This window comes from Curtobacterium sp. MCPF17_011, assembly GCF_003234145.1.
GTDB lineage: Bacteria > Actinomycetota > Actinomycetes > Actinomycetales > Microbacteriaceae > Curtobacterium.
The window spans coordinates 222,000-266,980 of the sequence record NZ_QKSK01000006.1; the positions used below are offsets into that span (position 1 = coordinate 222,000).

The following is a 44,981-nucleotide window of genomic DNA, read 5'->3' on the forward strand; positions in this document are numbered from 1 at the left end:
GGACCCGGTGGTCTTCTTCGAGCCGAAGTCGCGCTACTGGCCGAAGGGCCAGGTCGACCTGATCGACGGCCACGTGCCGATGCACACGACCCGCGTCGCCCGCACCGGCACCGAGGTCACCCTCGTCGGCCACGGTGCGATGGTCGCGACGCTCATGCAGGCCGCCGACATCGCGGAGGCCGAGGGCACCAGCTGCGAGGTCGTCGACCTCCGCTCGATCTCGCCGATCGACTGGGAGCCACTGCTCGCCTCGGTGCGCAAGACCGGCCGCCTGGTCATCGCGCAGGAGGACTCGGGCTTCATCAGCGTCGGCAGCGAGATCGCCGCGACCGTCGCCGAGCGGGCGTTCTACACGCTGCAGGCCCCGCCGCTGCGGGTGTCCGGGTTCGACATCCCCTTCCCGCAGTCGAAGCTCGAGCACTTCCACTTGCCCGACGCCGACCGCGTCCTCGAAGCCGTCGACCGCGCCCTCGCCTACTGACCCGCACCACTCCCGTACGAACGAACCCTGCTGAAGGAGCCGACGTGGCCGTCGCCGAATTCCCCCTGCCCGACGTGGGGGAGGGCCTGACCGAGGCCGAGATCGTCCAGTGGCGCGTCGCCCCCGGTGACGAGATCGCCGTGGACCAGGTGCTCGTCGAGATCGAGACCGCGAAGTCGCTGGTCGAGCTGCCGTCGCCGTTCGCCGGCACCGTCACCGGCCTGCTCGTCGCCGAGGGCGACACGGTCGAGGTCGGCAGCCCGATCATCCGCGTCGAGTCCGACGCGGTCGAGCCGGTGGGGAGAAGCACGGCCCCCGTCGCCGACAGCGCCCCGGCCGCGCAGGCCCCCGCGCCCGCTCCGGTGGCACCGGCTCCGGTGGCATCCGCTCCGGCGGCACCCGCGCCCGTCGCGCAGGCTCCGGTCCCCGCCCCGGCCGCTCCGGCCCATGCAGCTCCGGCTCACGCCGCCGCTGCCCCCGCGCCGGCCCAGGTCGCCGTCGACGCCGGTGTCGTCGGTGCCGACGAGGGCTCCGGTGCCGTGCTCGTCGGCTACGGCTCCGCCACCTCCGCACCCTCCCGCCGGAAGCCGGGTGCCCGCCGGGCCGCGGCCGCCGCTGCGGAGGCGAGCCGCGCCTCCAGTCGGGAGGCCGACCTGTCGTTCGTGACGGACGAGGGTGAGGCGACCACCGCCGACGCCGTCGCCGCCCAGGGGCGTCGTCCCGCGCGGCCGTCGATGCCGAGCGCCTCGGCGCTGCAGGTGATGGCGAAGCCGCCGATCCGGAAGCTCGCGAAGGACCTGGACGTCGACCTGAGCACGGTCGTCCCCACCGGCCTCGCCGGCGAGGTCACGCGTGACGACGTGATCCGGCACGCCAAGCAGGCCAGCGTCTTCCGCAACATCGAGACGCCCGAGTGGGGCGGTGTCCGCCAGGAGACCATCCCGGTCAAGGGCGTCCGCAAGGCCATCGCGACCGCGATGACCACCTCGGCGTTCACGGCGCCGCACGTGTCGCTGTTCGTGGACGTCGACGCGACCCGCACCATGGAGTTCGTCAAGCGCCTCAAGGAGTCGCCGACGTTCGCCGGGGTGAAGGTCAGCCCGCTCCTCATCATGGCGAAGGCCGTGATCTGGGCCGTCCGTCGCAACCGCTCCGTGAACTCGTCGTGGACCGACCGCGAGATCATCGTCCACCACTTCGTGAACCTCGGGTTCGCTGCGGCCACCCCGCGCGGGCTGCTCGTGCCGAACATCAAGGACGCGCAGGACATGTCGCTCCTCGAGCTCGCGAAGGCGATCGAGGAGATGACCCTCACGGCCCGTGACGGCAAGACGTCCCCGGCGCAGATGGCCGACGGCACGATCACGATCACGAACATCGGTGTCTTCGGCATGGACACCGGCACGCCGATCCTCAACCCGGGCGAGGTCGCCATCGTCGCGATGGGCACCATCAAGCCGAAGCCGTGGGTCGTCGACGGGGACGTGCGCTCGCGCATGGTGACCACGATCGGTGCCTCGTTCGACCACCGTGTCGTCGACGGGGACGTGGCGTCGCGCTTCGTGCACGACGTCGCTTCGGTCATCGAGGAGCCCGCGCTCCTGCTCGACTGAGCGGGGCGACCGCGCGGCCCGATCCGGCCGAACGACGCCGACGGATCGGTCCGGGTCGCGCGGTCTTGGTGTGCCGTTCACGCCGATGTCGGCGGAGCGGGGGATGATCAGCACATGGTCCACCAGCTGCTCGTGCCGCAGCAGGAGATCCGGACGGGTCGCCTGGTGCTCACGCCCGTGACGCCCGCGGACATCGACGCGGTCCACGAGCTCTTCTCGGACGCCCGGACCTGGACGCACCTCCCGGCCGGGCGACACACCTCCCGCGCCGCGACGCAGGACCTGGTGCAGCGGAAGATCGGCGGGCGCGTCCGACACGGGCTCGGCTCGTGGGCGATCCGAGCGGCCGACTCCGGTGTGTTCCTCGGCATCGGCGGTGTCGATCTCACCGCCGGCGGCGTCTGGAACCTCGGGTACCGCCTGGCCCCGGAGCACCACGGCCACGGCTACGCGACCGAGGTCGCCCGGGCCGCGGTGGACGCCGCACGCGAACTGCGCCCGGACGTCCCGGTGACCGCCCGGGTGCTCACGAACAACCCGGCATCGGCTCGTGTGCTCGCCCGGGTGGGGCTGACCCAGGTCTGGCAGGGGCCGACACGGACGGCAGCGCCCGAGGGCGTCGAGTGCCAGGTGTGGAGCGACCGGACGCTGACGCCGGCGCAGCTGGACTGGCTCGTCGCGAACGCCTGACCGGCCCGGTGCAGAGCCTCCGCGGCGGTTGCACGCGCGGGTGCGGCCGGTACTGTGGGTGAACTGGTCATGTCCGCACAGGACCACCTGATCCACACGAGGAGTCCGCTTGCCGAGCCGCATCACCGAGGGTGCTGAACCGAAGCACCAGCAGCTGCGGCGGATCCTGCTCGACCAGATCACGACCCGCCTCGCGCCGGGCGCCGCTATCCCCTCGGAGCGACAGCTCATCGCCGAGTACGGCGTCTCGCGCATCACCGTGCGGGAGGCCCTGGGCCAGCTGGTGAACGAGGGACACCTCGAGCGCGTCCGCGGCAAGGGCACCTTCGTCGCGAACCGCCCGATGCAGTCGACCCTGCACCTGGCCTCGTTCACCGAGGAGATGCGCGCGATGGGGCACGTGCCGACGACGGTCGTGCTGATCCGGGAGGAACGCGTCCCGCCCGCCGCGACGGTCGCGGCCCTGCACCTCGGCGAGGGCGAGACCGCGCACCACCTCAAGCGCCTGCGGATGGCCGACGGGGCACCGGTCTCGGTCGACGACGCCTGGCTCGCCGCGGACGTGTTCCCCGGCTTGCTCGACCACGACCTGTCCGGCTCGGTGTACTCGATCGCGGCCGAGGTGTACGGGCACCCGATCGACCGGGCGCAGCAGACCGTGGCCGCCAACCCGGCGACCGACGACGTCGCGACCCTGCTCGGCACGAGGACCGGGGCGCCCCTGCTCGAGTTCGACCGGGTGTCGTACTCGGGGCCGCGGGCGGTCGAACACGCACGGAGCTGGTACCGCTCGGACCGCTACCGCGTGCAGATGGAGGTCACGGCCTCCCGGGCAGGAGCCTGACGCGGAGCGGGCCGGGAGCGAGCGGCTGCTCGCTCCCGGCCCGTCCGGTCGTCGGGGTCGGTCAGACCTCGAAGAGCGCGTCGCCCTCGGCCACGGTGGTGCCGACCGTGCCCTGCGGGACGGAGTCCGGCGTCGACCCGAGCACGACCACGGGGACGACGGGGGAGTACCCGGCCGCGGTGATGGCCGCGGGGGTGAAGCGCACGACGGGGTCTCCGGCGGCGACGGTGTCGCCCTCCGCCGCGAGGAGCGTGAAGCCCTCGCCCTTGAGCTTCACGGTGTCGATGCCGACGTGCACGAGGACGTCGGTGCCCGCGGCGCCCTGCAGTGCGAACGCGTGGGGGTGCAGCTTGACGATGGTGCCGTCGACCGGGGCGACCGCGGTGACCGGACCCTCGGCGCCGGTCGGGTCGACCGCGACACCGGCGCCGACGAGCTGCTCGGCGAACACCGGGTCCGGGACGTCGGAGAGTGCGACGACCGGGCCGGCGAACGGCGTGCGGACGACCGTCACAGTTCGTCCTGGATGTCCTGCGCCAGGTTGTCCGCGATCGGACCGACGATGACCTGCCAGCCGGTGCCGCCACCGACGACGGCCTGGGCGCCGGCGGCCTTGAGTGCGTCCTTGTCGACGAGGTCGCCGTCCTCGACCTCGACGCGGAGGCGGGTGATGCAGCCTTCGACCTCGTCGATGTTGTCGGTTCCGCCGAGTGCGGCGATGATGTCGGCAGCCTTGATGTCAGCCATCTGTTTCCTCCTCGTTACGGGTTCGCTCACAGGTTGACATGCAGTCCACGGTCATCGACACTACGAACTGGTCATGACCGGACAGGACCGGGACCTGGCGACACTGCCGAGGGTACCTGCGCCGTCCACGCGACTCAACTCACCCCGAACAGCTCCACCCGATGACGAGAGGAACTCCGCATGAGCACCGCTGCCACCACGGACGTGCCGGAGAAGAAGACGCCGAAGAAGCAGTCACGCTTCTTCGCGAATGCCCAACGGCTGGGCCGGAGCCTGTTGCTCCCGATCGCGGTCATGCCGGCCGCGGGCATCCTCAACCGGATCGGGCAGCCCGACCTGCTCGGTGCGATCCCCGGGTTCGAGACCGGTGCGAGCGTCATCGGCGCCGCCGGCAACGCGATCTTCACCTGGCTGCCCCTGCTCTTCGCGGTCGGCATCGCGATCGGCTGGGCGAAGAAGTCCGACGGCACGACGGCGCTGGCCGCGGTCGTCGGCTACATGGTCATGTACGAGGTCTTCAAGACGATGTCGCCGATCGTCCTGGCGGGCGTCAAGGACTCGGCCGGCAACCAGGCGACCATCAACTTCGGTGTGCTCGGCGGCATCGTGATGGGTCTCGTCGCCGCGGGCCTGTGGCAGAAGTTCCACCGGACGAAGATGCCCGACTTCCTCGGGTTCTTCTCGGGTCGCCGTCTCGTCCCGATCCTCACCGCGGCCGCCGGCCTGGTCATCGCCGTGCTGATGTCCTTCGTCTACCGGTACTTCGACATCGGTCTCACGTGGGTCGGCGAGCAGGTCACGTCGCAGCCGGTCGTCGGTGGCGGCATCTTCGGGTTCGCCAACCGCATGCTCATCCCGGTCGGCCTGCACCAGCTGCTGAACTTCTTCCCGTGGTTCCAGCTCGGCAGCTTCGCCGGTCCGAACGGCGCCGTCTCCGGTGACATCCCGCGCTTCCTGGCGGGCGACCCCACGGCCGGCATCTTCCAGACCGGCTTCTTCCCGATCATGATGTTCGCCCTGCCCGCCGGTGCCCTGGCGATCTGGCGCAACGCCCGCCCGTCGCAGCGCAAGCTCGTCGGTGGCATCATGCTCTCCGCCGCGCTGACGTCCTTCGTGACCGGCATCACCGAGCCGCTCGAGTACTCGTTCATGTTCGTGGCCTGGCCGCTCTACGTGATCCACGCCGTGCTCACCGGCACCTCGCTGGCACTGGTGAATGCGCTCGGCATCCACGACGGCTTCTCGTTCTCCGCCGGAGCGATCGACTACGTGCTCAACTTCGGCAAGGCGCAGGGGGCGATCTGGCTCATCCCGATCGGTCTGGCCTACGCGGCGGTCTACTACTTCCTCTTCAGCTTCGTGATCAAGAAGTGGAACCTCCGGACGCCGGGTCGCGAACCGGAGGACGAGATCGCCTCGGCCTCGGTCGACGACCTCACCAAGGCGTAGGTCGCCGGGCGCGACCGAGTCACGGACGGGAGGTCCGGTGCCAGCTGGCACCGGACCTCCCGTCCGACGTTCGTGCTGATACCGGTTTTGACAATCGTTCTCATGTGGCGCTAGCGTCGTCCCCATGCACACCCGACTCCTCGCCCTGCCGCTCGTCGCCGGCGCCGCCGCGCTCGCCCTGACCGGTTGCGCGACCTCTCCCGGATCGTCCGACGGCGACGGCAAGGTCCGCGTCGTCGCCTCGACCAACGTCTACGGGTCGATCGTCCAGAGCATCGGTGGCGACCACGTCGACGTCACGAGCATCCTGGAGGACCCGTCGCAGGACCCGCACTCGTTCGAGTCGAGCGCGAAGACGCAGCTCGCCGTGTCGAAGGCGGACCTGCTGATCGAGAACGGCGGCGGTTACGACGACTTCATGTCCACGCTGGCGAAGTCCTCGAACACCGACGCCCCCACGATCAACGTGGTGGAGCTCTCGGGTCTCGACACCGGCGGATCGGACGAGTTCAACGAGCACGTCTTCTACAGCTACCCGACCATGGTGAAGCTCGTCGCCGACGTCTCCGAGCGCCTGACGAAGCTGGACAGCGCGGACGCCAGCACGTTCCAGGCGAACGCGAAGACCCTCACCGGCAAGCTGCAGGAGCTCGAGTCGCAGACCGCCTCGGTCGAGAAGACCGTCGACGGCGACAAGGTGGCGTACACCGAGCCCGTGCCGGGGTACCTCTTCGACGCGATGGGCCTCGACAACGTGACGCCGCCGGACTTCTCCGAGGCGATCGAGGAGGGGGACGACGTCCCGCCGGCCGCGCTCAACGACACGCTCAAGCTCTTCACGAGCGGTGAGGCGAAACTGCTCGCCGTCAACGAGCAGACCTCGAGCCCCGAGACCGAACAGGTCCAGAAGGCCGCGAAGCAGGCGGGCGTACCCGTCATCGGTGTCACGGAGACGCTCCCGAAGGGGGAGGATTACGTCTCGTGGCAGCAGGCGAACATCGACGCGGTGACGGCGGCACTCCAGAAGTGACGACCCTCCAGGACCGGGACCGGACCGCCACTGCCGCGCGCAGTGGCGGTTCCGCCGTGCTCGCGCTCCGTGACGCGGGGCTCGCCTACGGCAGTCGCCGGCTCTGGGACGGCCTCGACCTCGACGTCCAGCCCGGCGAGTTCGTCGCCGTGCTGGGGCCGAACGGCGCCGGCAAGACCTCGCTGCTCCGCACCGTCCTCGGCCAGCAGCGGCTGACGAGCGGGTCGATGTCGTTCCTCGGACGCCCGGTCCGGCGCGGTCACCGGAGGATCGGGTACATCCCGCAGCAGCGGCTGATGGACTCCGGGACCCCGCTGCGTGCCCGCGACATGATCGCGCAGGGTGTCACCGGGCACCGCTGGGGCATCCGACCCGAACGCCGTGCCGAACGCGAGCGCATCGACCGGATCGTGGCGGAGGTCGGCGCGACCGCGTTCGCCGACGCGCCCGTCGCCGAGCTCTCCGGCGGCGAGCAGCAGCGAACCCGGGTCGGACAGGCGATCGCCGCCGACCCGGCACTGCTGCTCTGTGACGAGCCACTCATCTCGCTCGACCTCCGGCACCAGCGCGGCGTCACCGAGCTCATCGACCGGCAGCGCCGACAGCAGGGTGCCGCGGTGCTCTTCGTCACCCACGACGTGAACCCGATCCTCGACGTCGTCGACCGGGTGCTCTACATCGCGGGCGGGCGCTTCCGGATCGGTGCCCCCGACGAGGTCCTGCGCGCGGACGTCCTCAGCGACCTCTACGGCACGCCCGTCGACGTCGTCCGCACGATGGGCCGCATCGTCATCGTCGGCGCGAGCGACGCCCACGACACCGCGGGCGACGGACACCACCACTGCGAGCCCTCGCCGCACGCCACCACCCCCGACGAAGGACGGATCTGATGGACGTCTGGTCGACCGTCTTCTCGTTCCAGGACTACGGCGAGCTGCTCGTCCTGGTGCGCAACTCGATCGTCGCGGGCGCCGTGCTCGGCGTCGTCGGCGGGCTCATCGGGCCGTTCGTCGTCGCCCGGAACATGCCGTTCGCGGTGCACGGCATCAGCGAGCTGTCCTTCGCCGGCGCGAGCGCCTCCCTGCTCCTCGGTGTCAACGTCGTCAGCGGCTCGGTCGTCGGGTCCCTGATCGCCGCACTGCTCATCGGGGTGCTCGGCAGCCGGGCCCGCGACCGGAACTCGATCATCGCCGTGCTCATGCCGTTCGGCCTGGGCCTCGGCATCCTCTGCCTGGCGCTCTACAAGGGCCGGGCCGCGAACAAGTTCGGCCTGCTCACCGGCCAGATCGTCTCCGTCGACAACCCGCAGCTCGGGATGCTCGTGGCCATCGCCGCGGTCGTGGTGCTCATCCTCGTGGTCATCTGGCGTCCGCTGATGTTCGCCTCGGTGGACCCTGACGTCGCCGCAGCCGCCGGCGTCCCGGTGCGCACCCTCGGTCTGGTCTTCATGCTCGCGCTCGGCCTGGCCACCGCGGTGTCGGTGCAGATCGTCGGGGCGCTCCTGGTGCTCTCGCTGCTGGTGACCCCGGCCGCCGCCGCACTGCGGGTGACGGTGAACCCGGTCCTCGTGCCGGTGCTCTCCGTCGTCTTCGCCGTGACCTCGGTGGTCGGCGGGATCCTCCTGGCCCTCGGCGGCGGACTGCCGATCAGTCCGTACGTCACCACCATCTCGTTCCTCATCTGGGTCGTCTGTCGGGTGCTCGGCGCTCGCAGGGACCGCCGTGGACGTGACCGCGTGACGGCGCGGGAGCAGCAGGTCGACCGTGGGACGGGCCTCCCGGCCGTACCGGAGCAAGGAGTCGCAGCATGAACGCCGTCCAGAAGCCACGACGCAACACCTGGCAGCGCGAAGCGGTGCGCGGAGCCCTCTCCGAGACCGAGGGGTTCGTCAGCGCGCAGTCACTGCACGCGCACCTGCGGGACGGCGGCTCCACCATCGGGCTGGCGACCGTGTACCGGGCACTGTCCGACCTGGCCACCGAGGGTGACGCCGACTCGCTGCAGCAGGACGGCGAGTCCCTGTACCGGGCCTGCACGACCGACAAGCACCACCACCACCTGATCTGCCGCGTCTGTGGGCGAACGGTCGAGATCCAGGCCGACCCGGTCGAGGAGTGGGCCCGCGCGACCGCCGCCGCGAACGGGTTCTCGAACGCCAGCCACGTCGTCGACGTGTTCGGCGAGTGTGCCGAGTGCACCGCGCGGGCCGCTGTCCGGGGTGGCGCGTAGTCTCCGCGACATGCACGTGATCCTGGTCCCCGGGTTCTGGCTCGATGCGAGCGCATGGGACGACGTCGTCCCGGTCCTCCGCGCGGCGGGCCACACCGTCGACGCCGTCACCCGACGCGGGTCGACGCTCGACGAACAGGTCGCCGACCTCGTCGCCCGGGTGGACGACGCCCCGGAGCCGGTCGTGCTGGTCGGGCACTCCGGTGCGGGGCCGATCGCGTACATGGCGGCCGACCAGCGGCCCGACGGGGTGCTGCACCTGGTCTACGTCGACACCTTCCCGGGCCCGGACGGTGGATGCGTCAACGACGAACTGCCGGTCGTCGACGGACAGGTGCCCCTGCCGTCGTGGGACGTCTGGGAAGCGGCGACCCTGCGGGACATGACCCCGGAGATCCGTGCCGACGTCGAACGACGGGCGTTCCCCGAACCCGCTCGCGTCGCGTCCGACCGGTTCCACTACGCCGACTCCGCACGGCACCGGATCCCGGCGACCGTCATCACGTGCGAGATCGCCCCGGACGAGCTGGCCGGCATGGTCGCGGACCACCAGGCCTGGGCGGCAGAGCTCGTCGCGACCGAGGAGCTCGAGATCGTCGGGCTGCACACGGGGCACTGGCCGATGTCCACCGCACCCCGGGAACTCGGTGCGCTGATCGTGCAGGCGCTGGCACCACGCCCGACCGACGGCGTCTGAGGCCGCGCTCGGGCCGGACCACGCGGGTCCGGACAGCCGTCGAGGGAGCCCGCGGGTAGCGTCCGGCGCGTGGATCTCGAGGCGTGGACGAGTTGGGCGGGCGCCGGCGACTACGACGTCGCCCGGTTCGTCCTGCAGCGCGGGGTCGCGGCGATCGCGTGCCTGGCGTTCCTGTCGGCGATCGCGCAGTTCCCGGCGCTGCTGGGGGAGCGGGGCCTCCTGCCCGTCCCGCGGTTCATGGAGCGCCGGTACGCGCAGACCCTGCCCGTCGTGTGGCGGTGGTGGCGGTACACCGATCGACGACTGCGGGTCCTGGCCGGAGGCGGGGCGCTGCTGTCGCTGACGATCGTCGTCGGCCTGCCGCAGCGGGGGCCGGCGTGGGTCCCGGTGCTCTGCTTCCTGGTGCTCTGGCTGGCGTACATGTCGATCTCCGACGTCGGCCAGACCTTCTACTCGTTCGGGTGGGAGTCACTGCTGCTCGAGTCCCTGTTCGTCGTGGCGTTCCTCGGCTCCGACCAGGTCGCGCCACCGATCGTGGTGCTCATCGCGATCCGGTGGCTCGTGTTCCGGCTGGAGTTCGGTGCCGGCATGATCAAGATGCGTGGGGACCGGTCGTGGCGTGACCTGACCGCGCTCTACTACCACCACGAGACGCAGCCGATGCCGAACCCGATGTCGCGCACGGCTCACCTGCTGCCCCGGCCCGTGCACCGGCTCGAGACGCTCGGCAGCCACGTGGTCCAGCTCGGGGTGCCGTTCCTGCTGTTCGCGCCGCAGCCCGTCGCCTCGGTCGCCGCGGCGCTCGTGCTGCTCACCCAGGCCTGGCTGGTGGTGTCGGGCAACTTCGCCTGGCTCAACTGGATCACCCTGGTGCTGGCCTTCGCGGCGGTCGACGACCGGTCGATCACGACGGTGCTGCCGTTCCTCAGCGGGATCGCGGACACCGGCCCGACAGCGACGCCGGCCTGGTTCGTCGGACTGACGGTCGCGGTCGGCCTGCTGCTGCTCGTGCTGTCCTGGCCGTCGGCGAAGAACCTGGTGTCGCGCCGGCAGCTCATGAACGCGTCGTTCAACCGCTGGCACCTCGCCAACGCCTACGGGGCCTTCGGCAGCGTCACGCAGGAGCGCGACGAAGTGATCGTCGAGGGCACCATGGCGGAGGTCCCCGACGAAGCGGACTGGCTGCCCTACGAGTTCAAGGGCAAGCCGGGGGACCCGCGTCGTCGCCCGGGGCAGTTCGCGCCGTACCACCTGCGCCTCGACTGGCTGATGTGGTTCCTGGCACTCGGTGCGGACGACGGCTGGTTCCGGGTGTTCGTGCTGCGGCTGCTCGAGGCGGACCGGCCGACGCTCCGGTTGCTCCGGCACGACCCGTTCGACGGGCAGCGGCCGCGGTGGGTCCGGGCGCGGGTGTTCCGGTACCGGTTCGCCACCCGGGCGGAGCGGCGGGAGACCGGGCTGTACTGGATCCGGCAGGAACAGGGGTACCTCCTGCCGCCGTCCGGCCTCCGGCGGTGAGGGCGGACCGGAGGCCCGGCTTGCGACGCGCTCGATTTGCGGCGCGCTCGGCTTGCGACGCGCCTGGCTTGCGACGCGCCTGGCCGTCGCGTAACGTAGGTGGCTGGTTCTCTGCGTTCATCGTGGAGTGCCCGTTGTTCTGCCCTCCGACCGTCGCGAACGCCGCGGTCGCGCGGTACCGGATCGAGCCTCCAGGCCCGACTGCCGGTCTGGGCGGTGCGCACAACCCCCTCGCTCGTCGCCGTCGTGGACTTCCACACAGGCGGCGCAGCGCGTGCGCGCCAGGCAAGTGACCTTGGGTGCAGCCGATCGGCTGCACGGTATTCATCAGGAGGAAACCATGGCTGCAGTGTGCCAGGTGACCGGCGCCGTTCCCGGCTTCGGACACAACATCTCGCACTCGCACCGTCGGACGAAGCGTCGCTTCGACCCGAACGTGCAGAAGAAGACCTATTACGTGCCGTCGCTGCGTCGTAACGTGACGCTCAACGTCAGCGCCAAGGGCATCAAGGTGATCGATGCTCGTGGCATCGAGTCCGTCGTGGCGGGCATCCTCGCCCGTGGGGAGAAGATCTGATGGCGAAGCGCGGTCAGGACATCCGTCCGATCATCAAGCTCCGTTCCACTGCGGGTACCGGGTTCACGTACGTGACCAAGAAGAACCGCCGGAACAACCCCGACCGTCTCGTGCTGAAGAAGTACGACCCGGTGGTCCGCAAGCACGTCGACTTCCGTGAGGAGCGCTAGGCCATGGCGAAGAAGAGCAAGATCGCGAAGAACAACCAGCGCGCCGTCATCATCGAGCGCTACGCCGAGCGTCGCCTCGAGCTGAAGAAGGCCCTCGTGGACCCGAACGGCACCGACGAGTCCCGCGAGGCCGCCCGCGTCGGCCTGCAGAAGCTGCCCCGCGACGCGTCGCCGGTCCGCTACCGCAACCGCGACGCCATCGACGGCCGTCCCCGCGGCCACCTCGGTGAGTTCGGCATCAGCCGTGTCCGCTTCCGCGACATGGCCCACCGTGGCGAGCTCCCCGGCATCACGAAGAGCTCCTGGTAAGCACCAGTTCTCCCGACGCCCCCGCGACCTCTCGAGGTCGCGGGGGCGTCGTCGTCGTCCGCGGGACGTCATCCGCCGACCTGGGCAGCACCACGGTCGTCACATCGGTCACTCCAGCCCCTCCTGTTACCCGAGAGGCCCGGAAAACCGGGCGGGTCGACCGGAAACCCCGGAACCGGCTGGTAGGTTCATCAGCGGTTCCCCGGGCCCTCGGCCCGACCGGGCCCACCGCTCGGGGCAACCGTCCCGCAGCATCCGGACGTTCCGCGTCCGACCCATACGCAAGAAGTCCGAGGAGGACATCCAATGGCTGACAAGTCACTGAACCGCACCGAGCTCGTCGCTGCCGTCGCCGCCGAGTCCGGCCAGAGCCAGGCCACCGTCAACGGCGTCGTCGACGCGCTCTTCGCCGTCGTCGGCAAGTCCGTCGCGGACGACACCAAGGTCACGATCCCGGGCTGGATCGCCTTCGAGAAGACCCACCGTGCCGCCCGCACCGGCCGCAACCCGCAGACGGGTGAGGCCATCGAGATCGCCGCGAGCGACTCGGTCAAGGTCAGCGCTGGCAGCAAGCTCAAGGCGTCGGTCAAGTAAGACCACTCAGCTCCACGGAAGGGACGGCGCTCGCGCCGTCCCTTCCGTCGTTCCCGGGAGGCCCGTCCAGCGTCCACAGGTCGGCCCACGTCGTTGCGGTGGCGCGCTGGGCAGCGCCTAGGCTTGACGGGTGAACCGCATCGCGCGCATCGCCGGCCCCGGCGTCTTGCTGCTCGCGGCGTTCGTGTCCCTGCTCGTGGCGCTCGTCGTCGGCGGTGGTGCCGACGCCGCGCTCATCGCCGACCCCGGTGCGGTCGTCCGCTTCGGGCTCCCGATCGCGCGGATGCTCGTCGACCTGTCCGCCGCAGCCGCCATCGGCGGGCTCGCCCTCGCGACGATCGGACTCTCCCGCACGGCACCGGAGTGGGACCGCGCGATCGACGTCGCGGCCGCGGCAGCCGGTGTCTGGACGGTGACCTCGGCGGTCACGACCTTCTTCACCTACCTCAGCGTCGCCGGCGGCACGGTCAGTCTCGATGCGAAGTTCGGCCAGTCGATGGGCGTGTTCCTCACCGGGACCGACCTCGGTCTCGCCTGGCTCACCACCGTGCTCGTCGCGGCAGCGGTCACCGTGCTCTGCTTCGCCGTGCGCTCCCGGGGCATGGTCGCGCTGACGGCCGGCGTCGCCCTGATCGGCCTCGTCCCGCTGACGCAGCAGGGCCACGCGGCCGGTACCGCCAGTCACGACGCCGCGGTCACCGCACTCGGACTGCACCTGGTCGGTGCCGCGCTCTGGGTCGGCGGGCTCGTCATGCTCGTCCTCATCCGTGACGTCGTCCCCGGTGACCGTCTCGCAGCCGTCGTCGGCCGGTACTCCAGCGTCGCGCTGGGTTGCTTCGTCCTCGTGAGCGTCTCCGGCGTGGTGTCCGCCCAGATCCGGATCGGGGCCTGGGCTGAGCTCGGCAGCCCGTACGGCGTGCTCGTGCTCGTCAAGGTGGCCGCGATCGTCGCGATGGGCGTCATCGGAGCGATGCACCGCCGCCGGGTGATCGCCGCCCTGACCGCCGCACCCGCGCGCGTCCGGCCCTTCTGGACGCTCGTCGTGGTCGAGCTCGCCGTGATGGGCGTCGCGTCGGGCTTCGCCGCTGCGCTCGGCCGCACCGCCACCCCCGCAGGGCAGCTGGCGCTGAGCAAGACCAGCGACCCGAGTCCGGCCGAGGTCCTGACCGACGACCCGCTCCCCGCGGCGCCGGGGCCCTGGGGCTGGCTGACGAACTGGAACGTCGACCTGTTCTGGCTGATGGCCGCCGTGCTGCTCGTCGCCGCCTACGTCGCCGGGGTCGTCCGGCTGCGTCGACAGGGGCGTTCCTGGCCCCTCCGCCGCTCGGTGTCCGCCGGCATCGCGGTGGTGGCGCTCGTCGTCGCGACCTCGGGCTCGCTGCACACCTACGACCGCTTCCTGGTGTCGGCGAACGTCGGAGCGCACGTGCTGCTCGGGCTGGTCGTCCCCGCCCTCGTCTGGGCCGCAGCGCCCGTGCAGCTCATCCGGGCTGCCGTCCACCCGCGAACGGACGACAGCGCCGGTGTGTCCGAGTGGACCACGGTCTTCGTCGACAACGCCGTCGTGCGGTACCTGGTCCAGCCGTTCCCGGCGTTCCTGCTGCTCGCCGGCATCTGGTGGGGGCTGTACGCGACCGACGTGCTGCGCTGGTCCGTCAGCGACGCCATGGGCCGTACCGTGGTGGACCTGGTCTTCCTGCTCGTGGGGCTCCTGGCGCTGCCGACCCTCCTCACGCCGATCGCCCTCGGCGCCCGGCGGCCGTCGGCAGCGGCGTTCCTCGTGCGAGCCGTCGGAGCGGTCGTCGTCGCAGCGGCCACCGTCTCGCTCGGCATCGCGATGCAGGGGCCGCTCGGGCTGCTGCAGGCGTCCTGGTTCGGGGCGATGGGGCGCACTTGGGGTCCGGAGCCGCTCGTCGACCAGGGCCGGGCCGGCACGGTGCTGATCATCGCGGGTGTGCTCGTCGTCGTCGCGGTGGTCGTCGTCGGCGCGGTGCGCCTGCGTCCGGGGGCCGGGGCCGGCGCCGGCGGGGTCGAGGACCAGCCCATCGCACCGGCGGCCGCGTCCCCGGCGGACGTGCCCACGGGCCTCCCGGACACCGACACCGCGAGACCGGTCGGCGACAGCGGCGTCGCGAGCGGATCGAGGGCGCGATGAGCGTCGAGCTCTCCACCGAACAGCGGGCGGTCTTCGAGTACATCGAGTCGACGCGCGATCATGTCTTCATCACCGGACGAGCCGGCACCGGCAAGTCCACGCTGCTCAACCACCTGTCCTGGAACACCGAGAAGCAGGTCGTCATCTGCGCCCCGACGGGTGTCGCGGCGCTGAACGTCGGCGGTCAGACGATCCACTCGCTGTTCCGCCTGCCGATCGGCCTCATCGCGGACGCCGAACTGCGGCAGGGCCCGGACACCCGGAAGCTCCTCAACACCATCGACACCCTGGTCATCGACGAGGTCTCCATGGTCAACGCCGATCTGCTCGACGCCATGGACCGCTCGTTGCGGAAGGCCCGCGGTCGGCAGTTCGAGCCGTTCGGCGGTGTCCAGGTGGTCATGTTCGGCGACCCGTACCAGCTGCCCCCGGTGCCGGGTGACGGTGATGAGCGCGCCTACTTCACCGACCACTACCGGTCCATGTGGTTCTTCGACGCCAAGGTGTGGCTCGAGGCCCAGCTGCACATCATCGAACTCGCGACCGTGCACCGGCAGCGGGACGACGCCTTCGCGGCGATGCTCACCGCCGTCCGCCACGGCCGGGTCACCGCCGACGTCGCGCAGCGGCTCAACGAAGCGGGCGCCCGTCCTGCCCCCGACGACGCGATCACCCTCGCCACCCGGAACGACACCGTCGCCCGGATCAACAAGGCCGCGCTCGAACGGCTGCCCGGCAAGCTGAAGACCGCCAAGGCCGACGTCAACGGCGACTTCGGCGGTCGGAACTTCCCGGCGGACGAAGCCCTCGAGCTGAAGCCCGGCGCCCACGTGATGTTCCTCCGCAACGACCCGGACCAGCGCTGGGTGAACGGCACCCTCGGCATCGTGCGGAGCATCCGCGACACGGTGTGGGTCAGCGTCGACGGTGAGGACTTCGAGGTCCAGCCGTCGGTGTGGGAGAAGTTCAAGTACTCGTACGACCCGGACAAGAAGGAACTCAAGAAGGACACGGTGGGGGAGTTCCAGCAGTTCCCCCTGCGCCTGGCCTGGGCCGTGACGATCCACAAGTCGCAGGGCAGCACCTACGACCGTGCGGTGGTGGACCTCGGCAACCGGGTGTTCAGCGCTGGGCAGACGTACGTGGCGTTGTCGCGTCTGACGTCCCTGGACGGGCTGTACCTGACGCGGCCGCTCCGACCGGCGGACATCATCGTGGACCTCGACGTGCGGCGGTTCATGTCCGAGTCGCCGCGCGTCGTCGCGACGCAGCTCGAGCCGCCGAAGCCCGCCGCCGAGCCCTCGGACGCACCCGAGGCCTGACGCCGACGCGAGGCCGGCCCGCTCCGTCCGTGGTGCGCCCCCGCGCTCCCTGCGGCCTCGACGGGCCGGTGCCGAGGTCGCACCACGTGCCGCTCGCGTCCGTCGAGGTCGCACGATGTGCCTGCTGGGCGGCCGGCCGGCGGCCGTTCGTGCGACGTCGACGGCTGCCCGGCGGCGGTTCGTGCGACGTCGGTAGGTGGGCGGGTGAGCTGCCGCTCGCGTCGCCTGGTCGCTCGACGTGCCGCTCGCGTCCGTCGAGGTCGCACGATGTGCCTGCTGGGCGGGCGGCCGGCGGCAGGTCGTGCGACCTCGGGGAGGGGCCGGCGGCGCGTCGCGCGACCTGGCCGCGCCGCACGCACCCCACGAACGACGACGCCCGCCTGCCGGAGCGGCAGGCGGGCGTCGAAGGGGAGCAGGTCAGGCGCGGGCGCCCGAGGCCCGCAGCGCGCGGATGTTCTCCTTGTCGGCACCCAGCGCGGTGAGCAGCAGGACGACGCCGACGATGGCGTGGAAGACGTTGTCGGTCGTGTTCAGCGCGAGGACGTTCGCCGAGGTGTCGGAGAACACGAACCCGTAGACGGCGAGCACGAGCAGCACGACACCGATGACCCGGTTCACCGTGCGGGACCCGATCGTGTTGCCGAGGCCCACGATGAAGAACGCGGCGGCCAGGATCGTCCACAGCCCGCAGAGCGCCGGGTTGAGCCCGAACGAGTTCCAGAGGAACCCACCGGACCGACTGAAGAACGCTCCGCCACCGTCCTGGGCGAAGAAGAAGCCCAGGATGCCCCAGATCGCGAAGAGCGTGCCGGCGGTCATCGCCAACGCGCGGTTCGGCGAGGCGATGATGCTCGGTTCCTTGACGGCCACTTCGGTCTCCTCTTCCTGCGCGACGATCGCGCTGTACGACTGCCCGCCGTCGCGCTGGTCACGCACACTGTCAGCGGCACGCGCTCCGGTGCCGGACCGACCTGTGTCACGCTGTCCGGAGACCTGCTGCAGGACGGCCGTGGCCTTGCTGCGAAGGCCGGCGTTCCCAGCTTCGGACGGGTGCCTCAACGGTATCGTGTCGGACCCCGAGCGACCGAATCGCTTCCCGCTCAGCAGACGGACGACGAGGCCGACCACCATGACCCCCAGGAGGACGATGCCCGTGATGCGGACGCCTGAGCGCACCGCCCCCGAGTCCGTCGACGAGGGGCGTGGACCGAGCGTCTCCCGGAGGTTCCGGTGGGCTCTGCTCGCGGCTCTGGGGTTCGTGATCGTGCCTTCCGTCTACGCGGTCGCCGTGTTGACGCCGCTGGGGCAGCGGGTGGAGGACGCCGCGCTCGGCGGTGTCCGCGAGTCCGACCTGTTCGGGTCGGACACCGCACTCAACGTCATCTCGGTGCCGGTGATCCTGCTGTTGGTCGTCGTGATCGCCGCCGTCGCGTTCGCACGCAGGCGGCTCGCCGTGGGGCTCGGAGCGGGCTTCGTGGTGCTCGCGTCCGCGGCCACCTCGACGTTGCTCAAGCGTATCGCCGAGCGCCCGGAGATCGCTCAGTCGACGACGCCGAACTCGTTCCCGTCGGGTCACGCGACGATCGCCCTCGCGGCGCTGTTCGCCGTGCTGATGGTCACGCCGCGGCGGTTCCGGCCGCTGGTGCTGCTCGTCGGCGCCGTCTACGCGGTGTTCGTCGCGAACCAGACCGTCGTCTACGGGTGGCACCGGGTGAGCGACATCATCGGCGCCTGTGCAGTCGCGCTGTTCTGGCTCGGGCTCGTCCGGGCCGTCGGGCCGCAGGTGGACCGCGGCGCGCGGGGCGACCGCGACGGACGCCGGGGACCGCGACGCGCGGTGACGGTCGTGCTGCTCGTCGCCGTGGCCGCCGCGTTGGCGGTCGGTGTCGTCGCGCTGCTGGTCGGGACCCTGGGTGACGGAGAGCACGGCGCGATGCTGCTGGCGGGTCGGCTGGCCTCGTCCGCCAGCGTCCTGGCGGTGATCACGGCGGTGTGGTTGGCCGACGGCATGCACCACGTGCCGCCGACGACCAGCGCGGACGCGCCTCCCGTCCGCATCTGACCGAGGGCGGTGGCAGTGGCGGGAATGCTCCCGCCTGCGCTACGTTGTACTCGTCAGTTCGATGCAAACGCATAGAACAGCGACGAGTCAGCGACAGACGAGGCGGCACATCATGCAGTTCGGGATCTTCACGGTCAGCGACGTCACCACCGACCCCACCACCGGGACCACGCCCGACGACACCCAGCGCGTCCGGGACATCCTGACGATCGCGCAGCACGCGGACCAGGCCGGCCTCGACGTCTTCGCGACCGGCGAGCACCACAACCCGCCGTTCGTCGCCTCGAGCCCCACGACCATGCTCGGCTACCTGGCCGGCGTCACGAAGGACATCACCCTCTCGACGTCGACGACCCTCGTCACCACGAACGACCCGGTGCGCATCGCCGAGGAGTACGCGATGCTCCAGGTCATCTCGGGCGGACGCATGGACCTGATGATGGGCCGCGGCAACACCGGCCCGGTCTACCCGTGGTTCGGCAAGGACATCCGGCAGGGCCTGAACCTGGCGGTCGAGAACTACGCACTGATCCGCCAGCTCTGGGAGAACGAGGTCGTCAACTGGCAGGGGCAGTTCCGCACGCCGCTGCAGGGCTTCACCTCGACCCCGCGCCCGCTCGACGGCGTCGCCCCCTTCGTCTGGCACGGGTCGATCCGCACGCCCGAGATCGCGGAACAGGCCGCCTACTACGGCGACGGGTTCTTCCACAACAACATCTTCTGGCCGATCCAGCACACCGAGCAGATGGTCGGGCTGTACCGACAGCGTTACGAACACCACGGACACGGGCGTGCTGACCAGGCGATCGTCGGCCTCGGTGGCCAGTTCTTCGCGCGGAAGAACTCGCAGGACGCAGTCGACGAGTTCCGTCCGTACTTCGACAACGCCCCGGTCTACGGACACGGCCCGTCGATGGAGGACTTCACCACCCAGACCCCGCTCACCGTCGGGTCGCCGCAGCAGGTCATCGACCGGTACGCCACGATGAAGGACCACGTCGGGCACTACCAGCGCCAGCTGTTCCTCATCGACCACGCCGGCCTGCCGCTCAAGACGGTGCTCGAGCAGATCGACATCCTGGCCGAGGACATCGTCCCGGAGCTCCGCCGCATCAACGAGTCCGATCGGCCCGAGCACGTGCCGTCGAACCCGCCGACGCACCTGGAGCGCGTCGCCGCCGCACGGGCGTCCGGCACGGCCGGTGCCGACCACGTGGCTGCCGTCGACGAGTGGACCGGCGCGTCCGTCTGACCGGTCCGGTGACCACCTGGCGGACGGGAGGCTCGCTACCGGTCACGACCGTCCCGGTGCCCTCGTTGCCTCCGCGAAAGCGACAGATCGCCGCGAAGCATTCGCGGCGATCTGTCGCTTTCGCGTCCCGCAGCCGTGCGGGTCAGCGCTGGACGTCCCGGAAGCCGCGCGGGTCAGCGCCGGACGTCCCGGAAGCCGCGCGGGTCAGCGCCGGACGTCCCGAGGGCCGGCGGGACGTGCGGGGCGTGCGGGGCGCGCGGGCACGAGCTTGAGGCCGACGACGCAGCCGACGATGCCGGCGATGAACAGCAGGCGGAGCAACGTGACCGGCTCCGCACCGGTCGCCATGCCCCAGAGCACCGTGAGCGCCGCTCCGGTGCCGGTCCAGACGGCGTACGCGGTGCTGATCGGGATGCGCTTGACCACGTACCCGAACGCACCCAGGCTCAGCACGATGGTGACGGCGAAGACGAGCGTCGGCCCCGGGCGGGTGAAGCCGTCGCTGGCCCCAAGTGCGGTGGCCCAGACGGTCTCGAACGCGGCGCTGACGAACAGCACGACCCAGGGCATCAGCTGACCACCTTGAGTCCGACGACGCACGCGACCAGACCGAGGACCAGGCCGATGCGGGCGAGCGACGCGGCCTCCTGCTTGCGCAGGACCGCGACGACGACCGTCAGCGAAGCGCCGATCCCCACCCACACCGCGTAGGCGGTGCCGACCGGGATCTCCTTCATGGCGAACGCGAGCCCGACCATGCTCAGGCCCATGCCGGCGACGAAGACGATCGTCGGCACCACCCGTTTGAACCCGTTCGACGCCCCGAGCGCGGTGGCCCAGACGGCCTCGAGCACGCCCGACAGCACCAGGACGACCCATGCCATGGAGTTCCTCCGATCCGAAGTCGTACGACTGTGCGACTTCCTGACGCCCAGTTCTAGCACGAAGTCGTACGAGCGTGCGAGTATGAGTGCATGTCGCGCAGCATCGACCTCGAGGAACGCCGTCGCGCCGTGTCCGCGGCCGCTTGTCGGCTCCTCGCCCGGGACGGCCTCGGCGCCCTGTCCGTCCGGAACGTCGCCGCCGAGGCCGGACTGCCCCCGAGCACCGTCCGCTACGCGTTCCCGACCCAGGCGAGCGTCCGGGAGCACGCGATCGCCTCGGTGTTCGACCGGACCAGGGAGCGCATCGAGGCGATCCCCACGGACCTGCCGCCCCGCGAGTGGGTGCGGGCCGTCCTCGTCGAGCTGTTGCCCCTCGACGTCGAGCGCGTGATCGAGCTCGACGTGTACCTGGCCCTCGGGAACGCGGCGCTGACGGACGCCGAGCTCCGGCCGACGCTCGACCGCGTCGTCGTCGAGATGCGCGAGTGGTGCGAACGCGTCCTCGGCGTACTCGGGGTGCGCGAAGCCGACCGCGAGTACGAGGCCTGCCGACTGCACGCGCTGCTCGACGGCCTCGCGATGCACGTCGCCCGGCTCGCGCCGGACGAATCCGGTGACTGGGCGATCGACGTCCTCGACCGACACGTCGACGGAGTCGCCCGGGTCTGACCGGGGGAAGCCGGACCGGGGGAGGCCTGACCGGCGGAGTCCCTGACCGGGAGGGCTGATCAGCGGAGGACCGGCCCCGGCCTGCCGGACCGGCCCCGCCCTGCCGGACCGGCGCCGACCCGCCGGGGGCAGGACGAGCCTCCAGGTCGGCGACGCCGACGCCCCGTATCCTGTCCGGGTGACGAGCACCTCCGCGCGCCCCGTCACGACGCGCCCGCGCAGCCTGACCGGCCCCGGTCTGGTCCTCGCCGCCGTCGTGGCGCTCCTCGCCGTCCGCGTGCTCTCGCCGGCCGTCGGGACGGCCGGCCTGCCCGACGTGGTGCAGGACTTCCTGACGCTCGCGATCAGCGTCGTGGTCGAGTCGCTGCCGTTCGTGGTCCTGGGCATCGTGCTGTCGATCGTCGTCGAGGTCTGGGTCCCGCACGGGGTCCTCGAACGGATCCTGCCGACGCGGCCGATGCCCCGGCGTGCGGTCATCTCGCTGATCGGCATGCTGTTCCCGGTCTGCGAGTGCGGCAACGTCCCGCTGGCCCGCGGGCTCATGCTCCGCGGGTTCACCCCGGCCGAGGCGGTCACGTTCCTCGTCGCCGCACCGATCCTCAACCCGCTCGTCATCATCAGCACCGCCCAGGCGTTCGGCTGGTCGGGGTGGATCCTGCCCGCGCGGATCGTCGGCGGGTTCGTCGTCGCGAACCTGGTCGGGTGGATCGTCGCCGCGCACCGCCGCCCGGCGGACCTGCTCCTGCCCGCCTTCGAGGCCCGCTGCCGCGCGGCCGTCGGCGCCCCGCCGGTCCGCGACCGGTGGCGTGAGAGCGCGTCGCACTTCGGGGGCGAGACCGCGACGATGATGCCGGCCCTGTTCGTCGGCGCCGGGCTGGCCGCGGCGATCCAGGTCGCGGTGCCGCGGAGCGCCCTGGTCGCGGTCGGGTCGAACCCGGTGCTGTCGGTGCTCGCGATGATGCTCCTGGCGATGACGGTGTCGCTGTGCTCGAACGTCGACGCCTTCTTCGCGCTGTCCTTCGCGTCGACGTTCCTGCCCGGGTCGATCACCGCCTTCCTGATCATCGGGCCGATCATCGACGTGAAGATGATCGCCCTGCTCCGCACGACGTTCCGCGCGCGCTTCCTGGTGCTGCTCGCCGTCGTCTGCGTCCTGTTCGCCGCGACCGTCGGGTTGGTGATGAATGTCCTCGTCTGACCGCAGCCCGGCCGGGCACGAGCACGGTGCCGCCGCCAGTCACGCGGACCGCACCGCGACGCGGCGGGCACTGCTCGGCCTCGGGTCCGTCCTGGCCGTCGCCCTCGGCACGCTCTGGCTGGGGCTCGCCGACCACCTCGACCTCTACATCAACCCCCGGTACGCCGTCTTCACGCTGGTGCTCGCGGCCGTCGCGGTGCCCGCATCGGTCGCCGGCCTCGTCGTGGTCGCCCGCCACGGCGGCCACGCCCACGACGGGGACCCGGAACCCCGGCCGGGAGGCGGTGGTCGCCTCCTGCACGTCGTCCTCGGCTCGGTCGCGGCGCTCGTCACGATCGGCACCGTCGTCGCGATGCTCGTCCTGCCTCCGACGACCCTCTCCGCGCGGACCGCGCAGCAGCGGAGCGTGGGGTCGGCCTCGCTGTCCGACGCGACGGGTGCCGGGGCGCCGGTGTCGCTCCTCGGCAGCGAGTCGGTCGACACCTCGGGCTACGGCGTGAAGGACTGGGCAGCGCTCATCCGGCAGAGCACCGACACGACGGCGCTCGTCGGCCGCGAACTCACCCTCACCGGCTTCGTCGTGCCCGGCTCGGACGGCACGTTCACGCTGACCCGGTTCGTCGTCAGCTGCTGCGCGGTCGACGCCCAGCCCGTCGGTATCGGCGTCACGACCGACGGCGCACCACCGCCGGAGAACCAGTGGGTCCGGGTCGAGGGCGCCCTCGCCGCGAACCCGGACACGTCCTCGGACGCCCGGCTCGTCATCCGCGCCGCGACGGTCACCCGTGTCGGCCAGCCCTCGGACCCGTATGAGTACTGACGCCGAGCCGCGTGCCGTCCGCCCGCGACGTCCGGTCACCCACCGCTTCCGCCGTCGGTTCCTGGCCGTGGTGGTCGTCCTGGCCGTCGTCGCCGCGCTCGCCGCCGTGGTCGGTTCGCAGCAGGGCCCCCGGCTGCGGTCGGTGTCGTACGACGCCGGCGACCTGGTCACCCGGCCCGCCCAGCGCGTGATCCTCACCGCGAACCAGGCCGTGCAGCGGGTCCCGGCGTCGGCGGTCCGCGTCAGTCCCGCGGCACCGTTCTCGGTCACCTCGAGCGGCAACACGGTCGCCGTGGAGTTCGCCGGCCCGCTCGGGTACGACCGCGACTACACGCTGACGGTCCGCGGCGTCCGCGCCCCGGGGCAGGCGGCCGCCTCGGAGCTCCGCACCACGATCCGCACCGGCAGCACCGACGTCCTCGCCGTGCTGCCCGGCGGGAACGGCGACCCGGACCGGATCATCCGCCGGGACCTCGGCGCCGCCGGCACCCGCACCGTGTACCGCGCGTCGGGGATCGCGGAGTACGCGGTCCTCGCCCGGTCCCTGGTCGTGCTCCGGAACGACACGTCGGGCCACTCGGCGATCGACATCGTGCCGCTCGCCGGTGGCGTCCAGGACCCCGCGGTCCCCGTCGAACGGCTGTCGATGCCGAGCCCGGTCGGGACGGCGAAGGCCCTGCACGCAGCCGACGACGGCGCCTCGTTCGGGTTCGTCTACGCGGACACGTCCTCCGGTCGGTCCGAGGACGTCGGCCTGTACGACGTCGACCTGACGGGCACGCACCAACCGGAGCCGGTCGGGCCGGACGGCCGACCGGCGGTCGGGGCGACACCGCTCTCGGTCGCCCAGTGGGCCTACGTGCCGCGCACCGAGAGCGCCCTCGTCCGGACGGGCGCCGACGACCTGGTGCTCGTCGACATGGGCGGCCGCAACGAAGCCGTCCGACTGGGCTCCGCGACGTACCTGCACGGCTTCGTCGGCTCCGGCACGACCGCCGTCGTCGAGACCGGCACCGGGATCGTGCAGCTCGACCTCACGGACGGCGACCGGACCCCGCTGCCCACCCCGACGGCGAGCACCGATCAGCCCTACCTCGGACGCATCGCCCCGCTCGCCGAGGGGCGGTACCTGCGGCTCGTCGGCTCGACCCGCGACGACGGCACCCTGGCGGCCCGCATCGTGCGGGTGGACGGGGCACGGGCCTCCCGGCTGGCGGTGACCATCCCCGACGACGCGAGCGTCACCGCGGTCTGTCCGTCACCGAACGGCCAGTTCGCCGCGGTGGCGACGCGTTCCGCCGACGGCGCGCTGGTCAGCGTCGTGGACACCACGTCGGGTGCACTCCAGGCTTCCCTGGCCGGCACCGCGATCGACTGGTGCACCGCGCTGCCGACGGGCGACGAGGTCGGCTGAACGCCGGACCCGGGCCGACCCGGGACCCGAACGCGTGGTCTCTCACTTCCGCAGCGTCTGCCGCGGGTACTCGCCGAATCGCCGCAGGTACTCGCCCGAGAACCGTCCCATGTGCGTGAAGCCCCAGCGTGAGGCGATGTCCGCCACCGACGCAGTTCCCGGCTCGGCGGCCACCAGGTCGTCGTGGACCTGGCGCAGCCGGACCTCGCGGAGGTAGTTCATCGGCGTGCGGTCGAGCGTCCGCTGGAACGACTCCTGCAGGGCACGGACACTGAGGTCGGCGGCACGGGCGATGTCCGACACGCTCAGCGGTTCCCCGGCGTGCTCGTGCAGGAACTCCACCGCAGCCCGGAGCCGGGCGTTGCGGCGCTCGCCGTAGCCGTCCGGTTGGGCTTCGCCGTGGAACTGGTACAGGCCGAACAGGGACCGGACGACCTCGCGCTGCGCCTCGTGCCATGCCAGCGACGAGGAGCCCTCGGTGCGGAGTGCCCGGACGGCGCCGGCGACCGAGCGGCGCCAAGCCTCGACGGCGGCACCGGTGGGTGGGGTGGAGCGGTCGAAGTCGAGCGTGCCGTCGACCAGGTACCGCTCGGCGGCCACGTCGAGCACCAGGTCGCGGTCGAGGTGGACCAGTCGCTGGTCCCAGTCCTCGTACTCCATCTCGAACCGGCGTTCGATCGGGAACAACGCGGGGACGCCGGGCTCCATCCTGACCTCGTCGCGGCCGACGTCCACGCGCGCCCGGCCGGCGTCGATCCACTGGACGACGACCTCGCCCTCGACGGCGACGTCGCCGCGCAGGTACCCGTGCATCTGGGACCGGCGGATGCTCATCCGGTCGTCACCGACGCCGACGTACTTGTACCAGTAGTCGCGGTCGACGGGAGATGAGTACCAGGACCGGCCGGCGTACATGCCGGCGAGGTCCTGGATGGCGCCACCGGTGTCGTTGCCCGACACGGCGACGATGGCACCGGTGGGCGCCGAGGTCTCCGGATTGGTCATGTCCCCACCATCCTCCGGTCGGCGGTCGGGCGCGAGCCGTCCGGCGCGGTGTGGTCGCGGGACGGCGCTCCGCGGACCATGGCACGCGGATGTCGAGGTCGCGGTCAGGTTCGCGGCCGGATCGGCGGACGGCGAGGTGGAGCCGGGTGGACGACGGAACGGGAGGCCCGTCACCAGCTGGTGACGGGCCTCCCGTTCCGGTGCGGACCGGCCGTCGACGTGCGGGACGACGACGGCGCGGGTCGTTACGCGAGCGTCGCGGCGTCGATGACGAAGCGGTAGCGGACGTCCGAGGAGAGGACGCGCTCGTAGGCCTCGTTGACCTGGTCGGCGCTGATGAGCTCGGTCTCCGGCAGGATGCCGTGCTCGGCGCAGAAGTCGAGCATCTCCTGGGTCTCGCGGATGCCACCGATGGACGAGCCCGCCCAGCTGCGGCGGCCCGGCAGGAGCGCGAATGCGGGGACCTGGAGCGGCTCGGACGGGGCGCCCACGTTCACCATCGTGCCGTCGACCTTGAGCAGGCTGAGGTGCGCGCCCATGTCGATCGTCGCCGAGACGGTGTTGATGATGAGGTCGAACGACCCCTTGAGCTTCTCGAACGTCTCCGGGTCCTTCGTCGCGTAGTGGGCCTTCGCACCGAACTTCAGCGAGTCCGCCTGCTTCGAGGTGGTCTGCGACAGGACGGTGACCTCGGCGCCGAGCGCCGCGGCGATCTTGACGCCCATGTGACCGAGGCCGCCGAGGCCGACGATCGCGACCTGCATGCCGGGGCCGGCGTTCCAGTGGTGCAGCGGCGAGTACAGCGTGATGCCGGCGCAGAGCAGCGGGGCGACCTTCTCGATGTCGAGCGACTCCGGGACGCGGAGGACGAAGTCCTGGTCGACGACGACGGCCTGGGAGTAGCCGCCCTGGGTGATCGTGCCGTCGGCGCGGTCGACGGATGCGTAGGTCCCGGTGTTGCCCTTCAAGCAGTACTGCTCCTGGCCGACGAGGCACTGCTCGCACTCGCCGCAGGAGTTGACCATGCAGCCGACGCCGACCAGGTCGCCGACGGCGTACTTCGTGACGTCCGAACCGACCTCGGTGACGTGACCGACGATCTCGTGGCCGACGACCTGCGGGTACTGGATGGGGCCCCACTCGCCGCGGACGGTGTGGATGTCGGAGTGGCAGATGCCGGCGTAGGCGATGTCGATCATGACGTCGCCGGGCAGGAGGTCGCGGCGCTCGATGGTGGTCTTGACGAGCGGTTCGGTCGCGGACGGTGCCGCGTACGCGTTGACGGTGCGCAAGGGTCTCCTCGTGGGGTGGGTTGCGGGCCGGGTGCGGCCCACCGTCGATCCTGCTCCGGTTGTGCGACAGGTGACAGGTACGGCTGGGACACCCTTCGGGTTGCCCGGGCAGGCGTGGCGTGCTGCCGCGCCGGTGCTCGCACGGGGTGCGGTCAGCGTGGCGTGCTGCTCGACGCCCGGACGACGAGCCGGACCGGGAGGACGTGGTGCCGTGGGGGACCGTCGTCCCCGGCGATGCGGGCGAGGAGCTCTCCGGCCCCGACACGACCCATCGCCTCCGGTTCGTGCGCGATGACACTGATGCCGAGCACGTCGGCGAGCTCGAAGTCGTCGAACCCGACCAGGGCCGGCCGGTCCGGGCGGTCGGCGTACGCCCGCAGGGCTCCGGTCGTGATGCGGTTGTTCGTCGTCACGACGGCGGTCGGGGGTTCAGGGCTCTCGACGAGGCTCACCGCGGACCGGGACGCCTCGTCGAGGTCGTGGGAGTCGCTGCGGACCCAGCGTTCCCAGTCGTCGACCCCGGCGTCGCGCATCGCCTCACCGAACGCCTCGACCCGCGCGCGATGGGTCGAGAGTCGGCTGAGGTCACCGATGAGACCGATCCGCCGGTGGCCGCGTTCGAGCAGGTGTTCGACGGCGGATCGCACGCCGCCGGCGTTGTCGAGGACCACCGAGTCGACGTCGACGTCCGTGGGGGACCGGTCGAGGAACACGACCGGCGTCCCGAGCGCCCGTTCGCGCGCGAGCAGGGAGTGGTCGTCGTCGGCGGAGACCACGAGCAGACCCCCGACCCGCCGTTCGACGAGTTGTGCCACCAGTGTCCGTTCCCGGTCGGCGTCCTCGTCGGTCGACGCGGACAGCAGGCTGAGTCCGGGCGCCCGGAGTGCGTGCTCGGCTCCGCGGGCGATCCTCGAGTAGAACGGGTTCGCCACGTCTCCGGTGACGAGTCCGACCGTCGCCGAGCGTCCACCCGCACGCAGCTCGCGCGCCAGGGTGTTCGGGCGGAAGCCCAGTTCGGCGGCGGCCGCGAGCACCCGCTCGGCGGTGTCCGCAGCGACGTAGCGCTCGCCGTTCACCACCCGCGAGACCGTCTTCATGCTGACGCCGGACCGCTCGGCCACGGCGCGCAGCGTCGGTCGCTCGGTGCTCACCCGGTCATCGTACGGTTGTCCGCTTTCATGAGTGGTCCTTGACACGACTCACACCGAACGGATAGAAACGCCCAGTGTGACAACGCTGTCATGGTCGACGCGGCGTCACCTCTCCCCAACCCCGAAAGGTGACGATGTCGTCATACGGTTCCCGGCGCGGCCGGACCATGCAGCAGATCCGCGGAACAATCGGCGGGCTCGGGACCCGCGTCACCGCGATCGTCCTCGGCGCGGCGATCGCCTCGACCGGCGCACTCCTCGGAGCGGTCCCGGCGCACGCGGCGTCGGGCCCCTTCACCACCTCGTTCGAGAGCGGTGAGACGCAGCCCCTCGCGAACACCCCGCTCACCCCGTCGACGACGGTCACCGGGTCGACGCTGCCCGTCGGCAGCCTCCTCGGCCACGTCACGGCGGTGACGGCCGACGCGGAGAACCCGCCGAACGAGGTCGCCGCGAGCCTGGCCGACGGGAACCCCGGGTCGAAGTGGCTCTCGTTCAAGAACACCGGCGTCATCACCTACCGGCTCGACCAGGCCGAGACGCTCCGGAAGTACTCGCTCACGAGCGCCAACGACGCACCCGGTCGCGACCCGAAGGCGTGGACCCTGGAGGGCTCGACCGACGGCAGCACGTGGACGACCGTCGACACACAGTCGGCGCAGTCCTTCAGTGGCCGCGGGAAGACGAACGACTACACCGCGGCGACGCCCGGCTCGTACGCCCAGTACCGCCTGCGCATCACCGAGAACAGCGGTGAGGGCATCACGCAGCTCGCCGACTGGAGCATCTCCGACGGGTCCACCACCCCGCCGCCGCCCAGCCCGATGGTCACGCAGGTCGGGAACGGCCCCGTATCCGGGCTCAACATCCGCTCCACCGTGGGCTTCAGCGGCACCAAGGCGCTCCGCTACTCGGGTGCCCACGTCGGTACCGGCGAGGCGAGCGCGACGAACGTCCTCTACGACGACGTCTCGTTGCCGATCACGACGGACAGCGAGCTCAGCTACAAGCTCTTCCCGGAGCTCGGCGGGGACACGACCTACCCGGCGACCTACGCCGCGGTCGACCTGCAGCTCTCCGACGGCTCGCTCGTCTCCGCTTCCCCGCAGGTCGTGGACGAGAACGGCAACCGCGTCTCGGCGAAGGCGCTCGGCCACGGCAAGGTCTTCTTCGTCGACCAGTGGAACTCGATCCGGGTCCCGCTCGGCGCCCTCGCCGGCAAGACCGTGACGAAGGTCCTCTTCACCTACGACGACGACGCCGCGGGCACCAGCGCCGCGACGAAGTTCCAGGGGTGGGTCGACGACATCCGGATCGACCCGCAGGCCGAGCGCATCGACGGTGCGAGCCTGACGAACTACGTCGACACCCGCCGCGGCACGAACTCGTCCGGCGGTTTCTCACGCGGCAACAACATCCCGGCGGCGGCCGTCCCGAACGGGTTCAACTTCTGGACCCCGATGACCGACGCGTCGAGCCAGTCGTGGGAGTACTCGTGGCAGTCCGACAACGACTCGGGCAACCTGCCGCGTCTGCAGGGCATCGGCATCTCGCACGAGCCGAGCCCGTGGATGGGTGACCGCAACCAGCTCGCGATCATGCCGTCGACCTCGGGCACGAACCCGGACGCCTCGCTCGGTGCCCGTGCGCTCGCGTTCGACCACAACGACGAGGTCGCCCGCCCGGACCTGTACTCCGTGAAGACGAAGTCCGGTGTGGTGGCCGAGGTCACGCCGTCCGACCACGGCGCCGTCCTCCGCTTCGCCTTCCCGGCGTCGAGCGGCAGCGTCGTGTTCGACAACGTCGGCTCGGACGAGCAGACCTCGATCACGATGAACCCGGACGGGACGGTCAGTGGCTGGACCCAGGGCGGCTCCGGCCTGTCCGTCGGCGCCACCCGGATGTTCTTCGCCGGCACGTTCGACCACGACCCGTCCAGCACCGGCACGGCAGCGGGCAACCGTTCGAGCGCCCGGTACGCGTCGTTCTCCGGCCTGACCGGCGACCACGTCGTCGAACTCCGGCTCACCACCTCGTTCATCTCGCTCGCCCAGGCCCGGCACAACGCCGACCTCGAGCTGACCGGCAAGTCGTTCGGCCAGGTCCAGCAGGCCGCTGCGTCTGCGTGGAACGACCGACTCGGTGTCGTCACCGTGCCGCAGTCCGCGGCGAGCGACTCGCAGCTGCAGGCGCTCTACGGCTCGCTCTACCGGATGAACCTCTACCCGAACTCGCAGCACGAGAACACCGGCACTGCCGGTGCCCCCGTCTGGGAACACGCCAGCCCGAACATCGCCCCGAAGGGCTCGGCGACCGCCACCACGACGAACGCCGTCGTGAAGGCCGGCAAGGTGTACGTCAACAACGGGTTCTGGGACACCTACCGCACGGTGTGGCCGCTGTACTCGATGCTGTACCCGCACGTCGCGCAGGAGCTCGTCGACGGGTTCGTGCAGCAGTACCGCGACGGTGGATGGACGCCGCGCTGGTCGTCGCCCGGCTACGCAGACCTCATGACGGGCACCAGCTCCGACGTGGCCTTCGCGACCGCGTACCTCGACGGTGCCGTGGACACGAAGACCGCGCTCGAGGCCTTCGACGCCGGCTTCCAGAACGCCACGACCGTCTCCACCGACGTCTCGGGCGCCGGCCGGAAGGCGCTCGACCAGTCCGCCTTCCTCGGCTACGTCCCGGACTCGCTCGGTGAGAGCGTCTCCTGGGGTCTCGAGGGCACCATCAACGACCACGGCCTGGCCGAGATGGCCGAGGCACTGGCGAAGGACCCGGCCACCCCGGCCGACCGCGTCGACGAGCTGACGACCGATGCCGCCTACCTGAACGACCGGGCGAAGGACTACGTCAACCTGTTCGACCAGGACGCCGGGTTCTTCCAGGGCCGCGACGCCGACGGTTCGTTCCAGGTCGCAGCCGACGAGTTCGACCCCGCCGAGTGGGGCGGTGCCTTCACCGAGACCGACGGCTGGAACTTCGCGTTCCACGCCCCGTTCGACGTGCAGGGCCTCGCCGGGCTCTACGGCGGCGACGACCAGCTCATCGCGAAGCTCAAGGAGTTCTACGCCACCCCGGAGACCGCCGAGAACGTGGGCTCCTACGGCGGCCAGATCCACGAGATGCTCGAGGCACGCTCGGTCCGCATGGGCCAGCTCGGCATGAGCAACCAGGTCTCGCACCACATCCCGTACATCGCCGCCGCCGCCGGCGACCCGTCGCTCACGCAGCAGGTCGTCCGGGAGAGCATGCGACGCCTGTTCGTCGGCAGCGACATCGGGCAGGGCTACACCGGTGACGAGGACAACGGCGAGATGTCGTCGTGGTTCGTGTTCTCCGCCCTCGGCCTCTACCCGTTGGCACAGGGCTCCGGGCAGTACACGATCGGCTCCCCGCTCTTCTCGAAGGCCACCGTGCACCTGGACGGCGGCGACCTGCACGTGAACGCGACGGGCAACAGCGCGCAGAACGTGTACGTGCAGTCGGCCTCGTTCAACGGGAAGGCCCTCGACCGAGCGGTCATCTCGCAGGCCGACGTCGCGAAGGGCGGCACGCTCGACTTCACCATGGGGTCGACCGCGTCGAACTGGGGCGCCGGCAAGACGCAGGGCGCCGAGGGCCTGGACACCCCGGCCGTGGCACCGAAGCCGCTCGTCGACGCCACGACCCCCGGGTTCGGCGCCACGACGAGTGACGACGACACCGCACTCGGCGCACTGACCGACGACGAGTCCATGACCGCGACGACCTTCCAGACCGCCACTCCGGCGATCACCTGGAAGTCGGCGCAGGGCCCCGTCACCGTCGACCAGTACACGCTGACCACCGCGGCGAAGGGCACCCAGCCCACGTCGTGGAAGCTCGAGGGCTCCAGCGACGGCACCACGTGGGTGCCGCTGTCGACGGTCGCGAAGGCGGGCTTCTCGGCACCGCTGCAGACCCGGCCGTTCACGGTCGCCCACCCCGCAGCCCTCAGCTGGTACCGCCTGTCGGTCACCGGCACGGACACCGGCAAGGCCCCGAGCATCGGCGAGTTCGAACTGCTCGCGGACAGCTCGGCGACCACCGGTGCCTTCGCGGTCAACCCCACCCCGGGGCTCACGGCGGAGGTCGGTCAGACCTTCTCCGCGGACCTCGCCGCGATCACCGGTCCGGGCACGAAGGCGTCCGACTACACGGTGACCGTCGACTGGCAGGACGGCAAGGGCCCGCAGACGGTGACGCCGACGAAGTCGGCGCTCGGCGCCTGGGAGGTCCCGGGTGAGCACGTGTTCGACACGGTCGGCGCGCACACGGTGCACGTCGTCGTGCAGTCCGGCACGGAGCAGGCGAGCACCGACGTCCCGGTGACGGTCGCGCGGACCGCACCGAGCCTCCAGGGCGCATTCGACAACGTCTGCCTCGGTGACCCGGGCCAGGCCGCGAACTGCGACTTCGGGGGCCGCGGGTTCTCGCGGTCGTCGCTCGCCGCGGACGGGTTCGTGCAGGGCCAGGCCAACGCCGTGACGGGCACCGACCTGACGTTCGACCTGCCGGCCGTCGCACCCGGTGAGCCGGACAACGCGACCGGCGATGGGCAGACCATCCCGGTCCCGACCGGGAACGGCATCACGGAGCTCTCCGTGATCGGCACCGCCAACGAGCACGATCAGCAGACCGTCGGCACGATCACCTACGCCGACGGGTCCACCGACGCCTTCCCGATCGTCTTCGGCGACTGGGCAGGTTCGGTCGGCGCACCGAAGTTCGGGAACACGCTCGTCGCGACGAGCGACCACCGCACGATCGGCGTCAACGGCAGGGACACCCTGAAGGCGGGCGTCTTCGCGACGGCGGTCTTCGCGGTCCCGGCCGGCAAGCAGGCGGTGTCGCTCACCCTCCCGAAGCAAGAGGGGACGCCGTCCGGCGCCGGACGCATCCACGTGTTCGCGATCGCGACGAACGGCACCCGTGTCGCCACGACGCCGCTCGCGGCGACCGCCGGTGCGACCCTGACCGGCACCGCCGGGAAGGAGGTCGCGGGCACCCTCGCGACCGCCACCGGTGGCCACGTCGGCACCGGGACCACCGCGACCGTGAACTGGGGCGACGGCACGCCGCTCGAGGACGCGACGGTGACGGTGACCGACGGCACCGCGACCGTCACCGGGAAGCACACCTACGTCGACGCCGGTGCCCGTACCGCGGTGGTCACCGTGGATGACGGGACCGGCAGCGCGGCTGTGCGGACGCCGGTCACGATCGCCGCGGCACCGGTCTGGCACACGGCGCTCAGCACCTCAGCGGGTGCGGGCTTCCGGCCGGGAGGCTCGGTGCACGTCTCCGGGACCGGGTTCGAGCCCGGCGAGCAGGTCGCGGTCAGCGTGGACGGCACTGCCGTGCCGTTGACGGTGACGGCGGACGCGGCGGGGGCCCTCGCCTTCGACGTGACCGCGCCGACGACGACGGGCACCCACACGGTGTCGGCCCTCGGTGACCGGTCGGAGACCCCGGCCAGTGCGACGTTCCAGGTGGTCGTCCCCGGCAACGGCAACGGCAACGGCAACGGTGGCGGGAACGGTGGCGGAAACGGCGGCGGGAACGGCGGCGGGAACGGCGGCGGCCACGGGTCGTGGGCACCGGCGTTCCGGCTCCTCGCCGACGCCGGCACCGAGGGCACCGTGGTCGGCTACTCGGGCAGCGGGTTCGCGCCGAACGAGCGGGTCGCCCTGACCCTGCACAGCGCCCCGATCGGCCTGGGGACCGCGACCGCGAACGCCGACGGTGTGCTCAGCGGGACCTTCACGGTGCCGTCCGCAGCGCGACCGGGCACCCACCGGGTGGAGGCCATCGGCGCGACGTCCGACGTCACGGTGAGCGCCCCCTTCCGCGTCCTCGCCCGACCGGCTGCCGACGCCGGACGCGCGCCGGCGGAGCCCGGCAACTGGGACGGTCTGGCCTGGACGGGTTCCGACGTGGACCCGGTGCGCTGGGGCCTCGTCGCCGGTGCGCTGATCGCCCTCGGTGCAGCGATCACCGCGGCCGTGGCGGTGGTGCGCCGCCGTCGGAGCAGCCTCGGCTAGCGGTCCACCGGACCGACGGGAGGCCCGGTGCCAACTGGCACCGGGCCTCCCGTCCGTCCGTCCGGACGTCGCGTCAGCCCTCGGCCCCCGTGTCGTCGTCCGCGGCACCGACCGGCTTCGACTCCGGAGACCCGCGCTGGCGGAGGTACACCCCCAGGACGGCCATGCTGCCGACCGCCAGGAACTCGGACTGCCAGTTCTGCAACGTCCGGTTCCAGAAGTCCGAGCTGAGGACGTACCGGGCCCAGGTGACCGGCGCCTCCAGGTCGAGCAGGCGTTGCTCGTCGAACGCCACGACGCCAGCCGCGGACTGCGCTGCCCAGGACAGCAGGAAGATGCCGCCCATCACCACCAGCAGGGAGTGCGAGAACACCACCTGCCGGAACCCTCCAGCACCGGCCCACCGCGGCGACCAGGGACCGGCGGACCGGCCGACCTCCTGGTCCTCGTCGGACTCCGGACCGACCTGCTGCAGCTCCTTCGACTCGGGGGAACCGCGCTGGACGAACCAGACCGTCGCCCAGATGTAGAGCACGAACTGCAGGTACTCCGACTGCCAGTTCTCGGCGACGTCAGCGGCGAAGCTCGACGAGGTCACGTACTCGAGGTACCCGATCGGGACGAGCCCGTCCGCGGTCTGCGTGTCGTTGAACACCGCCCACCCCGCGAACGACTGCCCGACCAACGCCGCGAGGAAGATCCCCCCGAAGAACAGGCCCAGGGAGTTCTCCCGGAGGAACCGTCGCACGCCGGTCACCGTCCGAGCGCCGCGATGACGAAGAAGTACGCGAGCCCGGCGACGATGAGCACCAGGTACCCGATGAAGACCCCGCGCACGTCAGCTCCCGTCCAGGACGCAGTCGAAGGGCGCGTCGGCGACCGCCGTGCACCCGGCGGCGCGGACGAGCCAGGAGGACCCGGAGCGTGCCAGGAACAGCGCGGAGCCGTCCCCGTCGCCACGGACGATCGCCGCGCGTCCGGAGACCTCGGTCTGCGTGACCACCTCGGTGTGCGCCGCGCCCCGGGTCGGCAGGTCGAGTTCCAGCACCCCGCCCGCGCAGTCCCGGTGCGTCTCGCTCTCGACCGCGTCCCGTGCGTCGGGGACGAGGAGTCGGCACGCCCGGTCACCCCGGTGGTCCGCGAGCGCGGACGTGAAGTCCGCTGCGGCGTCCGCCGCCGACACGCGCGTGCTCCCACCCGCACTGCACGCCGACAGGGTGAGCAACCCGGCGGTCACGACGGCGACGGCTGCGGGGACGCGTCGTTTCATGGTGCCTTGGCTACCGTGGTTGCCCTGAACCGCTCCCCAGCGTCCGACAGGTGCGACCACAGCGCGTCCAGCCGCACGTCAGGAGCGGGACGCCAACCGGGCTCCCGCGACGGCGGCGAACCGGAGCGGGTCCCGTCGGGCGTCGCCCGGTTCGCCGGTCGTCTGCGTCGCGATGACCGTGAGCGAGGCCGCACCCGCGAAGGCGTCGACGGGTGCCGCGACCTCGCCGGCGACGAGCATCACCGGCTTCCCGAGTCCTGCGGCGAGGGCCAGGACGACCCCGGGCGCCTTGCCGACACCGCTCTGCCCGTCGAAGCGCCCCTCACCCGTCACGACCAGGTCCGCCCCGGCCACGGCTCCGGCGAGACCGACGACCTCTGCCACCGTCGCCGCCCCGCTGCCGATCGTCGCGCCCCAGGTGAGCAGCCCGAACCCCGCGCCGCCGGCCGCCCCGGCTCCGGGCGTCATCGGGTCGATGTCCGGGAAGCAGCCCGCCCAACGCTCGAGCCGCGCCTCGTGCACGGCGATCCGCTCCGGCGTCACGCCCTTCTGCGGTCCGAACACCGCCGCGGCGCCGTCCTCACCGAGCAGCGGTGACGTCACGTCGCTCAGCACGACCACCCCGAGCGGCGGGAGCGGTCGCAGCCCGGTCACGTCGACGGGAGGCACGTGGTCGAGCAGCGCCCCGCCGGTCACGCCCATCGGCGCCGTGACCCCGAGTCCCAGGGCCTGGAGCGCACCGACGCCGCCGTCCGTGGACCCGCTGCCGCCGATGCCGAGCAGGAGTCCGGTCACCCCGGCGTCGAGGGCCGCGGCGACCGCCTGCCCGAACCCCGTCGTGTGTGCGCTGTCCGGTCGTGGCTCGGACAGGAGCGGGAGTCCACTCGTTCCGGCGAGTTCGACCACCGCGCGACCGTCAGGCAGGCGCAGCCACGCCGTGCGTACCGGTCGGTCGTCCGGACCGGTGACGGTCACCGGGACGCGGACGCTGCCGGGGACCGCGGCGGCGAAGGCGTCGAGTGTGCCCTCGCCACCGTCGGCCATCGGGACGAGGACGAGTTCGTCGTCCGGACGTCCACGGTGCCAACCGTCCGCGATGGCCGCGCTGATCCCGGACGCGGTGGCCGTGCCCTTGAACGAGTCCGGTGCGATGACGACGCGCATCCCATCACGCTACCGGCGGCGCGTGACCGGGACAGTGCTCCGACAGTCCGGCACCGAGGTGACCCCGGCTGTGTAGCGTCCCCGCCATGACCGACGACCGCCGACGCGAGATCGGCTCCACCGACGCCCCTGCCGAGGACGAACTGGTGGAGTCCTTCGACGCCACCGTCGAGGAGGGCGCGGAACGGCTCCACCGCACCACCCGGGTCGTGCTGGTGACCGGGTTCTTCGGCGGACTGGAGGTGGGGCTCGGCGTGATGGCGTTCCTCGCGGTCCTCACCGAGACGGACAGTCACCTGCTGGCGGGACTGGCTTTCGGCATCGGCTTCATCGCACTGCACCTGGCGCACAGCGAGCTCTTCACCGAGAACTTCCTCATGCCGGTGGCGGCGGTGGTGGCCAAGGAAGGCACACCCCTGCAGCTGCTGAAGCTCTGGGGCGGGACACTCGTCGCCAACCTCGTCGGCGGGTGGGTGTTCATGTGGCTCCTCGTGCAGGCCTTCCCGGAGTGGCACGCGACCCTCGCCGAGTCCGCACACCACTTCATCGACGCACCGTTCGGCCTGCAGAGCATCGTGCTCGCCGTGCTCGGTGGCAGCACGATCACGCTGATGGGCCGGATGCAGCAGGGCACCGACTCTGATCCGGCGAAGCTCGTCGCCGCGGTCGCGGGTGGGTTCCTGCTGGCCGGTCTGCAGCTCTTCCACTCGATCCTCGACTCGCTGCTCGTCTTCGGCGCGATCCAGTCCGGCGAGCAGATCACGTACGGGCAGTGGTTGGGCTGGTTCGGCTACACGCTGCTGTTCAACGTCCTCGGCGGCCTGGTCCTGGTGACGGCGCTGCGGCTCTTCCGCACGAAGGAGCTCGTGCAGGACCGACGACAGGACGCGGCGCCGGACCCCGAGCGTGCCGGCTCCGAGCAGGTCTGACCCCGAGCGGACCCGCACCGGGTCAGAGTGCGAAGCGGGGGTACGGTTCCCCGCCCGTCGCCAGGTCCGCGAGCATCTCGCCGACCAGCGGGGCGAACTTGAACCCGTGCCCGGACGAGCCGGTCGCGACGGTGACGGGCCCGCGCCGGTCGAGCACGAAGTCCTCGGTGGGGGAGTTGTCGTACAGGCAGCTGATGAGGCTCGGCCGTGACGCGTCCACCCCCGGCACGAACCGTGCGACGTACGCCTGCAGCCGTTCCACTTCGGCCGCCACCGGGCTCCGGTCGCGGTGATCCGGGTCGACGACGGGCCCGGTGCCGTGGAAGCCGACCTTGACGCCCTCGCCCGGGGTCAGCAGCCCGTAGACGCCGCCGCCGTCGGCCGGGTGGTGGACGAACGACGGCCACGCCTCGTCCGGCAGGTGGCTGGGGAAGTGCGCGGGCTGCTCCTGGGTGACGCGGATGGCCGGGAGGCTCGCCCCACGCCCGGCGAGCAACGCACCCACCAGGGTGGGCGCCCAGGCGCCGACGGCCGCGACGACGCTTCGGGTGCGGACCGTGCTGCCGTCCGCGAGGGTCAGGGTCACCGTGTCTCCGGCGTCCTGCACGTCGGTGACACGGACACCGAAGCGGAGGTCGGCGCCGTCCGCCGCTGCCAGGTCGAGCAGCGCCTCGAGGGCGTCGGCGGCGCGGATCCGGCCGGCGGTGGCGTGCGCCAGGACGTGCCCCTCGAACGCGATCCCGGGCCACCGTGCCGCAGCCTCGTCGGGGGTCAGGCGTTCGACTGCGATGCCCGCGATGTCGAGCGCGGCGGCGATGGCGTCGACGACCTCGGGACGACCGTGGTCCACGGCGCCCGTGTGGTCGAGCAGGGTCCGACCGGACGCGGACTCGAGCGCGGCCCAGGCGTCCCAGGCCCGCAGCGTCAGGTCGACGTAGTCCGCGTCGGGGTACCCCATACGGAAGATCCGGCTGCCCCCGTGCGAGGACCCGTGCACGTGTCCCCGGTCGTGCTGCTCGAGCAGCAGGACGCGCTCGCCGCGGGCGGCCAGGGCCCGGGCGGTGGCGGCGCCCAGGACGCCACCGCCGATGACGACGTGGTCGGAGGCGTGCGTGGTCAGTCCGTCCGTCGACGTCGCAGGGGGCATGACGACACCGTAGTGAACGCGGCGTCCCGCCCGCCCTGCCGCGAGGCGTCCGGATGCGTTACAGTTCGACGCAGAGGGAAAGAACCCGTTCTGCTCCGGCAGACGGAACCGCGTACGCGTCTCACGGGAGCCGCCACTTCTTCATCGAAGGAGTGCGCCCGTGTCAGTACGAACCTCCCCGCCGACCACACCCGACTCGCCACCCGCTGGTCTCCGCGACGCCTGGCTGCCGTTGGCCGGCCTGTCCGCGGTCTTCCTGTTCGAGATGCTCGACAACTCGGTCCTGAACGTCGCGCTGCCGACCATCGCCCGTGACCTCCGGGCCTCGACGACCGCGCTGCAGTGGGTGTCGGGTGCCTACTCGGTGGCCTTCGGCGGCCTGATGCTGCTGTTCGGTGCGGTCGCCGACCGCGTCGGCCGGCGTCGCACGATGCTCGTCGGCCTGGTGCTGCTGGCCGTGTCGAGCCTCCTGACCGTGTTCGTCTCCGCGGTGGAGCAGCTCGTCGTCGTCCGTGCGCTGATGGGCGTCGCAGCCGCGATGACGACCCCCGGCTCGATGGCACTGGCGTTCCGCCTCTTCGCACGCCAGGACCTGCGGGTCCGGGCGCTCACCGTGATCTCCACCGCCGGGCTGGTCGGCCTCGCTGTCGGGCCGACCGTCGGCGGGTTCGTCCTGGCCGTGGCGCCGTGGCAGGTGCTGCTCGTCGCGGACGTGCCGATCGCGGTCGTCGCCTTCGCCGGCATCCGGGCGGGCATCGCCGCGGACCGCCCGGACGACCTGCACCACGACCCGATCGACGTCGCCGGGGCGGTCCTCGGCACCGCGAGCATCGTCGGCGTCCTCGTCACCCCGACGCTCGTCATCAGTGGCGCTGCCGGATGGGCCGGGTGGGGCGCCGGAGCGGTCACCGCCCTCGTGGCCGTCGGCTTCGTCGTCCGGGAGCGCACCGCACACCACCCGCTGCTCGACCTGCACCTGATCGCTCGGCCGCTCGTCGCGAGTGGCCTGGCGTACAAGGCCGCGGCGGGTCTCGCCATGGCCGCGCTGTCGTACCTCGTCACCCTGCAGCTGCAGTTCGCCTGGGGATGGCCCCCGGCGCTCGCCGCCGTCGGGACGCTGCCGCAGGTGGTCGTCCTCCTCGCCAGCGGACGCCTCGTCGGCCCCTTCGTCCAGCGCGTCGGACTCGACCGGGCGGCACGCATCAGCGCCGCCGCGGTCGTCGCCGGCCTCGCGGTGTTCGCCCTGACCGCACGGTCCGGGTACCCCGGGGTCCTCGTCGCCCTCGTGCTCGTCGCGGCCGGCATGCGCGTCGTCGGTGCCGTGGCCGGCAACAACGTCCTGCACGGGCTGCCCGCCGACCGGACGTCGATCGGGGCAGCACTCGTCGACACGGCGAGTGAGATCGCCACCGCGGTCGGGATCGCCGCCACGGGCACGATCCTCGCCGCCGTCGTGCCGGGCGACCTCGGCACGACCCCCTGGGTGCCGGGTCGGACCGCCGCGTTCGAGGACGCCGTCTCGATCGCGGGCGCGGTGGTCACCGCCGTCGCGGCCGTCCTGGTCGTCGTCGGCATGCTCCGCGCCCGCACCGCCGCAACCCCTTCCACCACAACTGCTCCAACCACCAGCCAGGAGAACACCGATGTCTGACCTGATCGCCCGCCCGCCGTTCGACCCCGAGCTCGCGCCGTTCCTCGCCGCACTGGCCGCACGCGGACCGTTCGTCCTCACGCCGGAGATGCTGCCCCGGATGCGGCAGCTCGACATCCCGCTGGAGACCCTCGACGAGCGACTGCGCCAGCACGGCCTCGAACGTCGGAGCACCACCGTGCCCGGCCACCTCGGCGACCCGATCGAGCTGGCGGTCATCCAGCGCATCGGCCGCACCGGCCCGACGACCGGGGCCTACACGATCCACGGCGGCGGCATGATGTTCGGCCACCACCTCGGCAACCTGGACTCCTACGACGACTGGCTGCTCGACCACGAGGTCGTCCTCGTCAGCGTCGACTACCGCCTGGCCCCGGAACATCCGGACCCCTACCCGGTCGAGGACTGCTTCGCCGGCCTGGTGTGGGTCGCCGAGCACGCCGACGAACTCGGCATCGACCCCGACCGCATCGTGATCGCCGGACAGAGCGCCGGAGCCGGTCTCGCGGCGGGGACGGCCCTGCTCGCACGCGACCGCGGGGGCCCGGCCCTCCTCGGGCAGATCCTGGTCTCGCCGATGCTCGACGACCGCGACCGGACCGTCTCGACGCAGCAGATCGACGGCGTCGGCGTCGCCGACCGGCAGATGACCCGGTCCGGCTGGACCGCCTACCTGGGCGACCGCCGGGCCACCGACGACGTGTCCGAGTACGCCGCCCCGGCGCGTGCGACGTCTCTGACCGGGCTGCCACGCACGTACATCGACTGCGGCAGCGCCGAGGTCTTCCGTGACGAGACCGTCGCCTACGCCAGCGGGCTCTGGGCCGCGGGCGTCGAAGCGGAGCTGCACGTCTGGCCCGGGGCCTTCCACGGCTTCACGAGCATGGTGCCCGAGGCCGCCGTGTCGCGGCGGGCGACCGCGGCGTTGGCGGACTGGACCCGGCGGCTGCTCGGCGAGCCGGTCAGCCGCACGTGACGCCGGTCACCGGGCAGCGGTCAGGGCGACAGGCCGAGGTCACGGCAGGTGCCCGCCGTTCCGGGCCGGGTTCGTGTCGAAACGGTACGACGAACCGTCCGCCGACCGGGTGAGCACGCCGGCGTCGACCGCGTCGCGCCGGACGAGCGCGAACCTGTGGCCGCTGCGATGACGGTCACGACGAACAACGCAATGGTCACCGGGCCGAGTATCCAGCCCACCCAGAGTCGATGTGTTCGCATCCCCAAGTTCTACTCGGCCGATGTCTCGGCGGTCGATCGGCTACCGGGCGCGTTTTGATGTGCTGATGGTCAGCCGTGCTGCTTGGGGCGGGCGGTCAGTCGGAGCGACAGCATCCGCGAGCGGTGGCGCGGATTCCTCGCGGGCTAACCCGTCCGCGAGGTGTGAGGCTGCTCGGGGTAGGTGCACTTCCAGCCTCGGTGGTCGTCGGTCGTGTCGCTGCCTCGTCCGTCATCCAGGTGTCATTGCACGGTGATGGCCTGACCTGCGGTGAGATGGCCGCCGTCGGCTTCATACGACAGCGCGATGTCGATTTGGCAGAGGTCGAACCGCTCGAGCAGGCCAGAGGTGGTGTCGTTGGCGGCGACCACGTACCGGTAGACGCCGGGCGTTTCCTCGGTTGCCCGGCCCATTGCACCCTGACGCTGACCGAGATCGGTTGCGGGCCAATCCTGGGTCGCGCCGCCCAGTGGCGTCGTCGCTGCGCCGGCCTGAGTTCTCGAGCCCGCATCGGAAGGCGATGCTGCATCGGTTGGACGGGAGGTGTCGGCAGGCGTCGATTGCTTCGCAGCGGAAGATGAAGATGGGACACGCAGCTCTTCTTGATCGCTCGAAGCGGAGCAGGCGCTCACCCCCCAGAGTGACGCCCAGAACCAGTGCGATTCCGGTTCCCCGGAGCATGTTGCGCTTGTCCACGTGTTCCCCCTCGTCACTGGGCAAGTCCGCCCGGTTTCGGTCGACCGGAGCTCACCGTCCCTCCCTCCCGCTCGGCCTGCGCGCGAGTCCCGCTCGCGGAGCGGAATCCGCCATGTCTGAAGACGTAGTGGTGAGGCACGACAGTCGGGGAGTTTGGCGGTGGTCACGCCTGCAGCTGGGGGAACGTTCCGCGCGTCCACACCAGGTTGATGGAGAACGACGTGACGAGCCAGGTGTCGCCGTGACGCATCAGTCGGCCGCGCCAGACGTTCGATCCCTCGAACGCCGGCGTATGCGCCGAGTCGCAGAAGACCGCAGTGACATTGCCGCGAACTTCCGCCTGGTTCCCCGCGATGTCGGCGACGACGCCCGAGACGAGGTGCTGCGTGGCGGGGATCGGTTCGTGAACGGCGCGGACTTGCTCGACCACCAAGTCGGCGCCGACAGTGACGCCCATTACCGTCGTGGCTTTCACATCGCTCGCGTACATGCTGAGGAGATCGTCGAAGCGGTGGTCGTCGATGGCAGCGAAGATGCGGGAGATGACGTCGGACGGTGCGCTTGACATGAAGAGCCTCTCGTATTGTTGGGATCCCAACGTTGGGATCCCAACAATACATGGAAGAGGAAGTTTCGCCTACCGTGGAGAACATGGCTGAGCGGGAGATTCCGGAGCGACTGAGTTCGCTTCCGAGCTGGCTGCTCGTCGAGGCCGCGGCGCGAGCATCTCGCGTCGTGTCGGAGCTCACCGCAGAGGCCGGCGTCCCGAAGGCGGCGTACCCGGTCCTTGCCGTGCTCGAGGCGGCTGGTCCGCTCAGCCAAGCCGAGGTCGGCCGTCGCGTGCGGATCGACCGCAAAGACCTCTCTGGGTATGCTGCGCGGCTCGAGCAGCTCGGCTTGGTCACGCGGCGTCCCGACCCCGTGGACGTGCGACGAAACCTGCTTGAGAACACGCTTGCGGGGACGGAGCTCCTCGAGCGGCTTGACCCCGCTTTCGCGGCGGCGCAGGACCAGCTACTTGCACAGTTGACCTCAGCGGAACGGGCGACGTTGAAGCGGCTGCTCGATCTCATCACCACTGAAGTCGCCCACTAGCTGCAGGCCCTTCGACCCGGCAGTGTCTTTCGTCATCGCGACGACGGCGCTCCTCCCGTGGCTGCCCCCCGGATAGTCCAGCCGGCAACCGGCAGCGATGTTCCGTAAGCCGGTCGTCCACCGGTACACGGCTGGCCGTGACAACCACGACAACTTGCCCGTGTCCTGCTTGACCTGGGGATTCCCGTATGACTGTCCGGTGAAAATGCCCGGTGAGGGGGGGCGCTGAACGCAACACCGTCCACGTACCCGAGCGAGGGTGCGGCACTTCCGTCGGGGGCACCAGCGCGGGGACCAGATCGCTGCGCGTCCCGCTCGAGCACGTCCCTGCCGAACGCCGTGTTCACCCGCCAGCGACCTAGCGCGCACGGCACGCTGCTCCTGACTCGCCGGGAGACGACCCCTGACGAAGGCGGCACCGAAGAACGCGCTCCGGCGACAAGTTGTGTGTGAAGGAGACAAGTTGTTCGCGCTGCGACAACGGCGGCCCCAGGGAGCCCCGCGAACCGCGAGAACATCCCGTGGAACGCCACCGTGATGGTGTCCGACCTCGTTAACGCGCAACAGCTGTCATTTCTCAAGTCAGGTGAGACTCTTTCGCAGCGATGAGACCATGCGCTGCTTGAGAACCACGGATTGAGGCGTTCCGGATTCTTCTCACCGGACGTGAGACCTTCTGGGCTGACAGGCCAGAACGACGGAAACGACGGCGAAGCTGGTGGGCTTCGCCGTCGTCTTGGTCTTGGTCTTGGTCTTATTCAGTTCTAGTTGAGGACCCTGTCCTCGGGTTCGCAGTCGGTGCAGCCGCGTGACTTCCGACGGTTCGGGACGCTCTGTTGCTTGACGTGTCCGAAGGCGCACTTCCACCAGTGCCGGTCGGTTCCGGCGAACATGAGCTCGGGCCGCTTGGGGACGTTGAGGTAGTCGTGCCACTCGGTGACGAGGAGCGGGTCGGTGGTTGCGAGGTCGTTGACTCGGAGGATCAGTCGTCGGCTGGAGCAGAGCGAGCATCCGTAGCCCTGGACCTTTCGGTCGATGCGCTGCGGGTACCAGTGGGCGGCGCTGGTGGTGCACAGCCAGTAGACCTCGTCGTTCGAGCCGTAGGAGTAGTCCTCGGGCTGCTTGCCGTTGTTGCGGGTGGGGTGCCACTGGGCGGCGATGTCGGGGTGCGTGTCGACGAGGCTCGTGCGCGTGCTTCGGAGGCCAACGCGGCGGCAGGGCTCGCAGCCGGAGCCTTGGCTGCGGTTGTAGAGGGACATCTTGTAGTGGTGTCCGCAGTCGGGGCAGATCCATTCGGGCTTGTCTCCGCTGCCGGCGCACATCTTCGTGGCGGGGTGACCTGCCTCGTACGCGGGGTCGAGTTCGGCGGCGAGGCGGGGGTGGGTGGTGGTGAGGTCGTTGATGCCGGCGACGATGGTGCGGTTGCTGCAGATGCCGCAGTTGGTCCCGCCCTGGGTTCGGTTGGGACTGCTGCAGGTTTGGTTGACTCGTTCGTTTAGGCCGCGAGTGCGACCTGTGGGTTGATGATCGTCTCGTACTCGATCGGGGTCAACTTCCCGAGACCGCGCTG

General features: G+C 71.2%; 43 protein-coding genes (1 of these 43 only partly in view). 28 read left to right on the forward strand and 15 right to left on the reverse strand.

Going from position 1 to position 44,981, the window contains the following annotated elements; translation table 11 throughout:
* The 4 genes from DEJ25_RS09885 to DEJ25_RS09900 form a co-directional block, all read left to right on the forward strand.
* On the forward strand, positions 1-481 hold the 3' portion of the coding sequence (locus DEJ25_RS09885; RefSeq protein ID WP_111044604.1) for an alpha-ketoacid dehydrogenase subunit beta. 479 nt of this gene lie to the left of the window's left edge; 481 of the gene's 960 nt are visible here — the last part of the coding sequence; its start codon lies beyond the left edge, outside the window; it ends in the stop codon at positions 479-481.
* A gap of 44 nt (positions 482-525) precedes the next feature.
* The gene (locus DEJ25_RS09890) at positions 526-2,094 is read left to right on the forward strand and encodes a dihydrolipoamide acetyltransferase family protein (protein ID WP_111044577.1); all 1,569 of its coding nucleotides are present in this window, start codon (positions 526-528) and stop codon (positions 2,092-2,094) included.
* 114 nt (positions 2,095-2,208) lie between these two features.
* Positions 2,209-2,784 carry a GNAT family N-acetyltransferase gene (locus DEJ25_RS09895; RefSeq protein ID WP_111044578.1) on the forward strand — a complete coding sequence of 192 codons (576 nt, stop codon included), beginning with the start codon at positions 2,209-2,211 and terminating at the stop codon, positions 2,782-2,784.
* A gap of 109 nt (positions 2,785-2,893) precedes the next feature.
* Positions 2,894-3,628, forward strand: a complete 735-nt coding sequence (locus DEJ25_RS09900; protein WP_110904991.1) for a GntR family transcriptional regulator — start codon at positions 2,894-2,896, stop codon at positions 3,626-3,628.
* A gap of 61 nt (positions 3,629-3,689) precedes the next feature.
* Here the strand turns inward: DEJ25_RS09900 and DEJ25_RS09905 are convergent, their stop codons facing one another.
* Together DEJ25_RS09905 and DEJ25_RS09910 are read right to left on the reverse strand one after the other, a co-directional pair.
* Positions 3,690-4,142: a PTS glucose transporter subunit IIA gene (locus DEJ25_RS09905; protein ID WP_110904990.1), complete on the reverse strand. Its 453-nt coding sequence runs from the start codon at positions 4,140-4,142 to the stop codon at positions 3,690-3,692.
* Entirely contained in the window at positions 4,139-4,375 is a 237-nt protein-coding gene (locus DEJ25_RS09910) for a glucose PTS transporter subunit EIIB (protein WP_110823137.1), read from the reverse strand. The genes DEJ25_RS09905 and DEJ25_RS09910 overlap by 4 nt, the downstream gene beginning before the upstream one ends.
* 180 nt (positions 4,376-4,555) lie before the next feature.
* On the opposite strand from DEJ25_RS09910, the gene DEJ25_RS09915 reads away from it, so the two are divergent.
* The 13 genes from DEJ25_RS09915 (at position 4,556) to DEJ25_RS09975 (ending at position 16,425) form a co-directional block, all read left to right on the forward strand.
* Positions 4,556-5,824 carry a PTS transporter subunit EIIC gene (locus DEJ25_RS09915; RefSeq protein WP_110904989.1) on the forward strand — a complete coding sequence of 423 codons (1,269 nt, stop codon included), beginning with the start codon at positions 4,556-4,558 and terminating at the stop codon, positions 5,822-5,824.
* Between the two features lie 124 nt (positions 5,825-5,948).
* Positions 5,949-6,854, forward strand: a complete 906-nt coding sequence (locus DEJ25_RS09920) for a metal ABC transporter solute-binding protein, Zn/Mn family (RefSeq protein WP_110905113.1) — start codon at positions 5,949-5,951, stop codon at positions 6,852-6,854.
* Positions 6,851-7,744: a metal ABC transporter ATP-binding protein gene (locus DEJ25_RS09925; protein ID WP_110905114.1), complete on the forward strand. Its 894-nt coding sequence runs from the start codon at positions 6,851-6,853 to the stop codon at positions 7,742-7,744. The genes DEJ25_RS09920 and DEJ25_RS09925 overlap by 4 nt, the downstream gene beginning before the upstream one ends.
* Positions 7,744-8,664 carry a metal ABC transporter permease gene (locus tag DEJ25_RS09930; protein WP_110905115.1) on the forward strand — a complete coding sequence of 307 codons (921 nt, stop codon included), beginning with the start codon at positions 7,744-7,746 and terminating at the stop codon, positions 8,662-8,664. Before DEJ25_RS09925 ends, DEJ25_RS09930 begins: the two co-directional genes overlap by 1 nt.
* On the forward strand, positions 8,661-9,083 hold the full coding sequence (locus DEJ25_RS09935) for a Fur family transcriptional regulator (RefSeq protein ID WP_110905116.1): 423 nt from the start codon (positions 8,661-8,663) through the stop codon (positions 9,081-9,083). Before DEJ25_RS09930 ends, DEJ25_RS09935 begins: the two co-directional genes overlap by 4 nt.
* Positions 9,084-9,093: 10 nt before the next feature.
* Entirely contained in the window at positions 9,094-9,780 is a 687-nt protein-coding gene (locus tag DEJ25_RS09940; protein ID WP_110905134.1) for an alpha/beta fold hydrolase, read from the forward strand.
* A gap of 69 nt (positions 9,781-9,849) precedes the next feature.
* Positions 9,850-11,298, forward strand: coding sequence for a lipase maturation factor family protein (locus tag DEJ25_RS09945; RefSeq protein WP_111044579.1), 1,449 nt, complete (start codon positions 9,850-9,852; stop codon positions 11,296-11,298).
* Positions 11,299-11,638: 340 nt separating this feature from the next.
* Positions 11,639-11,875 (forward strand): 50S ribosomal protein L28, encoded by a 237-nt coding sequence (gene rpmB, locus DEJ25_RS09950; RefSeq protein WP_110905118.1) that lies wholly within the window; start codon positions 11,639-11,641, stop codon positions 11,873-11,875.
* Positions 11,875-12,045: a 50S ribosomal protein L33 gene (gene rpmG, locus DEJ25_RS09955; protein ID WP_110905119.1), complete on the forward strand. Its 171-nt coding sequence runs from the start codon at positions 11,875-11,877 to the stop codon at positions 12,043-12,045. The genes rpmB and rpmG overlap by 1 nt, the downstream gene beginning before the upstream one ends.
* 3 nt (positions 12,046-12,048) lie before the next feature.
* Complete coding sequence (gene rpsN / locus DEJ25_RS09960; RefSeq protein WP_110823155.1) at positions 12,049-12,354, forward strand: 30S ribosomal protein S14; 306 nt, start codon at positions 12,049-12,051, stop codon at positions 12,352-12,354.
* Positions 12,355-12,660: 306 nt separating this feature from the next.
* Positions 12,661-12,948 carry an HU family DNA-binding protein gene (locus tag DEJ25_RS09965; RefSeq protein ID WP_110823157.1) on the forward strand — a complete coding sequence of 96 codons (288 nt, stop codon included), beginning with the start codon at positions 12,661-12,663 and terminating at the stop codon, positions 12,946-12,948.
* Positions 12,949-13,078: 130 nt separating this feature from the next.
* Positions 13,079-15,103, forward strand: a complete 2,025-nt coding sequence (locus DEJ25_RS09970; RefSeq protein ID WP_111044580.1) for a cytochrome c oxidase assembly protein — start codon at positions 13,079-13,081, stop codon at positions 15,101-15,103.
* Positions 15,100-16,425, forward strand: coding sequence for an ATP-dependent RecD-like DNA helicase (locus DEJ25_RS09975; protein WP_111044581.1), 1,326 nt, complete (start codon positions 15,100-15,102; stop codon positions 16,423-16,425). Before DEJ25_RS09970 ends, DEJ25_RS09975 begins: the two co-directional genes overlap by 4 nt.
* Before the next feature lie 417 nt (positions 16,426-16,842).
* Here DEJ25_RS09975 and DEJ25_RS09980 read toward each other — a convergent pair whose 3' ends face one another.
* Positions 16,843-17,361: a DUF4383 domain-containing protein gene (locus DEJ25_RS09980; RefSeq protein ID WP_181421702.1), complete on the reverse strand. Its 519-nt coding sequence runs from the start codon at positions 17,359-17,361 to the stop codon at positions 16,843-16,845.
* 220 nt (positions 17,362-17,581) lie between these two features.
* Here DEJ25_RS09980 and DEJ25_RS09985 point away from each other — a divergent pair, with 220 nt between their 5' ends.
* Positions 17,582-18,487 carry a phosphatase PAP2 family protein gene (locus DEJ25_RS09985; protein WP_181427400.1) on the forward strand — a complete coding sequence of 302 codons (906 nt, stop codon included), beginning with the start codon at positions 17,582-17,584 and terminating at the stop codon, positions 18,485-18,487.
* Positions 18,488-18,599: 112 nt separating this feature from the next.
* Complete coding sequence (locus tag DEJ25_RS09990) at positions 18,600-19,739, forward strand: CE1758 family FMN-dependent luciferase-like monooxygenase (RefSeq protein WP_110905124.1); 1,140 nt, start codon at positions 18,600-18,602, stop codon at positions 19,737-19,739.
* A gap of 204 nt (positions 19,740-19,943) precedes the next feature.
* Here DEJ25_RS09990 and DEJ25_RS09995 read toward each other — a convergent pair whose 3' ends face one another.
* Positions 19,944-20,309, reverse strand: a complete 366-nt coding sequence (locus tag DEJ25_RS09995) for a multidrug efflux SMR transporter (RefSeq protein ID WP_111044582.1) — start codon at positions 20,307-20,309, stop codon at positions 19,944-19,946.
* Positions 20,309-20,623 carry a multidrug efflux SMR transporter gene (locus DEJ25_RS10000; RefSeq protein ID WP_110905126.1) on the reverse strand — a complete coding sequence of 105 codons (315 nt, stop codon included), beginning with the start codon at positions 20,621-20,623 and terminating at the stop codon, positions 20,309-20,311. The genes DEJ25_RS09995 and DEJ25_RS10000 overlap by 1 nt, the downstream gene beginning before the upstream one ends.
* Before the next feature lie 90 nt (positions 20,624-20,713).
* Here DEJ25_RS10000 and DEJ25_RS10005 point away from each other — a divergent pair, with 90 nt between their 5' ends.
* The 4 genes from DEJ25_RS10005 to DEJ25_RS10020 all read left to right on the forward strand — a co-directional run bounded on the left by DEJ25_RS10005 (position 20,714) and on the right by DEJ25_RS10020 (position 24,724).
* Entirely contained in the window at positions 20,714-21,292 is a 579-nt protein-coding gene (locus DEJ25_RS10005; protein ID WP_111044583.1) for a TetR/AcrR family transcriptional regulator, read from the forward strand.
* A 178-nt stretch (positions 21,293-21,470) separates the two neighbouring features.
* Positions 21,471-22,490 (forward strand): permease, encoded by a 1,020-nt coding sequence (locus DEJ25_RS10010; protein WP_110905128.1) that lies wholly within the window; start codon positions 21,471-21,473, stop codon positions 22,488-22,490.
* On the forward strand, positions 22,477-23,310 hold the full coding sequence (locus DEJ25_RS10015; RefSeq protein WP_110905129.1) for a TIGR03943 family putative permease subunit: 834 nt from the start codon (positions 22,477-22,479) through the stop codon (positions 23,308-23,310). Before DEJ25_RS10010 ends, DEJ25_RS10015 begins: the two co-directional genes overlap by 14 nt.
* Positions 23,300-24,724, forward strand: coding sequence for a hypothetical protein (locus DEJ25_RS10020; protein ID WP_111044584.1), 1,425 nt, complete (start codon positions 23,300-23,302; stop codon positions 24,722-24,724). Before DEJ25_RS10015 ends, DEJ25_RS10020 begins: the two co-directional genes overlap by 11 nt.
* 42 nt (positions 24,725-24,766) lie before the next feature.
* Here DEJ25_RS10020 and DEJ25_RS10025 read toward each other — a convergent pair whose 3' ends face one another.
* From DEJ25_RS10025 to DEJ25_RS10035, 3 genes are all read right to left on the reverse strand, one after another.
* Positions 24,767-25,729 carry an AraC family transcriptional regulator gene (locus DEJ25_RS10025; RefSeq protein WP_110905131.1) on the reverse strand — a complete coding sequence of 321 codons (963 nt, stop codon included), beginning with the start codon at positions 25,727-25,729 and terminating at the stop codon, positions 24,767-24,769.
* Between the two features lie 245 nt (positions 25,730-25,974).
* The gene (locus DEJ25_RS10030) at positions 25,975-27,021 is read right to left on the reverse strand and encodes an NAD(P)-dependent alcohol dehydrogenase (protein ID WP_110905132.1); all 1,047 of its coding nucleotides are present in this window, start codon (positions 27,019-27,021) and stop codon (positions 25,975-25,977) included.
* 152 nt (positions 27,022-27,173) lie between these two features.
* Positions 27,174-28,172, reverse strand: a complete 999-nt coding sequence (locus DEJ25_RS10035; RefSeq protein WP_220033203.1) for a LacI family DNA-binding transcriptional regulator — start codon at positions 28,170-28,172, stop codon at positions 27,174-27,176.
* 167 nt (positions 28,173-28,339) lie between these two features.
* Here DEJ25_RS10035 and DEJ25_RS10040 point away from each other — a divergent pair, with 167 nt between their 5' ends.
* Positions 28,340-34,243 (forward strand): GH92 family glycosyl hydrolase, encoded by a 5,904-nt coding sequence (locus tag DEJ25_RS10040; protein WP_111044585.1) that lies wholly within the window; start codon positions 28,340-28,342, stop codon positions 34,241-34,243.
* 73 nt (positions 34,244-34,316) lie between these two features.
* Here DEJ25_RS10040 and DEJ25_RS10045 read toward each other — a convergent pair whose 3' ends face one another.
* The 3 genes from DEJ25_RS10045 to DEJ25_RS10055 form a co-directional block, all read right to left on the reverse strand.
* The gene (locus DEJ25_RS10045) at positions 34,317-34,991 is read right to left on the reverse strand and encodes a DUF6766 family protein (protein WP_181421572.1); all 675 of its coding nucleotides are present in this window, start codon (positions 34,989-34,991) and stop codon (positions 34,317-34,319) included.
* Positions 34,992-35,081: 90 nt separating this feature from the next.
* Positions 35,082-35,513 (reverse strand): hypothetical protein, encoded by a 432-nt coding sequence (locus DEJ25_RS10050; RefSeq protein ID WP_111044586.1) that lies wholly within the window; start codon positions 35,511-35,513, stop codon positions 35,082-35,084.
* 78 nt (positions 35,514-35,591) lie between these two features.
* On the reverse strand, positions 35,592-36,677 hold the full coding sequence (locus DEJ25_RS10055; protein ID WP_111044587.1) for a glycerate kinase: 1,086 nt from the start codon (positions 36,675-36,677) through the stop codon (positions 35,592-35,594).
* Between the two features lie 86 nt (positions 36,678-36,763).
* Here DEJ25_RS10055 and DEJ25_RS10060 point away from each other — a divergent pair, with 86 nt between their 5' ends.
* Positions 36,764-37,606, forward strand: a complete 843-nt coding sequence (locus tag DEJ25_RS10060; protein ID WP_111044588.1) for a formate/nitrite transporter family protein — start codon at positions 36,764-36,766, stop codon at positions 37,604-37,606.
* 22 nt (positions 37,607-37,628) lie between these two features.
* On the opposite strand, the gene DEJ25_RS10065 is transcribed toward DEJ25_RS10060, so the two are convergent.
* Positions 37,629-38,753 (reverse strand): FAD-dependent oxidoreductase, encoded by a 1,125-nt coding sequence (locus DEJ25_RS10065; protein WP_181427401.1) that lies wholly within the window; start codon positions 38,751-38,753, stop codon positions 37,629-37,631.
* A gap of 160 nt (positions 38,754-38,913) precedes the next feature.
* On the opposite strand from DEJ25_RS10065, the gene DEJ25_RS10070 reads away from it, so the two are divergent.
* Both DEJ25_RS10070 and DEJ25_RS10075 read left to right on the forward strand, forming a co-directional pair.
* On the forward strand, positions 38,914-40,404 hold the full coding sequence (locus DEJ25_RS10070) for an MFS transporter (RefSeq protein ID WP_258366467.1): 1,491 nt from the start codon (positions 38,914-38,916) through the stop codon (positions 40,402-40,404).
* Positions 40,397-41,380 (forward strand): alpha/beta hydrolase, encoded by a 984-nt coding sequence (locus tag DEJ25_RS10075; protein WP_111044589.1) that lies wholly within the window; start codon positions 40,397-40,399, stop codon positions 41,378-41,380. Before DEJ25_RS10070 ends, DEJ25_RS10075 begins: the two co-directional genes overlap by 8 nt.
* A gap of 482 nt (positions 41,381-41,862) precedes the next feature.
* Here the strand turns inward: DEJ25_RS10075 and DEJ25_RS16430 are convergent, their stop codons facing one another.
* Both DEJ25_RS16430 and DEJ25_RS10080 read right to left on the reverse strand, forming a co-directional pair.
* Entirely contained in the window at positions 41,863-42,252 is a 390-nt protein-coding gene (locus DEJ25_RS16430) for a hypothetical protein (protein WP_146240660.1), read from the reverse strand.
* 227 nt (positions 42,253-42,479) lie between these two features.
* Positions 42,480-42,884, reverse strand: a complete 405-nt coding sequence (locus DEJ25_RS10080; RefSeq protein ID WP_110903806.1) for a nuclear transport factor 2 family protein — start codon at positions 42,882-42,884, stop codon at positions 42,480-42,482.
* An 83-nt stretch (positions 42,885-42,967) separates the two neighbouring features.
* On the opposite strand from DEJ25_RS10080, the gene DEJ25_RS10085 reads away from it, so the two are divergent.
* Positions 42,968-43,411, forward strand: coding sequence for a MarR family winged helix-turn-helix transcriptional regulator (locus tag DEJ25_RS10085; RefSeq protein ID WP_146243145.1), 444 nt, complete (start codon positions 42,968-42,970; stop codon positions 43,409-43,411).
* Positions 43,412-44,175: 764 nt separating this feature from the next.
* On the opposite strand, the gene DEJ25_RS10090 is transcribed toward DEJ25_RS10085, so the two are convergent.
* On the reverse strand, positions 44,176-44,844 hold the full coding sequence (locus tag DEJ25_RS10090; RefSeq protein WP_309146920.1) for a zinc-ribbon domain-containing protein: 669 nt from the start codon (positions 44,842-44,844) through the stop codon (positions 44,176-44,178).
* Positions 44,845-44,981 lie beyond the last annotated feature (137 nt).

What these genes read in the sequence shown, in the direction of transcription:
- DEJ25_RS09895 (WP_111044578.1), top strand. Translation starts at nt 2,209, where the DNA reads ATGGTCCACCAGCTGCTCGTGCCGCAGCAGGAGATCCGGACGGGTCGC.
- DEJ25_RS09910 (WP_110823137.1), bottom strand. Translation starts at nt 4,375, where the DNA reads ATGGCTGACATCAAGGCTGCCGACATCATCGCCGCACTCGGCGGAACC.
- DEJ25_RS09915 (WP_110904989.1), top strand. Translation starts at nt 4,556, where the DNA reads ATGAGCACCGCTGCCACCACGGACGTGCCGGAGAAGAAGACGCCGAAG.
- DEJ25_RS09920 (WP_110905113.1), top strand. Translation starts at nt 5,949, where the DNA reads ATGCACACCCGACTCCTCGCCCTGCCGCTCGTCGCCGGCGCCGCCGCG.
- DEJ25_RS09930 (WP_110905115.1), top strand. Translation starts at nt 7,744, where the DNA reads ATGGACGTCTGGTCGACCGTCTTCTCGTTCCAGGACTACGGCGAGCTG.
- DEJ25_RS09935 (WP_110905116.1), top strand. Translation starts at nt 8,661, where the DNA reads ATGAACGCCGTCCAGAAGCCACGACGCAACACCTGGCAGCGCGAAGCG.
- DEJ25_RS09940 (WP_110905134.1), top strand. Translation starts at nt 9,094, where the DNA reads ATGCACGTGATCCTGGTCCCCGGGTTCTGGCTCGATGCGAGCGCATGG.
- rpmB (WP_110905118.1), top strand. Translation starts at nt 11,639, where the DNA reads ATGGCTGCAGTGTGCCAGGTGACCGGCGCCGTTCCCGGCTTCGGACAC.
- rpmG (WP_110905119.1), top strand. Translation starts at nt 11,875, where the DNA reads ATGGCGAAGCGCGGTCAGGACATCCGTCCGATCATCAAGCTCCGTTCC.
- rpsN (WP_110823155.1), top strand. Translation starts at nt 12,049, where the DNA reads ATGGCGAAGAAGAGCAAGATCGCGAAGAACAACCAGCGCGCCGTCATC.
- DEJ25_RS09965 (WP_110823157.1), top strand. Translation starts at nt 12,661, where the DNA reads ATGGCTGACAAGTCACTGAACCGCACCGAGCTCGTCGCTGCCGTCGCC.
- DEJ25_RS09975 (WP_111044581.1), top strand. Translation starts at nt 15,100, where the DNA reads ATGAGCGTCGAGCTCTCCACCGAACAGCGGGCGGTCTTCGAGTACATC.
- DEJ25_RS09985 (WP_181427400.1), top strand. Translation starts at nt 17,582, where the DNA reads ATGCGGACGCCTGAGCGCACCGCCCCCGAGTCCGTCGACGAGGGGCGT.
- DEJ25_RS09990 (WP_110905124.1), top strand. Translation starts at nt 18,600, where the DNA reads ATGCAGTTCGGGATCTTCACGGTCAGCGACGTCACCACCGACCCCACC.
- DEJ25_RS09995 (WP_111044582.1), bottom strand. Translation starts at nt 20,309, where the DNA reads ATGCCCTGGGTCGTGCTGTTCGTCAGCGCCGCGTTCGAGACCGTCTGG.
- DEJ25_RS10000 (WP_110905126.1), bottom strand. Translation starts at nt 20,623, where the DNA reads ATGGCATGGGTCGTCCTGGTGCTGTCGGGCGTGCTCGAGGCCGTCTGG.
- DEJ25_RS10005 (WP_111044583.1), top strand. Translation starts at nt 20,714, where the DNA reads ATGTCGCGCAGCATCGACCTCGAGGAACGCCGTCGCGCCGTGTCCGCG.
- DEJ25_RS10015 (WP_110905129.1), top strand. Translation starts at nt 22,477, where the DNA reads ATGTCCTCGTCTGACCGCAGCCCGGCCGGGCACGAGCACGGTGCCGCC.
- DEJ25_RS10020 (WP_111044584.1), top strand. Translation starts at nt 23,300, where the DNA reads ATGAGTACTGACGCCGAGCCGCGTGCCGTCCGCCCGCGACGTCCGGTC.
- DEJ25_RS10025 (WP_110905131.1), bottom strand. Translation starts at nt 25,729, where the DNA reads ATGACCAATCCGGAGACCTCGGCGCCCACCGGTGCCATCGTCGCCGTG.
- DEJ25_RS10040 (WP_111044585.1), top strand. Translation starts at nt 28,340, where the DNA reads ATGCAGCAGATCCGCGGAACAATCGGCGGGCTCGGGACCCGCGTCACC.
- DEJ25_RS10050 (WP_111044586.1), bottom strand. Translation starts at nt 35,513, where the DNA reads ATGAAACGACGCGTCCCCGCAGCCGTCGCCGTCGTGACCGCCGGGTTG.
- DEJ25_RS10055 (WP_111044587.1), bottom strand. Translation starts at nt 36,677, where the DNA reads ATGCGCGTCGTCATCGCACCGGACTCGTTCAAGGGCACGGCCACCGCG.
- DEJ25_RS10060 (WP_111044588.1), top strand. Translation starts at nt 36,764, where the DNA reads ATGACCGACGACCGCCGACGCGAGATCGGCTCCACCGACGCCCCTGCC.
- DEJ25_RS10065 (WP_181427401.1), bottom strand. Translation starts at nt 38,753, where the DNA reads ATGCCCCCTGCGACGTCGACGGACGGACTGACCACGCACGCCTCCGAC.
- DEJ25_RS10075 (WP_111044589.1), top strand. Translation starts at nt 40,397, where the DNA reads ATGTCTGACCTGATCGCCCGCCCGCCGTTCGACCCCGAGCTCGCGCCG.
- DEJ25_RS10080 (WP_110903806.1), bottom strand. Translation starts at nt 42,884, where the DNA reads ATGTCAAGCGCACCGTCCGACGTCATCTCCCGCATCTTCGCTGCCATC.
- DEJ25_RS10085 (WP_146243145.1), top strand. Translation starts at nt 42,968, where the DNA reads ATGGCTGAGCGGGAGATTCCGGAGCGACTGAGTTCGCTTCCGAGCTGG.